Here is a 57,671-nt window from a genome sequence, read left to right as displayed (position 1 = left end):
AGACGAATCAACTGCTATTGCTTCTGAAGTTGAGGCTATTAATGCGCAACGTCAGGAAATTGTTGAAGAGGTATTTGGTTCTGCAAAACAAATGGCTTTGTCAGAAGAATACAAAAATGATCAAGTCTTGGTTATCGCTGGTCAAGATTGGCATCAAGGTATTTTGGGTATTGTGGCTAGTCGATTGGTGGAACTATTACAAAAGCCGACAATTGTTTTAAGTTTAACGGATGGTGTTTATAAAGGATCTGGTCGCACTTTTGGTGATTTTGATCTCTATCAATTTATGAATACCTTTCACGATTTATATGATACGTTTGGTGGGCATGCCAGTGCATTAGGATTAGCTATTTTCCCAGAGCAACTAGATGTATTGAAAGAGCAAGTTCGTTTGAACTCAGCTAAATTACAAATTCATGCCAAGCCAATTAATATTAATACGACACTGTCGGTTAATGAGATCAGCACTGAAACGTATGAAGAACTACGCCTGCTTGAACCTTTCGGTACTGGAAATCAGCAGCCAGTGTTTGGATTGCAGCAACCAAAGATTAATAAAGTAACAACCATGGGAAACTTAAAGCAACATATTAAGTTAGCTTTAGAAAATAATGTTGAAGCGGTTGGCTTTAACCATCCAGATTGGGTGCCTATGGTTGCTAATCCTGTAGGGCTATCATTTGCTGCGACTCTTGGCATTAATTATTTCCGTGGGCGCAAAACAATACAGCTTCTACTAACTGCTATTAATACACCAGAGGCAACTGCTGAAAATGCTGCTCATAAAAAGTTTTTTGCTCAAGTATATAAATTCATTTACGCACATCAGGATTTAAATTTTGCGCAGAACTTGGATAAAATAGCGGAGCAGTTAAATATCAATAAGAACGATTTGAACATTATGATTCAAGTATTTATTGAATTAGGTTTCGTGCATGTTACTAATGGATTTGTTACAATTATTTCGGGAGCAGCACAAAAACCCTTAACCACGTCAATAACATACCAAAAGTATTTGGCAAATCGTTAAAAAGAAAGTATGAGCGATAGCTCTGAGATTTAGAATGACAGTAGACTTACATGATTTTGTTGCAACAGTTGAAGATTACCCTGAACCAGGTGTCAGTTTTCGTGATATTTCACCATTAATGGGTGATGGTGTGGCCTATAAGCAAGCAGTAGATGCTATTGCTGATTTTGCTAAAAATTTAAACGTTGATTTAATTGCTGGTCCTGAATCACGTGGATTTATTGTAGGTTCTCCGCTGGCGTATGCGATGAATATCGGCTTTGTTCCAGCTCGTAAAGGTGGTAAATTACCTCGTGAAGCTGTATCAGCATCATACACACTAGAGTATGGTGGTGTTAATGAGCTAGAAATTCATAAAGATGCTATTAAGCCAGGACAACGTGTGCTGATTGTTGATGACTTACTAGCGACAGGTGGCACTATTAATGCTACACGTGAAATTATTGAAAAACTTGGTGGCATCGTTGCTGGCGTAGCTTTTATTATAGAACTAGAAAACTTGCAAGGCCGTGAAAAAATTATGGAAGCTGGCGAAGTGCCATTCCTAGCTTTAATGGAATATTAAGCAATTTTTAAGCTTAGTGTAATTGGCAGTATGCAGTAAAACACTTAGAACAATAATATACATCATATTGAGGTGCTACTTATGAACAATAGTAACATTAAAGAGTGGTTTATACGCTTTTTCAAAGGGATATTCATTGCTCTAGGGTTTATTCTTCCTGGTGTATCTGGTGGCGTATTAGCGGCAATACTTGGTTTGTATGAACGAATGCTGAACTTCATGGCGCATTTGAGGCAGAATTTTAAGAAAGATTTTTGGTTTTTTCTACCAGTGGGATTGGGTGGTATTGCTGGTATTATTTTATTAAGCCGACCATTAGAATTTTTGCTTGTAGAATATAAAGTAATCATTTTGTGGGGGTTTGCTGGGGCCATTATTGGCACTTTACCAGCTCTGACAAAGGAAAGTGGCAAGTATGGTCGGAACCTGAGCGACTGGATATTGTTCGTCGTCACAATAGTTGTTGGTGGATTATTTCTATATAATATGACGGCCATCTTTGGGAACATGCCGATTAATTTCTTTTCTTGGATGTTGGCGGGGCACTAATCGCGTTAGGCGTTATTGTCCCAGGGTTAAGTCCATCAAACTTATTGTTATACCTAGGATTGTTTGACCCAATGTTAGCCGGATTTAAACGTGCTGATATAAGTGTATTTTTGCCAATAGCACTTGGTGGCATGTTAACATTAATCCTTTTTTCAAAATTAATGAACTATCTTTTACATCACTATTATGCTAAAGTGTACCATTTTATTTTAGGAATTGTTGTGGTATCAACGCTTTTAATTGTTATTCCACCAGTCGCTGATTATAGTGGCTTTAACATAATGAGTGGATTTATAAGTCTTATCCTATTCATCCTCGGCATATGGGTAGGTCACTGGATGAGCAGTTTAGAAGAAAAGTACAAATAAAAAACGATCAAGTGATAATTTCTATCACCAGATCGTTTTTTTTATTGTACTAACCAAACTTGATCACTAATAAAATCAAATGGTTGATGATATTGATTTAACTTTTTTGGGTGTAATAGTTTTGCATTCTGCCAAAATAATTGTGAATTGGTTGCGCCATTTTTTTCACCAATGACAATAAAGTCACCATTAAAGTGTAGCGCACGTAAGGTTTGTAGAACTTGCCAGTCTGTTTCATCGGTATCAGGTGCCCAGCTTAGAATAACCACATCATAAGCCATTGTTTTTATAGCCTTCAATGCATCTAAACAGCTAACTTCTGTCCATAAATCAGGATGCTGTATATCTTGACCGTGCCAATCGAAATTATCTGTTGCGATTACGTTATTGCCAGAAAGTCGCAATTGGCTAGAAATAACGCCATTTCCTGCCATAATTTCTAAAACTCGTCGGCCATCAATAAATTGATTTAAATCCGATAACCAAAGCTTATTTGGTAAATGCCAGACGCCAAAAGACTTAATAATTGTTTGTCGAAATTCAGAAAGTAAATCATCAAGAGGCATCAGTCGTAAATCGGATAGAATGTCTTGACTAGAAAAACTAAGCTGAGGTAAGGGGTGGTCGGGTAAAGTATGCTGAGCAAGGGACTGTAATGTCTTACGAGCTGCATTTATTTTAACCAATGTATCTGGGCTGTCAGAAAACTGCTGAGCATATTGCTCTAGTTTAATCTTCATCGTCATTTGTAACATCACGTCGATTATTTACCTTTGTACCGTCCTTACTAATATGTATATTGAAATGTTTACCATTTCTAACAAACTCAAACTCGTTATCTTTGATATTTTTTCTGAAGCGCCAAAATGTAACTAAACCAATAATGCCAGCAATAGCAGCTATAATTAAGGCAACGAAGAGCGCAATGCCAATAATGCTAAGTACGATTGGAACTGCTACGCCAATAATTGTTAATATGACAGGAATCAAAATTAACAGCCCGATAATCGCTGTAACCACGGCCCCAATAAATTGAAATATTTGTTTCATAATATTTTTCCTCCCTGTTTATTATACTATAGTTTTAGAGAGTTTTATTAGATTTATAAAAAAGTATTGACATATAAATATTATTAGGGTATATTATTACTCATAGAAACAAGCGAGTAATTCGCTCAAAAAATGGAGACGTAACATGACTAAAAATGTTCAAGCACATCAAAATAACGCACTCCTCCTCAACCTCCTTCTCATTTGAGTCTAGTAGGTTGTTATTTGAGCAATTAATCAGCTACTAGACTTTACTAAGAGAGTCAGAGTAGCTGGTTAGGTAGGAAACGTCCTAGCGAGCAATCGTTGGGACGTTTTATTTTTCTCAGCGATTGTTAGTAGCTCATATTGGAATTAAGTTATTAAACAGGAGAAATATCATGGCACAAAACGCAATTACACCACAACGTCAGATCAATACAGATGCAATTAAAGAAAAGGCTGTGCAAGAGAAAGAATCAATCCGTGATACAGTTTATAAAGTTAGTGCTGCAGTATCAAATGCCATTTTGGTTACTTTGGGCATGGGCTTGTTGTTACAAACAATTGCTGGATTCATCCATTGGGCGCCAATGGTGCAAATGGGCGCAATTACAAAGATTATGTTACCGGCAGCATTTGGAGCGGCGATTGCTTCACAAATGAAAACCAATACTATGGTGATGTTTAGTGCTATGGCTGCTTCGGCGGTTGGTGCGAATGCTGTTTTCTTCACTGACAAGGCTGTGCAAGGCGTCACAGCAACAGGATATGCTGGTGCACAAGCTGCTGGTTCAGCTGTGATGACTACTGGACAACCAATATCAGCTGTTATTGCTGGTTTGATTGCAGTATTGTTTGGCAAGTGGTTGAGTGGTAAAACACCTCTGGACATGGTCATTGTTCCTGCCGCCACAACAATTGTTGGTACTGTTTCAGGTTATTATTTGGCAGCAGTAACAACGCCAGCTTTGGTTGCAGTTGGAAAATTCATTGCTTCTAGTGTCGCTGTCAATCCAATTATTGGTACCGCTATTGTGGCAATGGTCTTTGGTGCAATGACGATGACACCAGCTTCAGCAGCAGCATTAGCTGTTGCAATTGGCGCAACGGGTGTAACTTCACCAGAGGCTGCAGGAGCAATCTTAATTGGTACAACAGCTGTATTCGTTGGCTTCCCCGCAATGTCATTTCACGAAAACAAAATTGGCGCAACAATTGCTCAAGGTATTGTTACACCAAAGATTCAATTTCCTAATTTGACAGAGAATCCTGCCTTGATTATTCCACCAATGATCGGTGCCGCAATTGCTGCACCAATCGCAACAATCGCGTTTAATGTTACTGCACCTTTCTCAATGGCTGGTATTGGATTTAATTCGTTTATCGTTCCGTTGGCATTGGCTGGTTCAAATCCTGCTGCGTTTGCCGCTTACATGATTATCGGCGTAGGTGTACCCGTGATCGTTTCATTTGTTGGTTATCGTTTCATGCGTAAGATGGGTTGGGCAAAGCCACAACAATTACACTTGGAAATGATTTAAAATAAAAAGCATGAGTCGCTAATTGAGGCATCATGCTTTTTTATTTTGTGTATGTTGAGCGATAGGATAAGTTATTTGGCCCTTTGAGCCAGTTAAAGTGTTTTAGTGGATTTGATTTTACGCCCCAAATATCGAGTAACGCGGCAATTGCGATATGAACAGGAGCCTGAGCATCAAATGTGACATTCAATTGATTATATAGGCCATCTGGTCGATTTTCCGGTTTCACACTAAGCAATTTTTTGGTATTGTGGTATATGAAGTATCGATTTGCAATGAAATTACCAGATATCAACCAGCCTAAATGTCGAACATAAACAAAGTCACTAATATGGCCTAATGTAAAACTAATTGATCCGACGATATGCCCACGGTAGTTGAGGGTAAATCTTGGTATAATACCATAAGATGTTTGGCGGATACGCACCAAAACGCGGCCGGACATGTCTTGAACTTGAATTTCGTCAGATTTTTTACCAGAACGGCCAGACACTAAATAAGACGCTTTAAAATCTTGGTCGAAAACAATGTTGACGCCATCATTAATACTATGTCGTTGACGTAAGTAATATTTTGTCATTTGCAAACCTCGTATTCAATTACAAGTTTATCACGAAAGAAGAAAAAAATGCCATTATCACATACAACTTGGGCACCAGCTGTTAAGGCCAAGTTAAATCCTGAGTATTTAAAACAAGTCGCGCAGTTTATTCAATCAACCTACCGGGAAGATGCTCATATTTTTCCACAGCAAAAAAACATATTTGCTGCTCTTGAGAAAACACCTTTGCCTGAGACGAAAGTGGTCATCATGGGGCAAGATCCATACCACAATATAGGTCAGGCCCAAGGATTGAGCTTCTCAGTTCCTGAAAACGTTCCAGCACCACCTTCCTTACAGAATATTTTAAAAGAGCTTTCGACAGATGTTGGGCCTCGTCAATCTCATGATTTAACCAGCTGGTCCACACAGGGTGTATTGCTACTAAATGCTGTGTTAACAGTTCCAGAAGGGCAGGCTAATGCGCATCAAGGGAAAATTTGGGAGCCGTTGACGGATAGTTTGATTCAAATTGCTTCTGAAGATGATGCACCGAAAGTTTTTATTTTGTGGGGAAAATTTGCTCAATCGAAACGTCAATTTATTGATGAGTCTAAGCATCTCGTTTTAATGAGTGCGCATCCAAGCCCACTATCAGCTTACCGTGGCTTTTTTGGAAGTCAACCATTCTCAAAAGCAAATCACTTTTTAGTTGCTAAGGGGCGACAACCTATTGATTGGTTGAAATGAGTGAATAAATTCACAAATATTACTAAATACACAGACTTTTGTGTAGTTGTCTGTTACAATTAAATTGTAAATAATTAATTCGTAGCAGCGAATTTGGAGGAATTTATGGAACTTTTTGAGCAATTAAAAAATAAAATTAACGGTCAAAATAAGACAATTGTATTTCCGGAAGGTGAAGATCCCCGTATCCAAGGGGCAGCTATCAGATTAGCAGCTGATAATTTGATTGAGCCAATATTATTGGGGGACGCACAGGAAATTTCAAAAACTGCCCAAGCCCATAACTTTGATTTATCGAACATAGAGACTATTGATCCTGCTTCATATGATAAGAATGAATTGGCAAAATTAAATGCGACACTTGTCGAAAGACGCAAGGGAAAGACAGACGCTGAGACAGCTGCAAAGTGGCTACAAAATGTTAACTATTTTGGGACAATGCTGGTTTATACTGGTAAAGCTGACGGTATGGTGTCAGGCGCAGTACATCCAACTGGTGATACAGTTCGTCCTGCGTTGCAGATTATTAAAACGGCGCCTGGTTCATCACGTATCTCTGGTGCATTCATTATGCAAAAAGGCGAAGAGCGTTATGTATTTGCAGACGCTGCCATTAACATTGACATTGATTCGAACACGATGGCTGAAATTGCAATACAATCAGCCCGCACCGCTCAAGTGTTTGATATTGAACCAAAAGTTGCGATGCTTTCATTTTCAACTAAGGGCTCCGCGAAATCACCCTTGGTTGATAAGGTAGCAACGGCTACTGCATTGGCTAAGAAGTTAGCACCTGAACTGGCGGACTCAATTGATGGAGAGTTACAGTTTGATGCTGCGTTTGTTGAATCTGTTGCTGCTGCAAAAGCGCCTGATTCAAAAGTTGCAGGTAAAGCGAATACATTTATTTTCCCAAGTTTAGAAGCAGGTAATATTGGCTATAAGATTGCACAACGCTTGGGTGGTTTTGAAGCGATTGGACCTATTTTACAAGGCTTAGCAAAGCCTGTTTCTGATTTATCGCGAGGAGCCAATGAAGAAGATGTTTATAAAGTAGCTATTATTACCGCTGCACAAGCATTATAAGTATACAAAAAAAGACCTAACTGAAACGTTAAGTCTTTTTTTATGCGGATAACAGGAATCGAACCTGCACGGTGTTGCCACCATACCGACCTGAACGGTACGCGTCTGCCAGTTCCGCCATATCCGCAGTTCAACTTTTTTATTATACCTGAAAAAGTGAGGGTTGACAAATTTTTCTGGTATAGTAATATTAAATTATTCAAAGAAATAGGGATGTATCATGAACAAGTCAATCTTTAATCAAACATCATCCTCCACTCGACCACTCATGTGATCGGGATTCTTTGCGTACAGATAACGTAGAAATGACGGACAACATGGGTGTGTATACTTGTGTTGTCTTTTTGTATATTGAAAGGGATTTTTAATGACAAACTACAATTTTTCTGCTGGTCCAGGTGTTCTACCAACGCCAGTTCTCACTAAGATTAAAAATGAATTCATCAAAAATGAATTTACGCATATGTCCATCATAGAAATCTCGCATCGATCCACGCAATTTGAAGAAATTATTAACAGTGCTGAAGAACGTTTACGTGATTTGATGAATATATCAGATGATTATGGTGTGGCATTTATTCAAGGTGGGGGATCGACGCAATTTGAAATGTTGCCACTGAACTTTGCCAATAATAAGAATAGAATTGCTGTTTTAGATTCAGGTAACTTTGCTTCAAAGGCAGCGCAGGCAGCAGTTAATATTGGCAAACAGGCGACAATTTTGGACAGCTCCAAAATGGATCATTATCATCATTTACCTATGTTATCTACAGATTTCAACGCTGATGAGTATGATTACCTACATCTAACAACCAACAATACAATTGAGGGCGCTACCTACCATCAATCGATTTTGCCTAAAACTACTGGTCGATTAACAGCGGATATGAGTTCAAATATTTTGGCAGAGCCATATGATGTCAATGATTTTGATGCTATTTTTGCGGGGGCGCAAAAGAACCTTGGGCCAGCTGGTGTTACCGTTGCTATCGTCAAAAAAGATTGGCTAAAAGAACAAAGTATTGAAAATGTAGGCTCAATGTTGCGTTATCAAAACTACTTGGACAAGCATTCAATGTATAATACACCGCCAGTATTTTCGCTTTACGCTCTGAACTTAGTGCTTGAGTGGGTACAAGAGCAGGGAGGCGTTGACAGTATGTATGCGCAAAATATTGAGAAGTCTTCAAAATTGTATGATTACCTAGATAACTCTACGTTTTATCACGCATTGGTTGATGAATCGGCACGTTCACTGACAAATGTTGTCTTTACTACAGCAGACTTAGAACGAGATCAAGCAATAGCCAAAGACGCAACTAAAGAAGGTTTATTTAATTTAAGTGGCCATCGGTCGGTTGGCGGTTTCCGTGCTTCATTATACAATGCACAACCTATTGAAGCTGTTGATGCCTTAATTACATTTTTGAAGAAAGCAGAAAATAATTACAAATGACAAATATTAAAACTTATAACGCTATTAGTTCTAAAGGACTGGACTATTTGAAAGCCCATCACTACGACATTAACGGTAATGATGCGCCGAAGGGTATCTTGTTACGTTCACAAAATTTACACGATGAACCAATCGATGATAATGTTCGTGCCATTGTTCGTGCTGGTGCTGGCTTTAATAATATTCCTGTTGAGGAATTATCAAAACGTGGTATTGCTATTTTTAATACCCCTGGTGGGAATGCAAATGCCGTGAAAGAACTAACAATCGCATCACTAGTTTTAGCAGCACGACCAGTAGTTGGTGCTATACAATTTGCTAATGATACACGGGGCGGGGATGTGTCTTTGCGCACAGAGTCAAATAAAGGTGGTTACCGTGGTACAGAACTAGCAGGAAAGAAACTGGGTGTTATTGGTTTAGGAAACGTTGGATCAAAGGTTGCTAATACAGCTTTAGCTCTGGATATGGATGTTATTGGCTATGATCCTGGGTTGAATGCCAATACAGCTTGGCGTGTCGATCGTCATATTGTTCATGCAAGAAGTGTTGAGGAAGTATTAGAACAAGCCGACTATGTGACTGTTCATATTCCATTAGAAGAGAAAAATCGTTATTTCATTGATGCGGATAAATTGCATCTGATGAAGCCAACAGCTGCATTGCTCAACCTGTCAAGAGGCGGTATTGTTGATGATGAAGCTGCAAAAGAAGCCTTGGATAATGATCAGTTACGTGTCTATATCACTGATTTTGCTGACAGTGTTTTGTTTGACAATCCTAAGGTTATTATTACGCCACATATTGGTGGATCAACTATTGAAGCAGAGGACACCAGCGCTTTGATGGCTGCACGTCAACTGGATGAGTATTTAACAACAGGAAATATTGTAAATTCAGTTAATTATCCAGATATTAATGAACCATTCACGACCAAGTATCGTGTTGGTATTATTCACGAAAACGTGCCAAATATGTTGGGACAAATTTCAAAGTTCTTTGGTGATCATAACATCAACATTGAACAGCTAAGTAACCGTGCTGTTGGGAATTATGCCTATACAATGGTGGCGATTAACGACTTTACTGAAGAACAGCAAGAGTTGGTGAAAACAGCTTTGGATGAAATCCCACACGTTATCTTAACTCGTCGTTATGTTAACCCAAGAATATAAAAAAGGACAAACCGAAATGACTAAAGAATTACAAGAATCAGCAATTGCAACGCTTGCACGTCGAGGTGTGACCACCAACGATATCGCCGAAGGCACACGTACATTTTTGAGTGATAAATACAAAGATACTATTAATGAAGAAGTATTGGCCAAATCTATTACACATGTTCTTTACAAAGATGAAGTAGCTGATATTATTTTGACCGCGATATACCTTGATGAACAAGCAGAAGTTATGCCCGATGACCAACCCTTAAAAGCGCGTTTGCAACGCGATGCCAATGGTCATAATGTTGATGAAATTTTGGCGATTGCGATAACACAGCAATTTTCTGCTGCCGCAACTGTACATTATGGTTTGCTAGATGACTTAAAACCAGGGTTAATTGGCGAAATTAATGACAAAACAGACAGTATTAATGTTTATTTGGACGATATCTTGGCAGCTTTGATTGCTAGTTCAGCAATGTCGTATTTAGAATTATTAGGTGGAAATCAATACTAGAATTTCCTGAATTGTGACATACTGGTAAGAATGGCTATTTTTTGTTAAAATAGAATCGTTATTCATTAATTTCAAGGAGATGACACAATGTCAGGACACAGTAAATGGCATAACATTCAAGGTCGTAAAAACGCCCAAGATGCTAAGCGTGGAAAAATTTTTCAAAAGATAGCGCACGACTTATATGTTGCTGCAAAGGCTGGCGGTGCTGATCCAGATATGAACGCATCGTTACGTCTAGTTGTTGAAAAAGCCAAGGCTGCTAACATGCCAAAGGAAAATATTCAACGTGCTTTAGATAAAGCTTCAGGTGCCAATGGTGCCAAATTCGAAGAAGTAACCTATGAGGGTTATGGTACTGCTGGCGTGGCTGTTCTAGTTGAGGCGTCTACAGACAATATCAATCGTACAGTATCGAGTGTTCGTAATTCATTTAAGCATGCTGGTGGTGCATTAGGAACCTCTGGTTCAGTTGCATTCCAATTTGATCGTAGGGGATACTTGGCTATTGACCGTAGCGCATTCCCAGATTTGGATGAAGATACAATTTTGGAAGCTGCATTAGAAGCGGGTGCGGAAGATGTTCAAACGTCTGATGATGTATTTGAAATCTATACGGAACCAGCTGATTTTCAATCAGTTGAATCGGCTTTGACTGAAGCTGGTTATGTGTTTGAAGAAGCAGAAGTGACAATGATTGCTCAAAATCCCATGGACATTTCTGAAGAAGACCGTGAAAAGCTTGATAAGTTAGTAGATGAACTGGAAGAAAACGAAGACGTTTTGGCAGTTTATACGACAGCAGATTAACATCATTAAATACATCAGTTGATGTATTTTTTTATGTAAAAAACTATCTAAAAAGGGCAAATAATGTCCTTTTTATTTAAATGAAAAAGCAATAAACTAATCTATAATCAATAAATGTTAGAAAAATATAGGAATATTCTCAAAATAAAATCTATAAATATGGTAAAATGGATAAGTAAAAAACGTTTAACGCATTTAATGTTCGTTTTTTACTAAAAAAGCAACATGAATAGAGGGACACTCACAGATAGGTGCAAACAGATTAGTTATTATTCTTAACAATAACTAGTTTTCTCCGACAAGCCTATCCCGTCTGAAAGCAGCTATTGATGTTATAGGAGAAAAATATATGTCTGGTGTAATTGTCGTTGGTTCGCAATGGGGTGATGAAGGAAAAGGAAAAATCGTTGACTTTTTCGCAGAACATGCGGACGCAGTAGTGCGTTATCAAGGTGGTAATAACGCAGGACACACAATTTGGCATGGTGATACAAAATTTGAGTTATCGGCATTGCCATCAGGAATCGTTACGAAGGGTCAACTTGCAATTATCGGTAATGGTGTGGTTATTAATCCAGAAGCACTATTAGCTGAAATTAAAGAAGTTGAGTCTCAAGGTGTTACAGTTGAAAATTTGATTATTTCAAATCGAGCGCATGTGATTATGCCTTATCATATCGCATTAGACAAAGCATCTGAAACAGCATCAAATAATCGTATTGGTACAACAAAAAAGGGTATCGGCCCAGCTTATACAGATAAAATTTCACGTGTTGGTATTCGTGTTGCTGACTTAATTGATCCAGAAATTTTTGGCAAGTTGTTAAAAGAGTACTTACCATTCAAGAATGCCCAATTAACCAAGTTATATGGTGAAGAAGCGCTTGACTATAATGAAATATATGATAAATACGTTGAGTATGGTCGTCAATTAGCACCATACGTTACGGATACCTCATACTTACTTGGCCAACAAATGAAAGAAAACAAGCGTGTGGTTTTCGAAGGAGCCCAAGGGGTCATGTTAGACGTGGACCACGGTACCTACCCATTTGTTACCAGTTCAAATCCAACTGCGGGTGGCGTTATGAATGGCGCGGGTGTGGGACCAAAGCAAATTCAAGATGTTGTGGGTGTTATTAAAGCTTATACATCACGCGTTGGTTCGGGACCATTTCCAACAGAATTGTTTAATGATACAGCAGACCATATTCGTGAAATTGGCCATGAATACGGTGTTGTAACAAAGCGCCCACGCCGAATTGGCTGGTTAGATGTTGTTGCATTGCGTCATGCAGTGCAAGTATCTGGCCTAACAAAACTAGCTATTAATTCATTAGATGTTTTATCTGGGTTAAAAGAAGTGAAGATTGCAACATCATATACTTATAAAGGTGAAGAAATTCATCATTTCCCAGCATCAGATACTTGGTTCCAAGGATTAGATGTTAACTTTGAAACTCTGCCTGGTTGGGAAGAAGATATTACTGGTGTCACAAAGTTTGAAGACTTACCAGTTAATGCACAGAACTATTTGAATAGAATTTCTGAATTATTGGAAGTTGATCTATTAAGTTTCGCTGTTGGTCCTAAGCCAGAGCAGACACATTTATTGCGCCCAGTTTGGGAATAAACATTATAATTAAAAAAGCAAATAAGATGAATAAATACATCTTATCTGCTTTTTTTTATTAAATATACAATAAATTAGCATATATTCACTTTTATACTGTATATAAACGAAATATAATTGCATATTTAACCAAACGGAGTTAATATATAATCATCGAATAGCTAAAGAAAAATGATGAGGGCAAAATTATGACAGACACATTAGTATTAGCATACTCCGGCGGTTTAGATACTTCAGTAGCCATTCCTTGGTTAAAGGATAAAGGGTACGATGTTATCGCAGTTGTTTTGGATGTTGGACAACATGGCAAGAATTTAAATGAAATTCAAGCAAAAGCCCTAAAAGTTGGTGCCAAACAATCAATTGTTATTGATGCAAAAGCTGAATTTGCGGATAAATATGTTGCACCAGTTATTAAAGCTAACATGATGTATGAAGGCGAATATCCAATGGTATCAGCTTTGTCTCGTCCATTAATCATCAAAAAGTTAGTTGACATCGCACATGAAAATGATGCCGTTGCGATTGCGCATGGCTCAACGGGTCATGGTAACGATCAAGTACGTTTCGAAGCCGCAATTCATGCATTGGACCCTGACATGAAGATTGAAGCGCCCATTCGTGATTTTCAGTGGTCACGTGAAGAAGAAATTCAATATGCACAAGAACACGATGTTCCGGTACCTATTGATTTAGATTCACCATACTCAATTGATGAGAATTTATGGGGACGTGCCAATGAAGCTGGTATCTTAGAAAATCCATGGAATCAAGCACCGGAAGATGCTTTTGCATTAACTACTGCCATTGAAGATGCGCCGGATACACCAGAATTTATTGATGTTACTTTCGAAGCTGGTGTGCCAGTCGCGCTTAATGGTGAAGTATTGTCATTAGAAAAGCTCATTGTGGCGGTTAATGAGCTTGCTGGAAAGCATGGTATTGGCCGTATCGATCATATTGAAAATCGTTTGGTTGGTATTAAGTCACGTGAAATTTATGAAGCACCAGCTGCAGCTGTATTGATGACAGCACATAAGGATTTGGAAGATTTGACACTCGAACGTGATGTTGCTCATTTCAAGCCAATTGTGGAACAACAGCTAGCTAATTTGGTTTATGAAGCGAAGTGGGTATCGCCATTGTTTGATAGTTTAATGGCCTTTATTGATAGCACACAACAAAATGTCAATGGTGTGGTTAAGATGAAATTGTTTAAGGGTAATGCCACTGCGGTTGCCCGTCAATCTGAACACAACTCACTATACGATGAAGATTTGGCAACGTATACATCAGCATCATCATTTGATCAAGCATCTGCGGTAGGATTTATCAAATTGTGGACACTAAGTAATACGGTTTATGAACAAGTCAATCATGTCCATTCACAAGCAAAAAAGAACACAGTGAAATAAAAAATACGAGCTTAGCTCGTGTACGTAGATGGCAATAAAGGGAGTAATGAATAATATGAGTGATAAATTATGGGGTGGTCGTTTTACTGCTAAAGCTGCAGAATGGGTAGATGAATTTGGTGCTTCAATTCACTTCGATCAAAAAATGGCAGCTGAAGATATTGAAGGTTCGATAGCACATGCGAAAATGCTTGGCAAACAAGGCATTATCAGTACGGAGGAATCAGAAAAAATCGCTGCTGGTTTGAAAATCATCAATGAAGAACTAATTGCTGGAAAAATTGAGTTTGACGTTAAAAACGAAGATATTCATATGAATATCGAATCATTATTGACCGAAAAAATTGGTCCGGTTGCAGGGAAATTGCATACTGCTCGTTCTCGTAATGACCAAGTGGCCACTGATTTTCATTTATGGGTCAAGCATCGTTTGCCTCACGTTCTAGAATCTTTAACTGAATTGCAAGAGGAGTTGCTAACTTTGGCGACAACTCATGCAGGAACTATCATGTCTGGGTATACGCATTTGCAACATGCACAGCCAATAACTTATGGTCACTATCTTCTTGCATACTTTGAGATGTTTCAACGTGATTATGAACGTTTCGAATTCAATCAAAAGCATACAGACATTTTGCCGTTAGGAGCAGCAGCATTAGCCGGGACAACTTTCCCGATTGACCGTGAATTTGTTGCTTCAGAACTGGGTTTTGACAGTATTTATCACAACTCATTAGATGCTGTGTCAGATCGTGATTTTGCTTTAGAATTCTTGTCAAACGCTGCTATATTAATGATGCATCTATCTAGAATGGCAGAAGAATTAATTTTGTGGTCAACTTACGAATTTAACTACATTGAACTATCAGATGATTTTTCAACCGGATCGTCAATTATGCCACAAAAAAAGAATGCTGATTTTGCTGAATTAGTTCGTGGAAAAACAGGAAGAAGTTATGGCGCATTAATGGGTCTGTTGACAACGATGAAGTCATTACCACTAGCCTACAACAAAGATATGCAAGAGGATAAAGAACAGGTCTTTGATATGATGGATACGGTTCTAGCCTCTGTTAAGGTGTTTACGGGTATGCTAAGTGGCTTGACGGTTCATAAAGAACGTATGCTGGCTACAACACAAGATGATTTTTCAAATGCGACTGAACTAGCGGATTACTTGGCCACTAAAGGTGTACCATTCCGTGAAGCCCACGCAATTGTGGGACAATTGGTTTTGACTGGTATTCAATCAAAAACGCCATTACAAAAAATGGCTCTATCTGATTTGCAAGCCGTAGCCCCGCAAATAGAAGAAGACATTTACGACAAACTACAGTCTGAAACAGCAGTTAACCGACGCACTTCGTTAGGCGGTACAGCTGTTGAGAATGTTAAAAAAGAAATTGTAAGAAATAAAAAGATTTTGGAGGCAAGGTAATGCATTCACATTTTCAAGGAAAATCTTTTCTTAAAGAAATTGATTTTACAAAAAAAGAGTTAGAAACGCTCATTGATTTAGCAGCACATTTTAAATATTTGAAACAAAATAATATTCCCCATAAGTATTTAGAGGGCAAAAACATTGCCTTGTTGTTTGAAAAAACTTCAACGCGTACGCGTTCTTCTTTTACCGTTGCTGCAAATGACTTAGGCGCTCATCCAGAGTTTCTAGGTAAAAACGATATTCAATTTGGCAAAAAAGAATCCCTAGAAGATACGGCAAAGGTCTTTGGGAGCATGTACGATGCAATTGAATATCGCGGATTTTCACAAGCTACAGTGGAAGGATTAGCCACTTACAGTGGCGTGCCAGTTTGGAATGGGCTGACAGATGATTGGCATCCAACGCAAATGTTAGCTGATTTTCTTACTATTAAGGAGCAGCTAGGCCATATAGCTGGTGTTACCTTAGCCTATATGGGTGATGGTCGGAATAACGTTGCTAATTCTCTGTTGGTAACAGGGGCAATATTAGGCGTTAATGTGCACATTGTGTCACCAAAAAGTTTGCAACCAAGTGAAGAAATTCTAAATATAGCCAATCAGAAAGCTGCTGAATCGGGCGCAAAATTGATTGTTACAGATGACATTGATGCTGGCGTAGATGGTGTTGACGTCTTGTACACGGATGTGTGGGCTTCGATGGGTGAAGAAGATACGTTTGCAGAAAGAATAAAGTTATTATCACCTTATCAAATTAACGCAACATTAGTCAAAAAAACAAACAATGAACAGGTGATTGTGTTACATGATTTACCAGCATTTCATGACTTGAATACTAAAATGGCGCAAGACATTTATGATAAGTTTGGTATTAAAGAGATGGAAATCACTGATGAGGTCTTTCATGCTTCATATGCGCATCAATTTGAGCAAGCAGAAAACCGGCTACATACAATTAAAGCTGTCATGGCAGCAACTTTAGGAAATATGTTTATTCCTGAACTGAATTAAAAATAGCAAAAGGGAAAAGGATTCTAAATAATTAGGATCCTTTTTGTATGTCGGTTTGATTCTCTAATGAAATAACAGAAATAGGTCACTTAAGTGATTGCCAGTGCTAATCTTCTACTTCGGGTAATTCCAATTCCCTTTGACCTAGTAGTATACGCAACCTGTTGGTCAAGCTTATCGGTCATTTCTTGCATGAGATTAGATTAATAGTAACTTTAAAAATGGGTAGGGGATGATGGCATCCAATGACAGAAAACTTATTTAAGGATAAAATTGTAGCTAATCAGTTTAACGACTATAATGACGTGCGAGAATAGGTTTTGGGATATGATTTTGTTATGTGGATTTGAAATCCAGTCGAGCAAATAAAAAGACCAAAGCATTTGTTTTGGTCTTTTTATTATTTTATTCTCAGCTTTGATACTAAACTAGCATCGGGCGTAACATATAGTGTTTGCTGTCCTTCAAAAATAACAAAACCTGGCTTTGAACCATTTGGTTTGCGCAGTTTTCCGGCGGGTAAATAATCGACGGGAACATTGGCAGATTCACGAGCCTTGCTGAAGTAAGCAGCGAGCTTTGCGGCCTCAATAAGTGTTGTATCTGAAGGTTTAGAATCATGAATAATAACGTGTGATCCTGGTATTTTTTGGACGTGTAGCCAAATATCTCGACGATCAGCTTGTTTTAATGAAAGTCTTTCGTTTTGTAAGTTGTTTTTACCAACTTCAATCAACGTGCCATCGGAACTTTCAAATTTATCAGGCTTTGATACCTTTGGTTTTTGTTTATTTTTCTTATTGGCGCGAATGTATCCCTCAGCGGTTAATTCGAGGCGGATATCTTCTACGTCCTTTGGAGATGCAACATCTAATTGTGCGACAATATTATTAAAATAGTCAATTTCTGCGTCGGTCAACGCAATTTGCTCATTAACAAAATCTACGGCCGTACGTAATTTACGGTATCTGTTGAAATATTTTTCAGCATTTTTCAGACCGTTTAGTTTAGGATCTAAGGGGATTTCTAGTAAATTATTATTGTCATAATAATTTTCAATAGATACGCTTTTCATCCCTTTTTGAACGAGATGGGGATAGGTAATTAGTAAATCGCCTTTGACTTTTAACTCATCAGCGTTTTCAGCGTCTTCAAGCGTTTTTAATAATTTCTTTCGTTTAGCCGTATTTTTTTTCAATTCGTTTTTAACAACCCGAACGAGGGTACCGGCTTGTTGGTTGACACGTTCTCTTTCAGCTTTTCCGATGTAATAGGCGTCAAGCATGGTGCCTAACGTTGAAAATTCTTCCTGTGACACGCTGTCTTGCAACCACTCAAAGGCAGAGTAGCTAAGAGAACCATCTTTTGAAGTGAAAAGTGTGGGGGTGAGATGGTCAAAATGAGCCAACCAATCACGCGCATGTGCTAATTGATCACCTGTCTGATCAATTGCTCGAGCCAATGCTTCCGCGGATTCTTTTCCGAATCCTTGATATGTTTTTTGAATGTATTTGGGCCATTCTTCGAAAGGCGTATCTAGGATCATTTGAGCTAAACCATCTAGCCCTGCAGTAAACGGATTCTTCAAATTCTGGGCAGGAGGCAAAACATAAGTTGCACCAGGAATCAAAGAACGGACACGATTTTGGTCGGCAGGAACGTGTTTAATTAGTTCCAAGATACGGGCATCACTTTCGCGAACTAAAAACAGGTTTGAGTGACGTCCCATCATCTCCAAGGTTAAGCGGATTTCTTGTATGTCCCCTAATTCATTACGTGCATTAACGTAAAAATTAATGATACGATCATTTTCAACCTGCTCAATTTTTTGTAATTTAGCGCCTTCTAAATAGCGTCGTAAAAACATTACGAAGTTTGGTGCAGTTTGCGGGTTTTCGTAGGGAATACGTGTGATTTGGGCACGTGCGTAGCTGGGATGAGCACTCAGTAGGAGCGGATAGTTCTGCCCATTATTGCGGACCACGAGTACAATTTCATTTGGATAAGGTTGGTGAACCTTGGTGATGCGGCCACCTGTAATTAAATCATTTAGTTCATGCACAATCGCGTGCGTAAATAGTCCATCTAAGGGCATTCTGTGTACTTCCTTTTATCATTTGTTGCAGCTGAGAAAATATTTATATCATAGTTACAAACGTTTTATTGGTTTAATTTATCATTCTTTAATTGTATCACGTAATAATAGAGGAGTTGGTTCACTTCTAATATTTGTATGCATAAAAAACTACTTAACCTAGAGTAGTTTTTTTTATTTAAATCAAAGGACAGGTAACGGGTTGCTTGTCTCAATGGCGGAAACGATTTCTTCCAGTGATTGGCTACCAAAAATAACATTATCGCTATTATTAATAATCATTGCGGGCACACTCATGATATGATGTGATTCGCGTAGTTCAGGGAATAATTGCAAGTCAATCATTTCGGCAGTTACATTATCATTAATTGCGGCAATGTGTTGGCAAGCAGCCACAATATCTGGGCAAAAATGACAAGTTAATGATACACCGATATTCAAACTGTTTTTGTTATACAACGTTTTGAATTCAAAAATTAGGAATCAGTTTAAATTTTTTAAATGTGAAGAACATAGCATTCATCCTAAAATATAAAACGATATTTGTGGCGTATTTTACATAAAAATCACATAATGTTATAATGAAATCATTGTATTTACATATGAAAGGAACCCAATGAATTACGACAATTACGTCCCGAAAGAGTCAAGAAAAGAAGTTAGTCAAGAGAGAATTAGATTTCTGAAACTGTTAAGTAAGGTAGCGGTAGTATTTTGCTGTTTGATGTATATTTCTTATATTCCACAGATTACAGCCAATTTGTCCGGAAAACCTGTATCGGTACTTCAACCTCTGTGTGCCACAGTTAATGCAACTTTGTGGGTAACTTATGGCTGGTTAAAAACCTATAAGGATTGGCCTGTGATTCTAGCTAATATACCAGGTGTGATTTTCGGTGTAGTAACGGTAGTAACGGTCTATATTCATTAAAAAATCAAGTTATAGATAATAAAAAGCGTTTGACTAAATCATTTAGTCAAACGTTTTTTTAGCACTTATTTCATTTTTATATTTCGTTTCAGTAGGGCGCTTTCCTTGCCATTTAAAATATTTTCAACTTCTATAGCAAAGGTTTTGCGACTTATAGGACGATAACGCTGTAAAAATTTTAATCCCGGAATGTGTTGTAGAGTTACAAGAATAATAGCGGGAATATAAGAATAAATTCTTGATTTATCATAGACAATACCAGGATAAACATTATAGGCTCTGTCGTTTAATAGGGCTTTAGCCGAGTGCTCTACGGATAGTTTGGCCCGCAAATAGGCATTTAAAAAGAAAGGTGTCGCATTGGCGGAAACAAACAAAAACTTAGTCTGATTCGTTGTCGCAAGAACATCCAAGAGTCTTTGCGCGGGCTGAACGCTACTGTTTTGGTAATTAATATGTTTGAAAGGATTGGGTAGCAATATTCCTACAGCATCAACAACCCAATCCGCTTCTTTGAGTAAGTCTTGCCATTCCCCAGCCTTATTTAAATCAGCGACGTGGTAAGTAACTTGGTCAGTTACGTTAGTAGGACGGAATTGATGCCGTGATAAACTATGCAATTCAAAGCCTTTGTTGTTCAAAGCCGATAAGATGCCTTGACCAACAAAACCTGTCCCACCAACAACAATTATTTTTTTGTTATCCATCATAGCTCTCCTTGATTTTAAAATCGTATCGTGCTAAAAATTAAACAATTTGTGTGCCATGGACCTCATTAACGCCTAGAATATTAGCTATGGATTCAGCATTCATCTTTGTGACACCGCCACCAGGTAAAATAGTCAAATTCGCTGGGGAGCTGTTGACTAATGTTTGCAAATGAGGCAGTGACTGTATAATTGGTACTGAAAGTGGACCACCATGAGTTAGTATCCGCTTGACACCATGGTCAGATAGCCAGTTCATTGCATTTTGTTGTTTATGGTTTGCGATTTGATCAAATGCCATATGCATGACAACTTGTAAATGCAATTTATGAGCGCAACCAATTAAAATAGACATGCTATTAAAGTCTAGGTCATCGGCGGAGACAGCACCGAAAGTGACTATCTCACCGCCAACATCAGCAATTATCTGCATGGTATCCAACATTTGTTCGATTTCACTGCTGATATATTCAAAATCACCACCACGTGGGCGAACCATGATAACAACAGGTAACTCATTAGCAATCGCTAATGTATCAATAATTTTTTTAGTATCAGGTGTAATGCCACCCAAATCAAGTCGTGAATTTAATTCAATACGATTGGCCCCACGTGATATCATTTCACGAGCACCTTGCACGGAATCAACCGCGGCTTCTTTTATTTTAATCATAGGTAATTAGTAGTTTTTGCCTTTAAACAAAAAAACCCGTTCATTATGAACGAGTGTCATTGTTACTTTTTATCAATAACTTGCTTGCCGTTGTAAACACCAGAAGGTGAAACGCGGTGTGAAACGCGATATTCACCCGTTGTTTGATCCAAGACAATGCTAGGAACGTTCAAGCCGATGTGACCGCGACGATTACGCTTGTGAGACTTTGAATTCTTGTTTGATGGGGTAGCCATAAGAGCACCTCCTTTCGTTTCAATTTATCAACTAGTCAAGTTTACCGAAGTTTTAAATATTTGTCAAGGGTTACGGTTTATTAATGTCAAGGAAATTTACTTGACATGAGATTGGATAATTTCTTGAGTATACACCTTATGGTGGAACCATGAAGATTGAAAGACGCCAATCAAATCGTTACCGATATATAGCATATAGGTTAAGAATAAGACCCAGTTTGCATCGCCATGGACAGCAGTTAGCCCCCATAATAGTACTTGAGCAACTCCCTGAATAAGCCACATGGCAAAAGCTTCTGAAAAACGAAAAGTTGTTAACAGGGCGCCAACGAGTCCAGTTGCCAAGACAGCCGAATCGGCAATAGGTCTTGGTGTGTGCAAAACTTGTGTTTCAAATAGATAAGATGCAATGAAAGCGATGATTGCTGATCCGATCAGAACAGGATACCAAAAAGATTTGCCGTGCTTTTCACCACGAGCATCGGTTTCGTGTATGAAACGAATTCGCTTTTCAACATCTATTGCCCAGCCAGGCATGATTAAAACGGGAATATCAAGTAATACAATATATACGGCTTGTAATACTGCATCGGCGGGGTTATTGGCTTGGAGTGCCATTGCGATATAAATTAAAGCAGAAAGTAAACCGAAAACGCCATTTAAGGGTCGAGCATTGGTGATAGCCAATGTTGTTGTAAATCCTAAAATTGCGGCGACAAATGTCCACCAGGTCATATGATTAATGGGAGAGCCAGCAAAGAATGAGCTATAAGTAATGACTAAGTAGCCGAAAATTAATAAGATGTAAGAAGTTCTTGTCCAGCCAGACATCTGATGAACGTACCATTTGAACGAAAATAAATCTTTAAATGCAATTTTTTGTGAAGACATAGCGTAACACTTGCAGTGATAGGTATCCGTTGGACAGCACTGCACCTTTCTGATTGAGATTAAAAATACATTATATTAGAATTCGTTTGATAAAACCACTACCAATCAGAATGAATAAATACAATATTGCTTTCAATAACTCTTTTATTATTTTGAATCATTTCTTCTCCTTTTCTATTTAATTTGAGTGTACAACACAAAATTTGACTTGTGTTGAAATTTCAAACTAAAAGACAATTGTCGTCCATGTTACAATGATAGTAAGTGATTGTTAGTTAACAATTTCGTATAAAATAGTTTATAAATTGTTTGTAGAGGTTGGGTATATATGAAGAAACAAGACATAACAAGTGTTTTAGCGATACATGTCATTGTATTATTATTTTTTGGGTTTGTTTTACTAACACCAACACATTTTACTTTCTTGAATTGGAACATTTTTTTGGCGTTGTTGCCATTAGATTTTGCCATTATTGTAAATATTAGTAAACGTCGATCCATCCAAATTATTTTTAGCTTGTTGTGGCTATTATTTTATCCAAATACGATGTATATGATTACCGATTTTATTCATTTGCAATATGTTGGTATCGGACTCACTGTTCGTATGCAATACTTCAATTACGCGGTGTTAGCAGCAGGGGTCTTTATGGGTGTTGTTTTGGGGATGTTAAGCATTGAACTGATGCTAAAGCATTATTTCAATAGAAGGTATGAAATATTACAATTGGTTCTGATATTTGGTTTGTCATTAATTGCCAGTGTCGGTATTTATCTTGGTCGTTTCTTGCGTTTGAATTCTTGGGATGTTTTTACACAAACACATCGTGTGGCAAGATTGGTTGTGTCATCAACGAGCATGCACATGTTAGCATTTGTGATACTGTTTGCCGGTGTGCAGTTTGCCATCCTAGTCATCAGTCACTTTGGTATTAGCCTTATCCACAATGTAGTTGACAAAAATGAGGAAACAGAGTAAACTAATAGATGTTGAACAAGTAGAAGCACCCGCTTCTCGCCAAGTGACTATGTTGCTTGGCAGATACAGTTGTACGAAAGTACTGCAAGTGTGGAAGTGGGTAAAGATTAAGTTCTTGGCCCACTTTTCTTCTTGATTCACAAAATAAATTTGGAGGTGCCTGACAATAGCACGTCAACCACGACAAGTTGATTTAGTCAACGAAAATATCCGCGCCCCACGTGTTTTGCTTATCCACGATGGTAAGCAAGAAGAAATGTCAACACGTGACGCACAACAGTTAGCGAATGATGCAGACATGGACTTGGTATTGGTGCAAGCTAATGCAGAAGTTCCAGTTGCCAAGATCATGGATTGGGGTAAAGCGAAGTTCGAAGCTCAAAAGAAGCAAAAAGAACAACGTAAAAACCAAAAAATTGTTCAAGTTAAAGAAGTTCGCATGTCACCAGTGATTGATTCTGGCGATTTCGAAACACGTAAGAAAGCAGCAATTAAGTTCCTGTCACAAGGTAACAAGGTTAAGCTTAACTTGCGTTTCCGTGGTCGTATGATTACTCACCAAGACATTGGTCGTGAGGTCTTAGACCGCATGGCTGAAGAACTTAATGACATTGCCAAGGTTGAACAACGTGCCAAAATGGACGGCCGCCAAATGTTTTTGGTCTTGGCACCACGCGATGCCAAGTAAGTTAGTGTTTAGTAGCTTGCTATAGTAAGCATAAACAAAAATCGTAAAGTAGGAGAATTGGTCACATGCCAAAGATGAAGACACACCGCGCATCAGCAAAGCGCTTTAAGAAGACAGCCAATGGTGGCTTGAAGTCAGCTTCAGCTTATACTTCACACCGTTTCCACGGTAAGACAAAGAAGCAACGTCGTCAATTGCGTGGTACACGCATGATGGATTCAACGACTGTAAAGACATACGCTAAGATGTTGAGCACGCTCTAATTTCAAGGTACGTCTAATTATTTAATTTCTAGGAGGAAATACCCATGCGAGTTAAGGGTGGTACAGTGTCACGCGCACGTCGTAAAAAGTTTGTTAAGTTGGCCAAGGGTTACCGTGGACAACGTCGTATTAATTATAAGGTTGCTAAGCAACAAGTTTACAAGTCTTACTTGTACGCTTACCGTGATCGTAAGAACACAAAGCGTAACTTCCGTAAGTTGTGGATTGCTCGTATCAACGCAGCAGCACGCATGAACGGTTTGTCATACTCAAAGTTGATGCACGGTTTGACATTGGCAGGTGTTGAATTGAACCGTAAGATGTTGGCTGAAATCGCTGTTTCTGACTTTGACACATTCTCAAAGTTGGCTGACCAAGCTAAAGAAGCATTGTCATCTGACAATGTTTTGGTTCCAGCACGTAACGCAGCAACTGTTGAAACAACTGTTTCAGTTGAACGTTAATCATCAAACTAAAAACGCTTATAGCGTTTTTTTATTTTGATTAAAAGTTGACAAATTAGATAAAAATTGTTTTAATGATATTATCAAATAAATGAGAAAATAACATGACATATCAATCAACAACAACTGAACAAATTATTATCAGCATTATTATCATTAGATAGTGATAAGTGCTGAAATTTTTTAGTGCCTATCACAGCATAACGTGATAGGTAGCTGATTGATATTGTTCAAGAGACGAGCTACTAGAATCATAGTAACTCGTCTTTTTTATTTTCTTAATAAAATAAAGGAGAAAATGACAGTGTTGCCATTAAAAGTATAGCTTGTTTAGCTATAGAAAATAAAATGTAAGATATAGGAGAATAATAATGGTTGAGAAGAAATTGACATGGAAACAATTAGTTTTAGTGGCATCACTCATATTTGGGATGTTTTTTGGGGCAGGAAATTTGATTTTTCCAATCCAATTGGGACAATTATCAGGCGGTAATTGGTTACCAGCGACAATCGGTTTCTTGATTACCGGAACGGTCGTGCCGTTTTTGGCAATGATGGCGGTGAGCTTAACAAACAGTCAAAGCGTTTATGATATTGCTAAACCAGTAGCACCTTGGTTTGGTACGGTTTTCTTGGTAGCTATTCATTTGACGATTGGTCCATTTTTTGGGACACCACGTACAGCAGCGACAGCTTTTTCAATGGGTATTGCACCCTTTGTACCACTTAAATATCAAGGTGTGGTGATGTTTGTATTTTCCGCTGTGTTCTTTGGCTTAGCTTACTTCCTAACTGTCAAGGAGTCGGGATTATTGAAATGGGTCGGGAAATATCTTAATCCACTTTTCTTAGGTTTGTTACTTGTGGTACTTGTTTTGTCATTAGTTTTGCCAATGGGTGATACACATCAAGCGGTGTCTGCTGCTTATCAAAGCAATGCAGCATTCCAAGGTATTTTGGACGGTTACAATACTATGGACGGTATTGCGCTGTTAGCTTTAGCGGTATCAGTTGTGTACGCAGTTAGAGGATTAGGCTTTCAAAAGCAACAAGTATCTAAGGTATTGGCAAAGGCTGGTTTGTTAAGTATCCTAGCTGAAGCGGTATTATATGCGGTATTGGTTTTGGTTGGTACTACTAGCTTAGGTTTGTTTAAAGCTTCTGATAATGGTGGTGCTGCTTTCGCTCAAATTGTTAGCCACTATATGGGCAACTTTGGGACGGCGCTGACAGGGGTAATCGTGACACTAGCTGTATTTACGACAGCAATGGGGCTGTTTGTATCATTTGCGCAAGACTTGCACCGTGTATTTCCAAAAGTGAGTTACCTATGGTGGCTACGTGTTATTGCATTTGGATCATTCGTCACAGCTAATGCTGGGTTGACGAACATTGTTGCTTGGTCAGTGCCTGTATTGATGTTGCTGTACCCATTTGCCTTGGTCTTAATCCTATTATCGCTTTTTAGTAAGTATTTCAAAAAATCTTCAGTAGTTTATCGCTTTGTGGTTGCTTCTGTTACTATACCAGCATTCCTTGATGCCTTGGCTAGCTCACCATTGGCTACAACAAGCCACGTCCAAAGTTTAGTTAATGGTTATCACCACTTTGTACCGTTTGCGGCTCTTGGATTTGGTTGGGTTGTGCCGGCAGTTGTTGGTGCGGTTCTTGGTGTGGGTGGCTATTTGTTAACCAATAGCAAGCGGGTTACAGTTCTGGATTAAAATTGATTTGTTATTAGTATCAGTTTAAATTATGAGAAAATTAGCCTTGACGTCAATTTTTTTGGTATACTTTTATATAGCAAAATGAATTGGAAGGAAAGGTGTTCACGGCTTCACTAAAAACTAGTGAAGTGGTGTGCATTCGAAAATATCATGGGAAAATTTGTTGTAATGGATCATCCTTTGATCCAACATAAACTTACAATGATTCGTAATAAGAATGTTGGGACCAAAGATTTTCGTGCATTAGTTGATGAAATTGCGATGCTAATGACGTATGAAGCAAGTCGTGATCTTCAATTGGAAGACGTTGAAGTGGAGACACCAGTTACTAAGACGATCAAAAAACAACTTGCTGGTAAAAAGCTTGCTGTTGTACCAATCTTACGTGCCGGATTAGGTATGGTTGATGGTATCGTGCAACTAATTCCAGCGGCTAAAATTGGGCATATTGGTATGTATCGTGATGAAGAAACGCTTGAACCAGTTGAGTATTTCATCAAGTTACCAGAAGATATTGACCAACGTGACGTCTTGTTAGTTGATCCAATGTTGGCCACTGGTGGATCAGCAAAAGATGCCATTTCAGCATTAAAGAAGCGTGGTGCAAAGCACATTAAGTTGATCACACTTGTTTCGGCACCGGAAGGTGTTAAAGCAGTGCAAGAAGCCCATCCAGATGTTGACCTTTATACGGGTTCTCTTGATGAAGGCTTGAACGAACATGGTTACATCGTTCCAGGACTTGGCGATGCCGGTGATCGTTTGTTTGGTACAATGTAAATTAACAGCATCGTCTGTAAAGACGGGCTTTTTTTATTGGTTTCGTGACGGAACCTAAGCAAATGGCAAGCTATTATGATACAATAAACAGCGATTATGTAACAAAGCTAAAAGGAGTAATTTAATTATGAAACGACGGTCTCAGATTCGTCCTAAAAAGCATCATAGAGTACGCAATACTATTCTGACAATTATCGGACTATTGTTTGTTGTTGGAATTGGTTTAGGTGCATACGCTTATACTAAGGTTAATAACACAATTACTAAGATGCAAAAGACGTCAACAACGACAAAGTCTGCTGATAAAATTACGAATAGTAAAAAGCCAGTTTCATACCTTCTTTTAGGAACCGATACAGGCGAGCTTGGCCGCTCGTATAAAGGGCGTACGGATACCATGATTGTTATGACAATCAATCCTAAAACCAAAACAACTACGATGACATCAATTCCGCGTGATACATTGGTAACAGTTAGCGGACAACAAATGAAAATCAATGCTGCTTATGCTTATGGTTCGGCTGCTTCAGCAACAAAGGCTGTCGAAGACTTGCTCGATATTGACATCAATGGTGGTTATATATTGATTAACATGGGTGGTTTAGTTAAAATGGTCGATGCAGTGGGCGGTGTTGACGTGACATCACCACTCACATTCACAACTGAAGGTGATGACACGCAAGCCGACTCTAAGAACCAGTATTCATTCGTAGAAGGTAAAACGTATCATATGGATGGCGAGGAAGCCTTAGCCTTTGCACGTATGCGACACGAAGACCCTAATGGTGATTACGGTCGTCAAATGCGTCAACAATTGGTCATCAAAGCCATTTTGAAGAATTCAGCCCAAGTTGGTACCGTGTTCAATGATTCTTTCTTGACCACCGTCTCTAACAACGTGCAAACTGATGTTTCAACCAAGTCCATGAAAAACTTGGCGTTGAGCTATCGTGATGCATTTGGTACGGTCAAGCAGGACCAGTTAAAAGGTACCACGCAAAGTATTTCTGGATTGGGATCAACAGAAGTTATGAGTCAAACCGAAATTGATCGTGTTCATAAGGCAATTACAGCCCAGATGGCACAATAAAAGTTAAGTAAATTTTAGGATTGTCCTTGAAAACTCTTCGCAGTTTTCGGGGACTTTTTATTTGGCAACATTATATGTATAATGAAATAGATATTGAAAATGAAAGAAGTAACTAATGATACAGTTAAAATCACCTAGAGAAATTGAAGCTATGCGGCAATCTGGTGCTATCATTGCTGGTATGCACCATATGTTGCGTGATCTTATTGAACCAGGTATTGATACATGGGAAATTGAAACAAAGTCACGGGAGTATATCGAAAGCCATGGTGGCGTACCTTTGCAGATTGGCTTTGAAGGATTTAAGTATGCTACGACCATCAGTATTAATGATGAAGTGGCGCATGGTCTGCCACGTAAGGGGCTAAAGCTGAAGAACGGTGATTTGGTGAAGGTCGACACAGTGGTTGGCCTGAATGGCGCCGTATCTGATTCAGCATGGTCTTATGCTGTTGGCGAGGTAACACCAGAGGTTCAAAAGCTGATGGATGTAACCAAAAAAGCGATGTATTTGGGTATTGATCAAGCGATTGTTGGGAATCGCGTTGGCGATATTGGAAATGCCATTGAGCAATACACTGAAGTTGAACACCATTACGGGGATGTGCGTGAATATATCGGGCATGGTGTTGGACCAACAATGCATGAAGAACCAAATGTACCGCATTATGGTAAACCAGGTCATGGTGTGCGTTTGCGTGAGGGGATGGTCATTACCATCGAGCCAATGATTAACTTAGGTGGCTGGAAGGTTGAAACTGACCATACAGAAGCTGATGGCTGGACAGTACGAACAGCAGACGGTTCATGGTCGGCACAATACGAACACACATTAGCGATTACGAAAGACGGTCCGAAGATTTTGACAAGTCAGGATCCGGAGCATGATAAACGTTACTCATAATTGTCATTTTTATGTAATGTTTTGTATGCTACAGTTGAATAACGGGGATTGGGGATTTTGCTCTTTTTGCGGGCAATCCCTTTTTATTATGGGAGAAAAATATGCTGATAGATTTACATAGTCACTTATTACCAAACATAGATGATGGTTCCAAGTCTCTGCGGGCTTCTATACGTATGGCCAAGGAAGCTGTAGATGGTGGAATTAAGGCTGCTTTAATGACGCCTCATCATATGAATGGCCAGTACGTGAACCATAAAGATGATGTCATCAGACTAACATCAGAATTCCAAAAGCACTTAGATAAGAATGATATTGGACTCCAAGTATTTCCTTCGCAGGAGGTACGTATCAATGGCGGCTTATTGCAGGCTTTGGATGATGATGATATTTTGTTTGCTGATGAAAGTAACCGCTATCTTCTACTGGAGTTTCCAGATGATGATGTTCCTACATATAGCAAAGATATGATTTTTCAAATCATGCAGCGTGGTATTACTGTAGAAATTGCTCATCCTGAGCGAAATACTAAAATAATGTCTACACCAAGTATTTTGTTTGATTTGATTGAATCAGGTGCGGTGGCGCAGGTGACAGCAAGCTCCTATGTAGGTACCTTTGGTAAAAAAGTTGAGAAGTTTGCCGAAGAAATTATTAAGCATAACTTGGCTCATGTTTTTGTTTCTGATGCGCATGACTTGCCGAATCGTGATTATGAGATGGCTGAGGCCATGGCAAAATTAGAGAAACAACTGGGACGGGACTATCAAGAATTGTTTGAGACTAACGCTGAAGCAATTCTTGATGGTGATAATGTCACAAGCTTGGTTCCAGAACCAATTGTTAAACGTAAGTTTTTTAGTAAATTTTAAAGAATAGAGAGATTAATGAACTATGAATAATGTTCTTGAACTACGTCAATTATGGCAGATTATTCGAAAACACTTCCTTTCAATTGTTGTGATGGCAATCATTGGTGCAGCTGCTGGGTTTGGCATTGCTAAGTTTGTTATTGCACCCACCTACAGTGCATCAACAAGCATGTTGGTTAACCGATCGGCTGATGACACGAGTACCGCCACTGCTAACTTGTCGGATCAACAGGCTGACGTGCAGTTGATTAATACATATAAGAATTTGATTATTTCTAGTAACGTGCTAGGAGCAGTATCAAAAGAATTAAAAAATCCAGCACCAATTGTTGTACAAGAAGCAAAAGATGCTGTGTATGAAACATTAGCTGACGGGACACGCCGATTGGTAACACCAGCTAAGAAAAAAATTACAAAGCCTTCAACGAAGACAAAATACAATCTAAGCGTTGAAGAACTAAAAAGCATGATTTCAATCAGTAACCAAACCAATTCGCAAGTTTTTTCAATTAATGTCAAAGCCAAAAATCCTAAGTTAGCTGCTGATGTGGCCAATGAAGTTGCCGATGCGTTTAAAGATAAGATTGGTGGCTTTATGAAGATTAATAACGTTTCGATCATTGATTCTGCGAAGGCAAATAAACAACCAGTTGCACCAAATGTTAAGTTATTTACTTTGGCTGGTTTTGTTGTACTTGGTGGATTAACATTTTTGTATATGCTTGTTAAAGAATTATCTGATACAACCATTAAGTCGCCGGATGAGATTTCAGAAGCGTTTGGTATGACGAACCTTGGTATCATTGGTCATGTTAAGCCAATTAAGCACTTCAGTATGTCACCCAAGGTAGAAATTGCTAAGCCAGAGAATCATAAAACACCACGGTCACGTTTGAGCCGTTTGGATCGCGATTAAAAATTAGGAGAGCAGAATGAGTTTTTTTAATAAAGGACGAGCTGTTGGTAAAGATGGTCTGTCTGTTGAGACAATGACCAAAGGCGCTCGCTTAATTACCGCAGCAGAACCAAAAAATCCTGTGTCAGAACAGTTCCGTACCTTACGTACGAATATCGAATTCGCCTCAGTGGCGAAAGGTGAGATCAAAACGCTATTGATTTCTTCGGCACTACCTTCAGAAGGTAAATCAACGGTGACGGCTAACCTAGCTGTTGCTTACGCGCAACAAGGTAAAAAAGTCTTGCTAGTCGATGCCGACTTGCGCCGTCCTACGGTGGCTGTGACATTTGGATTAAATAAAAACGCCAGCGGACTAACGAATTATCTTGGCGATTCAGAGAAAGAGGTTGGGTCAATTATTCATCGCACCTCAATGGATAATCTCAACGTCATGCCATCAGGGCCAATACCACCTAATCCAGCGGAACTCTTGGGATCAGGTCGTATGACGAACTTAATTAGCCAGTTGAAAACACACTACGACATAATCATATTTGATGTTCCGCCATTCTTGATGGTTACAGATGCACAAGTATTGATGACAAAAATGGATGGTGTGGCCATTGTTGTTAATGGTGGGAAAACAAATAGAGGTGCCATACAGCGAACACACGAAATTTTGAAGATTGCTGAAGCACCGGTACTTGGATTTATTTATAATGACCAGCAACGTAGAAAGAAGGGGGGTGCTGGTTACGGCTATGGATATGGTTACGGCTATGGGGAAACTAAGGTTTAAGCGATAATCATATATTGGGAGATGGGAGAGAACTATTGGTTTATAGAAAAGTTGTTAAACGATTGCTTGATTTGTTGCTTGCAATACCCATGTTAATCATTTTATTAATTCCATTAATCGTTGTTGGAATTATTATTAAACTGACTTCGGAAGGCCCCGTTTTATTTATTCAGGAACGTTACGGTAGAAATTCGAAGCCTTTTGCATTATATAAATTTCGTTCAATGACTAACAAAGCACCAGTAAAAGCAAATTCAGATTTTGAAGACATTACAAGTTATGTGACACCGTTTGGTATGCTTATTCGAAAAACATCAGTAGATGAATTACCACAGTTATGGAATATTATTAAGGGTGATATGAGCTTTATCGGACCTCGTCCACTGGCTAGGACTGATGAAAAGGTATTGTCTTTGCGAAAGCAGAACGGTGCCGATCAAGTATTACCAGGTATTTCAGGATTAGCACAAGTTAACGGGCGAAATAATCTTTCTGATGAAGATAAGGCAACTTATGATGCAAAGTACGCTGCACACCTGAGTTTTAGAGTAGATATGTTGTTGACTGTGGAAACGTTTGTTTCTGTTTTGAAGCGTGACGGTGTGTTTAAAGAAACAGTAATAGATGACAAGAAAGCAGATAATGGAGTAGTTAAAAATGGAAAAGAGTTATAAATGTATCTCAGAGTTTGGTTTTTAATTATCTAATTAAGAAGTAGGAGACCATGGCAATTGGAACACAACGTTTCTTTATCATTCACGATTGTGACTTATAACAATCAGGATAAAATCAAAAATACAATACTTTCAATAATTACAGCAGTAGACGATGTTTTTCCATATAAAATATACATAGTAGATAACGAATCCACGGATAAAACTCTGGAAATTGTAAAATGTATAAAGCACAAGTCAATAGAGATAGTTGCTTCTGAAAATAGGGGATTTGGATTTGGACATAATGTTGTTTTAAATAGACTTCAATCAACATATCATTTTATTGTTAATCCTGACATACAGATTAAGAATAGTCAATCTCTACAAATTATGATTAATTATATGAATGAAAATCCAAATGTTGGGTTACTGTCGCCACTAATTTTGAATGAAGATGGTAGTATCCAATATTTATTTAGAAATCAACCTACTGTATTAGATGCTGCAATTCGCTTCGCTGGTAAAAAGATATTGCGAAAACGTCAAGAGAAATTCATCAACTTAGAATCAGGGTACAATCACATTTTGCCTATCGAAAATGCTTCAGGTTCCTTTATGCTTGTTAGAACTGATATTTTTAAAGCAGTAGGGGGATTTGATGAACGCTACTTTATGTATTATGAAGATACTGATTTGACTAGAAAAATAAACGAAATTTCTTCTGCCATGTTTGTTCCCACAGCAAGTGTTATACATAGTTGGGAAAGAGCAAATGGACGAGATATAAGGTACATCTGGATAATGCTGCAGAGTTTGTATAAATACATGCATAAGTGGGGATGGACATTATGGTAAAAAATATCACATGGTCAATAGTTGTAACTTTTAATCCTGTGATATTAGATTTAGAAAGACTAATATCAAAATTGGTTTTACAACAAAGTAGTGTCGTTTTGGTAAATAATGGAGAACCTAATTCAAAGTTAGAAGCTCTAACTTCAGATAAAATTTTTGTAATTCAATTATCAACTAACCAAGGGATTGCTAAGGCTCAAAATGAAGGCATCATTTTTGCGAAAAAAAATGGTGCTAATGGAGTATTTTTGTTTGACCAAGACTCTCAAATTCCAGATAAATATATAAAAACTATGACAGACACTAAAATCGCCGAAAGATTTGGTATGTTAGTTCCCAGAGTCTTAGATTTAAATACAAAACGTTATTTGGAACCAAGAACGTATCAGCGTCAAAATAACAGAATTGACGTTGACTTTCCAAGAGGAAAAACTACAGTAGAAAGATTTAGAAGAGCTGCTAAACCAATTGCCTCTGGAAGTTATATATTGATGGAAGCTTTGGAATCTGTTGGGGGGATGCGAGAAGATTTTTTTATTGATGCTGTTGATACGGATTTTAGTTTTCGATTAATTGAGAGAGGATATGAAATTGTTCAATTAAATAACGTTGTTTTGGAGCATAGAGTAGGAAATAAAACACGCAAAAAGATAGCTGGAAAAAATTTTTTTCTATCTAATCATAGTGCGAGTCGACGTTACTATATTGGACGAAACAATATCTGGTTATTAAAAATTCATCGTAAAAAAATAAAAGGTATTCATAAGGATGTTTTTATTACCCTTGGATCACAATTACTCTATTCAATATTTGAAGAACATTCTTTTGGTAAAATTGCTCATTTTTTTTATGGAATAATTTCAGGAATTGTATTAAGACCAAATAAAAGCATACGGGAGATTAATTAATGAAAAAAGTAGTCGTCTTGATGTCAGCGTACAATGGAGAGAAATACATTGAGGAGCAAATTAATTCCATTTTGTGTCAGAGAGGAATGAATACATTATTTGATTTATCGATACTTGTGAGGGATGATGGTTCAACGGATGGTACAGAAAATATTTTAAATAAGTTATCTGCTAATAACAATGTCGTTATTTTAAATAAAGTAACCGATAATCTAGGTGTGAAAAAATCATTTTTTTATCTACTAAATAGCGCTCCAGAAGCAGACCTTTATTTTTTTAGTGATCAGGATGATATATGGCCTCAAAATAAAGTAGAACGTTTTTTTGCACATTATGATTCATTAAAAAAAACCGATCAAAATAAGGCAGTTGGATTATACTCAGATTTATGGATAGCTGATGAATTTGGAATATCCACAAATGTTAAAATGTCAGAAATGTATGATTGGTCGAGAAATGCTGATTATCAATACCTCTCTTGGAATTATCGTGTTACAGGTGCTGCTTTTGCCATAAATATCAATACTAAGAATATACTGTCAAATCTGACAGAAAGTGTCATTGATAAAATTAACATGCATGACTCATTTATTGGCTTAATAATTTCTACAACGGGGAAATTAATTGAAATAGACGAACCATTACTATACTATAGACAACATGAAAATAATGTAGTGGGGGCTTCTCACTCTAGTAAAAGTATTTTACAGAGGATTAGGTTATTATTATCGACCGTAGAGCGATTAGAAAATGACAGCCTACTGCTTTTAAAGTGGATTGATGAAGAACATCCAGAGCTCAATGATGAAGGTGGTCCAAGGTATTATTTTGATCACTTCAAAACGCTGAAGTATTCAAGAAACCTAATAAAGCGCGTATTAGCTTGGAAGTACTTGGCCCCCAATATAACATTAAATAAGATTAGGGTTGTTTCTTTTATTAAGGCAGTGGGAAGAATGTAACTTAATAAGCATTCTTTAAGGAGAAAATATTAATGAATGATAAAAATGATTTAAGAATAGTGAAACATCGTTCATCGGCATCAGAGTTCAATATTCGAGCAATAGCCAAACATTATATTTTATTAATTAAAAATTTTTCAGTATTACGAAAAATAATTACTACCGGTCAAAGGAAATATTTTTTAAGTGCGGCAATAATCATAAAAAATGAGAGAGAGTACATTCAAGAATGGATTGAATATCATTTATTAATTGGTGTAGAACATTTCTATATATTCGATAATGAATCAACAGATGATGTTTTGGAAGTCTTACAACCTTATATTGATAAAGGGATAGTTAGCTACGTCTACGTAAAGGGGGCGAAGAAACAAATACCAGCTTATATTTCTACTATGGTAAATCACTATAAGGATACAAATTGGTTAGCAATTTTAGATGCTGACGAATTTTTAGTATCAGTTGGCGAAGAGAATATAAAGGATTTTTTGAAAAAGACATCTTTTTTTACCTCTCAATTGTTATTAGGGTGGATGGTTTTTGGATCTTCGGGTAAAAAACATCGAGAACCAGGTCTTGTTCTTGAAAGATTTAAGTGGCATGCTAGTGATGATTTTATTGCGGACTATAAACCAATTGTTCGACCTGAAAGATATCTTCGTATGAAAATACCTCATTGGGTAGATGTATTAGGCAAGACAATTGATGAGAATCGTGAAAGAATATGGGATTATCCCAGTACCGATTTCTTTTCAGCGACCCCCGCTCCTAAGCAGAAATTTAGAATAAACCACTATTATTCGAAGAGCTTAGAGGAGTTTAAGCAGAAAAGTGCCAGAGGAAGACATATTAAAGAAAAAGCTCCTAGGAATATTGCGGATTTTAGAAAACATGATCAAAACAAAGAAAAGGATAGCTTAGTAGATAAAGAAATAAATGAACTGAAGAAAATGTTGAGGTCTAGATAATTGCTATATATTATAAATATTGGACTGCTTCTTCTTTTTAATTTTGTTAAAGAAAGAAAATTATGGATATCTATACCTATAGTTATAATTCTTATTTATTTGGGTGGGAATCCTGACCCCGCCACAACTGTAGACTATCAAGCATATGAGACTGAATATAATAATAGATACCTAGGGTATGTTTCGCGCTTTGAGTGGCTCTATCAGTATTTTGCAAACGTAGCAGTAAAATTTAATCTAACGTACGTTCAATTTAGATTCATTCTAATTTTTTGCACTTTTATTATTTTGTTTATTGCTATTAGAAGACTAACAACCAATGATAAGTTCTTTTGGTTACTATTTGCGCTATTTCCTTTTTTTGTAGAAACGGTTCAGGTGAGATCGTTCACTATGATGGCCTTAGTGTTATTGGCAGTATCGTTTCTAAAGACAAATAATATTAAGAGCTATGTATTATCCTGTATGTTAATTTATTTAGGAACAGGATTCCATACAAGTGGCTATATCTTTTTCTTAATTTTGCCAATTCATTTTATGCTTTCCAACAGATGGAATGTTAGTAGGTTAAAGTGGTGTTCTTTAATATTTTTAATTGTTAGTTTTATCGTTGCACTTTCTTCGATGGCTGGTATTATGGGTAGTCTAACTACTCTGATTCAATCTATTTCTGATAATGAAGAAGTTGCTAATAATGTGACAACTATTTACTTTAACGGAGTATCTATATCTTCGATGCTTCTAGTCTTGAGCTTTCTAAGCTTTTTTCTATTAGTATTCCATATCACAAAAAAATCTCAAGTAATTTTGGATGGTAATATGCGCGTACTTTTCAGTTATACATGTGTTACCTTAATTGGTATGCCATTAGTGATGATTAGTTCCCAATATGATCGTATTTTAAGAGAAGGTATAGTTGGTATGTTGATAATTCTATCAATAGTGTTTGTAGATAAAAATTACCTGAAGAAATATATTTTTCCAACGTTTGCTGTATATTTCATAGCTATGTTTATCTTCATGGGTGGATATAGATTAAGTTCAGGATTTTTGAATATGATTCATTATATAGGTCTTTAATTAAATAATGGAGAAAGTGAATGTATGATTTTAGAAAAATTAGGCATAGTAGTATTAAATTATAATAACTACGAAGTAACAATTGAGTGTTTAGAGTATATTTTGAAGCAATCAGTCAAGGTGCCTATTGTGATTGTTGATAATGGTTCAACCAATAACTCAGCTCAGATATTATCAAAGCAATTTATGAATTCTTCCAATGTTTATATCATTCAATCTAAAGTAAATGTCGGATTTTCTCGAGGAAATAATATTGGTATTAAATTTTTAAGAGATCAAAATTGTGCTAATATTCTTGTGCTAAATAGTGATGTGTTTTTGGAAGATTCTAATTATATTTTCGATTTAACTAAGTATATATTACCAAATGATGTGGCTGTTGTCGGAACTGCTATTTTAGATAAAAAAGGTATGAATCAAAATCCAACGTCTGGAAATACTCAAACTTTACATTTATATCTATTGTTATTAAATTTATGGCGTTTGAAGTTGGGGCTCTCTAGTTTTGGATTTTTTTCTAAAATGAAGAAAAAAATACATCGCTCGTCGAATCCCAAAATTGAAACAAAGAATAGTAAAACTTCTACTCAAACTTTAGATAACTCTCATTACCTTCATGGCTCATCTTTTATTTTAACAGAGGAATTTTTCAAACATTTTGAAGGTTTATATAATAAAACCTTTTTGTATTTTGAAGAGCCTATACTCCATATAGGTGTAAAAAAGGCAGGATTGAAAATGTATTATATTAGCGAACTAAGTGTATTGCATTTAGAAGATCAATCTAGCAACACAACATTTCAACAGCATTCTAAGAAATGGATTAATTATTCGATTCATGGTGTGAAAGAACTTATATATGTTAAGAGAATACCGTTAAGTTTATTAAAATCATTTATGAAGGTAGAAAAAAATGAACCAATTAATTAAAAAAGGATTGGTATATACGTTTATTGGAAAATTTGGGAACATATTTATTATGTTGCTATTAGACATGATTTTATCTAGATTATTATCTCCTCGTGTATATGGAATTGTTGCAATACTAACTGTCTTTATAGTTTTTTTTCAGTTACTTTCTGATATGGGGTTAGGGCCTGCTATTATACAAAATAAGTTATTAAGTGCATATGATATTCAATTGTTGTTTAATTTTTCAATTTATGTCGCAATATCATTAGCTGTAGTGTTTGGTTTAATGGGAATACCATTACAGCAACAATATCATATTAAAAATATGTCTCATTATACTTGGATTTTATCTATAGCTGTATTTTTTTATGCAGCTATAATAGTGCCAAATGCCGTATTATCTAAAGGTAAAATGTTTAAAATTATGAATGTAAATTCTTTGTTAGCTACTACGTGCGGAGGGATGGTAGGGATTGTAATTGCATTGCAGGGAGGTGGTATTTATGCATTGTTAATAAATACTATTGTGACCTCTAGTATTTTATTCTTTCTAAATGTTAGTAGATCTTCTTTGAGATTTACTTTTTATATGAAAGCATCGCCAGTTCGGAAAGTTTTTCATTTTACTGTAAATCAACTGGGATTTAATATAGTTAATTATTTTTCACGTAACTTGGATGAATTACTAATTGGAAAATATCTAACGGCTAGTGATGTAGGAAGTTATAATAAATCATATCGGTTATTGATGTACCCTTCATCAATGCTTGGTGGAATTTTAAATCCTGTACTACTACCAATTATGTCAGATTATCAAGATGACGTACGTGCTATTAAAAACTTATATATAAAAGTACAGGGTATATTATCAGATTTTGTATTTCCATTATCAGTGTTTCTATCGTTTTCTGCAAGAAGCATCATTATAGTTCTGTATGGTAGCCAATGGATAAATGCAATCAGACCATTTGAAATCTTATCACTGTCGATTTGGGCACAGGTTTTGAACATTACAGCAGGTACAATATTTCAAGTGAGAAATATGACATCACGGCTTTTTATGACTGGAATAATATCTGCGGGGCTAATAGTGACAGCTATTGTGCTAGGAGTACTGCAGCATAGTATTGTCTCTATAGCCTTTTACTTAACCATAGCTTTTACACTAAATACAGTAATTGTTTTATACATGGTTATGAAAAGTGCTTTTGACGATTCATTACTGCCGATGCTGAAAAAAATATATATACCTATTTTGGCAGCTTCAGCTCTTTATATTCTATTTATGTTCTGTGATAAATATCTGAAAGTAAACAATTTAATATTGGATATAGTTATTCGGCTTTTGACAATGAGCCTATTTGTTATATTAAGTAGTATTTTAAATGGTAACTTCAAGTATTTGGTACGTATGCTTCTTAAGAAAAATTAAAAAAAACTTGGTTTGTGTTTTTTCACTACAAACGGTTAAAATTGTTAACTAATGTTGACGAAATTAAAAATAAATTGTTGATGAGTTGTTGCTCAATAGTAATATCTTCTGAAAAATTGGTGAATAAAATACTAAATTAAGAAGATCATAGAAAGATGATTATTAAAAACGTTAAAGAAGGTGAGTGAGATATTAAAAATATAATTTTATTATAATCATTTCGTGCTTTGAATTTTATTTTTGGCACACCAAAAATATTAAGAAGTACAACGTTTAATTTATATAAAAGGGAGAAAAAATGAAAATTGCAGTTGCAGGAACAGGATACGTTGGATTATCATTAGCTACTTTGTTATCGCAACATAATGAGGTCACTGCTGTTGATATTATCTCAGAAAAAGTAGACTTAATAAATAAAGGAATTTCTCCAATTCAAGACAAAGAAATTTCAGATTTTCTAGCTAACAAACAATTAGATTTAAAGGCAACAATCAACGGGAAAGAAGCCTATAGTACCGCAGATTTTATTGTTATAGCAACACCAACAAATTATGATACTGAGACTAATCATTTTGATACTAGTGCTGTTGAATCAGTTATCCAGGAAGTGCTTGAAACAAATCCACAGGCACTAATGATTGTTAAGTCAACAATTCCTGTAGGGTTCACATCTTTTGCTAAAGAAAAATATGGTACTGAAAATATTATTTTTTCTCCAGAATTTTTACGTGAAGGTAAGGCGCTTTATGATAACTTGCATCCTTCTCGAATTATTCTCGGTGAGGATTCTGAAAGAGCCCATCAGTTTGCTAATTTACTGGCTGAAGGTTCATATGAAGAAGATACACCACAGCTATTTGTTGATAGTTCTGAGGCTGAAGCCATTAAATTATTTGCAAATACTTACCTTGCTATGAGAGTTGCTTATTTTAATGAGCTAGATACCTATGCTGAAGTACGTGGGTTAAACAGTAAAAATATTATTGATGGTGTTGGACTTGATCCCAGAATTGGTAAGCATTATAATAATCCATCATTTGGTTATGGCGGATATTGCTTACCAAAAGATACAAGACAATTACTAGCTAATTTTGAAAATGTTCCAAATAACATTATTCAAGGCATTGTGGACTCAAACACAACTCGTAAGGACTTCGTCGCCAATCAGATTATTCAAAAAAATCCAACAAAAGTTGGTATTTATCGCTTAACAATGAAGGAAGGCAGTGATAATTTTCGTGCATCCTCTATTCAAGGTGTCATGAAGCGTATTAAGGCCAAAGGTATTGAAGTTCTTGTCTATGAACCAACATTAAAAGAAAAATCATTCTTCAATTCTAGAGTTATTTCTGATTTGGATACTTTTAAAAAAGAATCCGATATTATTGTGGCTAACCGTTGGGATGATAGTTTATTAGATGTTGAAGATAAAGTTTACACGAGAGATTTATACGAGAGAGATTAATGTCAACTAATGAAATACAATTGTTCAAAGATAGGTAGTCGAAATAAAATAAATTTTGGTTCTATAAGTAGGTATACTTAATAACGTAAATATAAAGCAATGTTATTAGCGTTGAGGCTATCATTCTTACAAGAACATACAGAAACAATAGTATTATATTTTCAATGATGACACCTTTTTGGGTACAATTGCTGACTATTCTCAAAAGTATTTTCAGAGAATCAAAAATAATATCTTAAAAAATTTAATACAAAGTGTTTACTACTTGAGAATCCAAACTATAATGTATAATTAAAATTAATGATTGGTTATTTGTCTGATTAATCAAGAGAGGAGTGAGAATATAGGAATGGATTTTGACAAATACAAAGTATCAGTTGTTATAGCACACTACAATGCTGGAAATTACATCAGAAAAGCACTCGATTCTCTGGTCAGACAGACAATGAACCAAGATGATTTTGAGATAATTATTGTTGACGATAAGAGTACCAAGCCATTAGATATTATTCAGGAATATGAGAGTCAACTTAAGCATTTGCGAATAGTTGTTGAAGAGCAGAATCATGGGTATCCAAGCATTCCAAGAAATCATGGGATAGCAAAGGCTCGTGGGACATTCATCATGCTTATGGATCAAGATGATAATTTAGCAGACGATACGTTGTTGACATTTTATAACTTTGCTGGTGACGATTCTGATGTAATTATTGGCAAATACGCTGAAGGCAAAATGTACAACGGCACACAGGTTCCCTTTAAGAATGGTAAGAACATTAAAGATGCAAGCATTATAACGGATCATATTCTCAGTACATTGGCACCCCATAAGATGTATCGACGGGCAATGTTAAATCAATATGATGTAAGATTCCCTGACAGTAGTTACATTCCAGTCGAGGAGGATCAGGTTTTCAATATGAAAGCCTACTCTGTTTCAAGAAAGATTTCTATCTTAGCGGATAAAGATTACTATTATTGGAATCAACGAGAAGATTTCGGTAATCTGGGTAAGAGTTCAAGTTATACCTACAATGAACCTTGGAAATATCTCAACATCTTATCAGAAGTATTCAATATTATCGAGGCATCTCCTAAATGGTCTTTGGCACAGCAATCCAAGCTCAAGGCAATGTATATAGGTCGACTATTTAATAGCTCATATACAACTGTGATAGAAATTATTAAGCTTCAAAAAAATGAACAAGAGAAAGAGACGCTAATTGCTGGTTTGAGAAAAATTATCAATGAGCGTATGGATTCACAAAGTATTAGTGAAGTTCGCCAAGCATCACGATGGATGGTTCTGGGAATTAAGTTTGGTATGAACGATGAGGAATTAGCGAGCTTAGAGACAGAATTATTTTCAGGTGAGGAATCATTGGCGCAGGACACACAGTGCATTAATGGCGAGACAGTGAAAAACCTGTCAATCCACGGACGAACATGCGCAATCCCAGTTGACTTTCTGAAGAAAGAAAAGACGCTTGGTTCGAACTAAGTTAATGGACACCATTCTTTGATGTAAAATGCGTTAGCATATATAAGGAGAGAAAAATGAAAGGCATTATCCTAGCCGGAGGTTCCGGCACGAGACTTTATCCAATCACCAAGGCAACAAGTAAGCAGTTGGTGCCGATTTATGACAAGCCAATGATTTATTATCCATTGTCTGTTTTGATGTTGGCTGGTATTAAGGATATTTTGCTAATTTCAACACCCGAATACGTTGGGCGCTTTGAAGAACTATTTGGTAATGGTCATGAAATTGGTTTAAATATCGAATATACGATTCAAGAAGAGCCTCGCGGTTTGGCAGATGCATTCATTGTTGGCGCGGACTTTATCGGTGATGACGCTGTGGCTCTTGTGCTAGGTGACAATATTTTCTATGGCGCAGGGCTATCAGAGAAGTTACAACAAGCCGCTCTGAAAACATCTGGTGCCACAGTGTTTGGTTATCAAGTTAAGGATCCGGAACGTTTTGGTGTGGTTGAATTTGATAAGGAAGGCAAGGCTTTGTCCATTGTTGAGAAACCAGAACAGCCAAAATCCAATTACGCCGTAACTGGTCTTTATTTCTATGACAACGATGTCGTGAAAATCGCTGCTAATGTTAAACCATCAGAGCGTGGTGAAATTGAAATTTCTGATATTAACCAATCTTATTTAGACCGTGGCGATTTGGATGTTCAAGTCATGGGCCGTGGGTATGCTTGGCTTGACACTGGAACACACGATTCACTCCTCGAAGCTTCTTCCTTCATTGCAACGATTCAAAAACAACAAAACTTAAAAGTTGCTTCGTTAGAAGAAATTGCTTACCGTATGGGGTATATTGATATTGCACAATTAGAAAAGTTGGCACAACCATTGAAAAAGAATGATTACGGTCAATACTTGCTCAGAATTGTTGATGAAGAAGGGGAATAAGGCGTTTACATGACTGAAGAATTTTTTGAGAAAAAATTGGCAGCACAGCCAATTGCAGCTATTCCGGGGATGATTGCTTTCGATATTCCTGTTCACGGTGATAATCGTGGTTGGTTTAAGGAAAACTTCCAAAAAGAAAAGATGTTACCGCTTGGTTTTCCAGAGTCTTTCTTTAAAGAGGACAAGTTGCAAAATAACGTGTCCTTATCACGAAAGGGTGTGTTACGTGGCCTGCATGCTGAACCATGGGATAAGTACATTTCTGTGGCTGATAATGGTCGTGTGTTGGGATCTTGGGTTGACCTACGCGAAGGTGATTCGTTTGGACATGTCTACCAAACGGTTATTGATGCCAGTAAGGGCATTTATGTACCACGCGGTGTGGCTAATGGGTTCCAAGTATTGAGTGAAACGGTATCATACTCATACTTAGTCAATGACTACTGGGCACTTGATTTAAAGCCAAAGTACGCCTTTGTGAATTACGCAGATCCTGCTTTGGGCATTGAATGGCATGATGTCGAAAATGCCGAAGTAAGTGAAGCAGACAAAAATCATCCTTTGCTAAAAGATGTTGTACCACTAACAAAAGAGCAATTGTAATAGGAGAACATTCATGACTGAATATAAGAATATTTTAGTAACGGGTGGTGCCGGCTTCATCGGGGCGAACTTTGTCCGTTACATTGTCGAAGAACATCCTGATGTTTTTGTGACAGTTTTAGATAAATTAACTTATGCTGGTAACAAGGAAAACTTAGCAGGTTTGCCTGAAGACCGCGTGAAATTAGTGGTTGGCGACATTGCTGATGCGCCATTGGTTGATCAATTGGTATCTGAAACCGATGCCGTGATCCACTATGCTGCTGAGAGTCATAACGATAATTCATTAAAAGACCCATCCCCGTTTGTACAGACAAACATTATTGGTACATATACCTTAATTGAAGCAGCACGCAAGTATAATAAGCGTTTCCATCATGTATCAACTGACGAAGTTTATGGCGACTTGCCATTGCGTGAAGATTTGCCAGGGCATGGTGAAGGTGCCGGTGAAAAGTTCACACCAGAATCACAATACCGTCCTTCAAGTCCTTATTCATCAACAAAGGCTAGTTCTGATTTGTTAGTTCGTGCTTGGGTACGTTCGTTTGGCTTGCAAGCTACTATCTCAAACACATCAAACAACTATGGTCCATACCAACACATTGAAAAATTCATCCCACGCCAGGTGACGAATATTATCAGCGGAATTAAGCCAAAGTTGTATGGAAACGGTAAAAACGTCCGTGATTGGATTCATACATATGACCATGCGACTGCAGTTTGGGCAATTTTGACTAAGGGAAAAATTGGCGAAACGTATTTGGTTGGTGCTGATGGTGAAAAAGATAACATCACAGTATTGCGCGCTATTTTGAAAGATATGGGTAAAGCTGAAGATGCCTTCGACTTTGTCCAAGATCGTTCAGGACACGATTTGCGTTATGCAATTGATGCCACAAAAATTCGCGAAGAGTTGGGTTGGACACCGAAGTACACTGATTTTGAAACTGGCTTAGCCGACACTATCCAGTGGTACAAAGACAACCAATCTTGGTGGCAATCTGAAAAAGATGAAGTTGAAGCCAAGTACGCACAGAATAATCAATAAAATTAAAACTCACGCCATGTGAGTTTTTTGTCTATGAGGGAGAATTGGAATGAAATTTTTAATTACAGGTGCTAATGGTCAACTAGGGCAAGAATTACAAAAGTTATTGCGCGAGCGTGGACTAGATTTTGTCGCTTTTGATTCAAAACAGCTTGATATTACGAACAGCGCGGCTGTGTTATCAGCGTTTGAACAAGAGCAATCGGATGTTGTTTTGCATGCGGCGGCTTATACAAAAGTTGATCTAGCCGAGGATGACGGGCGCGAGTTAAACTGGCAGGTTAACGTTGATGGGACTAAAAACGTTGCTGATGCTGCTAAGTTATACGAGGCGAAGCTGGTTGCCGTTTCAACAGACTATGTTTTTGATGGCACAAACGAAGGTGAATACCTCGAATCAGATGCGGTCAACCCTCAAAACGCTTACGGACGAGCTAAACTAGCCGGTGAATTAGCTGTTACTGAAAGTGGCGCAGATGCCTATATTGTTCGCACAAGTTGGGTGTTTGGTGAGTTTGGCAATAACTTCGTATACACCATGCAACGCTTGGCTGCCACGCACCCCAAGTTGACAGTTGTGAACGATCAACTGGGACGGCCAACTTGGACACGTACTTTGGCTGAGTTTATGCTTCATTTGGTAGATACCAAGGCCGCCTATGGTATTTATCATTTGTCTAATGACGGTATTGCCACGTGGTTTGACTTTGCTCGGGAAATTTTGAAAGATACAGACGTTGAAGTTGCCCCAGTAACTAGCGCAGAATTTCCACAAAAAGCATACCGACCAAAGCATTCTGTTATGAGTTTGGATAAGGCTAAGGCGACGGGATTTGAGATTTTGAGTTGGCGCGAGGCGTTGCAATCATTTTTGAATAGCATAGTGTCTTAATGAAGCAAAAGATGTTTAGAAAAAACCTTTTCTGATGTGAAGATTAGGTTTTTTTTATTTGAATTATGCGTTAAACTATTTGTGAAATAAATATCATTTAACATCTATTTGCTAATAAGTCAAGTGAAATGACTTGGATATCATTACATTAGAATAATTGTATGTTCTAATTTGATTATTAGATATTCTGTACAATCTGTGCAATTAATGGTAAATATACTAATTAAATAATGGTGAGGTGGGAAAGTGGTTTTGTACACTTTCATCCCCTTGATTGTGAAAGCCAGTACATGTAAAAAAAGAAACATTTTTGTTATATTCATTTTAAATTGTAACTGATATAATGATAATCGTTTGATTTTGTCAGAAAGGAGGAAAATATGTTAAAAAAAAGACTGCTATTTATAGCTGGAATATTAATTTTGGCCACCATTAGTTTATGTAACAGGCAGATTGTAAAATTAAACCGAACACCTTGCATAAAAAAACTGCAGAGACTTTAATGGTAATTGACTAAAATCAACCATAAAGGATCTGCAGCTTATGTCTTCTAGTTTATCAGCTCACGAACGTTCTGTCATTGAAACAATGATCAAACTTAATCATTCAACTCGAGAAATAGCCCGTTTCTTAAAGCGTTCTCCTGCAACTATTACCTACGAGTTAAATCGAATTAAACCATACAATGCACAACAGGCTCATCATTTAGCCCAGTGTAATCGGCACAAACACGGTCGCCATCCGACCCTAACACCTGAAATATCAGCTTTTTTGAACCATCACATTGGTATCTTGAAGTGGTCACCAGAAACGGCTGCTCATGTATTGGGCATTGCTTTCAAGACCATCTACAACTGGATTCATCATGGTTTGCTTAAAATTAAGTTATCAGATTTACCTGATAAAGGTATTCGACGTAAACGTCAATCTGACGGCCGTAGACGTGTTTTTGCTCATGGCCGTTCAATTGAAAAACGACCAAAAGCTGTCCAATTAAGACAAGAATTTGGTCATTTTGAAGTTGATACGATGCAATCTGGTAAAACACGTGGCGATGTTTTAGTGACCATCACAGAACGATTGAGTCGACAACATATCATGAGACATGTCAGTGGGCGCAATAGTCAGGCAGTGACACCAGCTATTATTAGGTTTTTCAAGGGTATAAAAAATGCTAAATCAATTACAGTTGATCACGGTCGAGAGTTTGCAAAATATGATGAAATAGAAGAACAGCTAGGCATACCGATGTATTTTGCACACCCATATTCACCAGAAGAACGTGGTAGTAATGAAGTGCTAAATCGATATGTCCGTCGTTTTATCCCAAAAGAACGCAAAATTGAAACCATCAGTCAGAAAGAATTAGATCAAATTAATCATTGGATTAATGCCAGGCCAATGAAAACGCTCAACTGGCAATCACCACGAAAAGTCTTTCAGAAACATGCGGTGTTCGGATGATTCTTGCAATCTGCCAACAATAATTATCCATCCCGACAAATATCGTTATCAAATACATATCAACTCAAACACACTTCAAATACATATCAATTACGAAAACTAGCTGATGAAACAAGCGATACAATTTTACCAGCAGCAGGAAGCTGGAAAAGTGATTTTCCAAGCGTTAATGATAGCAACGTTTTGGGGATTGCTGGACAGTTTAATTATTTTGCGAAAAATATTGACTCAATTTCTAATAACCTTAATGGTAATGTTGCAACACAAAATTTAAAAACAAGTGGGGGCAGTCAAACTGGCAATAGTGGGATATCTTATCTTCAGAAAAACATTGAATCAAGTGATAATGCTGCAGCTTTTAAGAGCGACACATTAATTCTTGGTTCATCTCTTGTTTATAAAGATAAGATAATTAATGACAGTAGGCCGAGTTTAAATGGTTATAAGTTAAACCAAAAACCCAACAAATTGAGACAAGATACTCAAGGTAATGAGTATTTAAATTTTGATTCTGAATTTGCGCGTTTAGAAAATAATTCCAAGGCAATTGCTAATAACTCGACAACAGTTTCCACGGGTGGAAACAACAATCTTAAAATTGATGCAAGTAATGTTAAAGTACAACAGGGTGTCAAGTATGTGACTATTAAGGCAACTGATTTTGGTAGTTGGGGCAGTTTAACTATCGATGGTGTTGCAAATAATGAAAGGATAGTTATTACCATTGATACGAGTGGCGTAACTAACTTTTCTACTGGTTGGCTTAACTTAAATAATGGGGAAAATAAAAATATATTATTTAATTTTTACGATGTTGCACAGAACTCAAATTACACGGGGAACATAGAGTGGAAACCTTCGTCTAGTAATGCGATTAATGCAATATTAGCACCAAAAGCTACGTTTACTTTAGTTTCTTCCAATTTTCAAGGTAATATTGTAGCTAGCAAAATAATTAATCGAACAAATACAAACACAGTGGCTTCTTATGGCGACGTGCCAGTACCATCCGAAACATCAATTACTCCGACGTCAAAAATAATATCTGTTCCAGATGTTGACTTTGGTTCTCACAAGTTAGGCAGTGAAACCAGTTTAGTGGGTGACTGGACAGGAAACTTTCAAGTGAGTGGTAAAAAGAACACACAAATAAAGATTAATGTCGCTTTGACTCAACAACTCACGTCTCAAAATGGTTCAGTTGCCGATGGAATCCATTGGCAATTAGTTAAAAATGACTACAGTTCAGGTAGTTTGATAACGACTTCACAGGATTTTACAAATATATCAGCAAGGATTAACTACTGGATATGGAAAGATGATGGTACTGGCAATTTATTATCTGACTGGAAATATAACAATGAAAAAAAGCAATATGGCTCTTACAATATGCAAATTTCTAATTTAGATACAGTGACAGAGGCTGGCGATTATACTGCAACACTGAACTGGACTTTGGTTGATGGTCCATGATATGGGAGGTATATATGAAACCAAAAAAGTTTTTACAGTGTGTCTTATCTGGCTTCGCAATTGCTGGTTCAATGACCATTTGCTCATTGAACGTATTGGGATCTGAAATTGAATCAAACGCGCAAGTAAGTTTTCAAATGCCAGACTATATACCTGTTAAGCAACAACCAACAGATCAAATAGACTTAAGTCAGGCTACCAGGCTACCTTGGTAAATGCACCAGTGTCTAATGGTGAATATGATCGTCAATTTGGTTATGTTTCTACTCGAAAGGGGGTGATACCAGTTATTACACGACTACCAAGTGTAGGTGTAACACATATACAATCGTTGTCATACATATTATGCAGTGCTCTCATCATTATAATGGTGACTATTTCAGAGAAAATGAGAAAAGAAAAAGGGAAGAATTATGATTAACAAGAAAATTTTAGGTTTAGCAGGATTGACAAGTTTTGGATTAGCAACAGCGCCACTTGCTGTAGTATATGCGGATGATTCATCAGCTGCTACACTTAACTCAAACGCACAAGTATCTTTTATAAAAGATGAAACTACAAAGTCAGTATTGAATCCTTCAAATCCAGTAAATACAGATGGTAGCCAAAATTCTGTTACACCAATCGACAATGTGACCAAGAAGGAACCAAACTCAGGCACATCAGGATTATTAACAATTGATTTTGCGTCATCATTTGACTTTGGTACGAATATTATTTCATCGGCTAAGCAAACATATTATGCAAGTGCCCAATCATATTCTAATAAGGGAACAATGACGACCGGCCCAAATTTTGCGCAAGTTACTGATAATCGTGCGGGGAATGAACATACAGGCTGGAAGCTACAAGTAAAGCAAGATGACGATTTTACAGCCGTTAATGATGCAAACTCGAAGTTAACGGGTGCTACTATCAGTATCAGTAATGGGAAAGTAGTTAACGGTAATGGTTCAGACAAAACAATTAATCCAGCAGATACTAATAGTGTTGCAATAGGTAAAGAAAACACCACAGTCATGAGTGCTAATTCTGGAGAAGGAATTGGTACTTGGATCTATTCTATGGGAAGCCAAGACAATGCTGATAAAAGTGTCTCATTGACAGTTCCGGCATCTTCAAAAATCAATGAAGATGCTTATAAAACAACTCTTACATGGACATTATCTGATACACCTTCATGATGTAATAGGAAGAATAATTCAAGAGGACATTAATTATGATAGTTAAAAAAGTTTGCGGATTTTCACTAGCGTTATTCATAGCAATGTTTTCTTTTTTTGTATGTAATAATAAATCAACTGCTGCCGAAATGAATTTTTCAGTGAAAACTGTGATGCCAGATAATCAAATTGATAAATCAAAGACGTACTTCAATTTAAAAATGAATTCGGGTCAACAGCAAGATATTACTGTTACTCTAAAAAATGATACAAAAAAGGATATTACTGTTGAAGTTGGAGTTAACACTGCTAAGACAAATTCAAACGGTGTTGTCGAATATGGTAAATCCAGTATAAAAAATGACAGCTCTTTGAAATATAATATTTCAGATATTGTCAAAGGACCTTCAAGTATTGTAATACCTGCCAGTTCGTTTAAAAATGTTGTTTTCCATGTTACTATGCCTAAAGAATCATTTGATGGTATATTACTCGGTGGTTTGACATTTCAACAAAAATCAAGCGAAGTAAATCAAGATAAGGCAAAAAAGGGCACAACGGTTCAAAACGAATATTCATATGCGGTGGCTATCTTATTAAAGGAATCCGATAAAGTGGTTAATCCTAATATTAATTTACTTCAAGTCAAACCTGGACAAATTAACTATCGCAATGTGGTTAACGCCGAACTTCAAAATGACCAATCGGTCTTGATGTCTAAAGTATCAGTTGATGCCAAGATTTATTCAAAAAATGGTAAGAAACCAGTATACACATCGATTAAAAGTGATATGCAAATTGCGCCTAATAGTCATTTGATGTATCCTGTTTCATTAAATGGTACGTCAATGAAAGCTGGCGATTATACGCTGAAAATGAAAGTTACAGCTACAGCTAATAAGCAAGTCAAAAAGTGGACATTCACAAAGGACTTCACCATTAAATCAAAACAAGCACGAGATTTAAACAAATCAGATGTTGATGTAAAAGCAAATACTAATAATAGTAGTTGGTTGTACATTTTAATTGGTGCTATTTTATTAATCGTAATCATTATTTTGGTTGTTGTGATTATTTTACAACGTAAGAAAAATTCTAGTCAGTAACACATCAAGCAGAAACGTCACTCGTTTCTGCTTTTTTTTTTAAACTTTTAATTAGAATATTTTATTGGTACTATATAAAAAAGAACACGCCACAATTCGGCGACATTTAAAGAAATAGTGAGCGCAATGTTGAAACCAGCTAATTTAAGAAAAATTGCTTCAAATATAGAGTCTGAAAGCATCAAACACTATCTAAAAGATTTAGGTGTGCTATCAATTCGTGAAAGAGAACTGCAAGGAATTGAGCGATTAGTGCGCCATTTTATGGATGAGGAGGTATCCTTAAAGTTTTTTTATATTGGTTACAGTATGCCCAAAATCAGTAAAGAATTCGATTTATTAGCCTTTGATCAGATGCATCGTGTAGTTAATATTGAGCTCAAGAGTCAAGCAAATTACGATGAAGAAAAGGTCAGAAAACAGTTAATCAACAATAAATACTACTTGTCACAAGTTGCTAAAGAAATTAAACTTTTTACGTATAACTCAGATTCAGACATTATCTATACATTAACTGAACAAGATGAACTAGAAACAACAGATATTTCATCGACGCATTTATTTTTCGCATCAGAATTTTATCAGTTCTTGTCAACCTTTGGTAGCATAGATGTGGGAAATTTAGATAGCCTATTTAAGGTCAGTTTATATTTAATTTCGCCGTTTCGAGAAACACAAGACTTTTTAGAAGGGGACTATCTTCTTACCCAGCAACAACAAGTACTTCAAAACAATATTTTAAAAATGAGTGAGTCAGGCTTCTACGCTGTTAATGTACCATCTGGGAATGGGAAAGTACTGATGTTATACGATACAGTCAAGAAACTGAGCAAAAACAGTACCGTCTTAATTGTTCATGTTGGGAAATTAAATGCCACTCAATTTAGCTTGAGACGAAATTATGGTTGGAAAATAATCCCAATTCGCCAGTTTATGAAAAAAATAAAATCAAAGAAGTTACGAAATTTTGATTACATTTTTATTGATGAAGCGCAAAATTTATCTATTAAAAATATTAATACCTTGATTAATTATTTTGAAATGCGACCCACCATGTTATTTTTAATTGGCGTTACAAATTCAAAGGCCAAAAAATTTATTGATGGTAACTACAGTTTTTTGACAATTGGGTAACAGCTGCCGTCAATCTATTGTAAATTAACAGGTATTATGTCAAAATGAGTACTTAAGGTTAGAACATTGCTAATTGTTTTTTACTTATGGGAGAGAAGTATTAATGAAAAAAATATTTGGTATCATTGCTGCCGTCATTGTTGTTATTGTGGGGATAATAGCCTTAGGGCATCAAAATAATGATTCTTCGAAAACATCAAAATCGTCAACGACAGTTAAAGTATCGAAAAGTTCATCGAAGATTTCAAAAAGTAGTTCGGTTGAAAAATCATCTTCATCAAGTTCTTCATCTGTTAGTTCTTCCTCTGAACAAACGACATCCTCTAGTCCATCAGAAAGCTCGTCATCTTCAGAGTCGTCATCTTCAGATAGTTCATCATCTTCTAGCTCCGTAAGTTCGAATACAACGGATAGCCCAACCTATGATCCAAACAAAACCGTTCAAGGTGTTGAAGTCACATCAGAAATGATTGCTGAAACACGTAAAAAACTTATTGCGGCGGGATTACCAGCGGATCAGTGGGCACCAAGCGATATCAAGAAAATTATCACTGAAGCTTCTCAACAAAACATGTCAGTTGTTGATTACGCAAAGGCTAATTTTCATAATTAAAATAATTACTGACACCGGTCAGTGTACATATGTGGGAGTGTGTAAATGAATAAAATAACTTTTTGGTCGAGCATTGCAGTGGCGGGTATTGCTGCTTCATTAATTGCTGTTAATCAGGTTCATGCTGACGATGGCGTTCCTGCTATCACAGCGGGAACTTCTGGTCTACCTAGAATGGACGTGGTGGATGTATCATCTAACAATGGTACTATCTCAGTTGCTGATTATAAGACGATGCAAAGCTATGGCGTTAAAGCTGTAATTGTTAAACTTTCAGAAGCTGATTCATACAAGAATCCATATGCTAAATCGCAGATTACTAATGCTAAAGAGGCTGGCCTACAAGTTGGCGCATATCATTATTCATGGTATGCATCGAAAGCTGATGCACAAGCTGAAGCAAAGTATTTCACTAATTATGCAGCCTCACTAGAACTACCAAAAGATACGTTGATGGTCGATGATTTGGAAGAATCATACACAAAAAACAGCAGTGTGACAGCAAATGCAACGGCCTTTAACGCGCAAGTTAAAGCTGCTGGGTATACAAATACTTCTACCTATACATACGTTTCTTATGTTAATGAAACAAACCTAAACTTTTCATATATCGGCAATAGTCGTGTATGGATGGCGCAATATCCATACCAGCCAAGCGCCAGTTCTTTATGGAATCAATCCTACGGCATGTGGCAATGGAATAGCAATACTAGTTTTCCTGGTATAAAGGGAACGTTTGATGTTTCGATTGATTATCAAAATTTAATTTCGATTAATGCCAATGGTTACAATAACGGCATTTTCTATCAAAATGGGAAGCCAGCTAGCGGATATATTTATTCGCCATCACAATCAACGGCCAATGGTGGGTATAACTGGTTTGAAAATGGCGAACCATACACTGGATTCCGCTATTACATGGGCACTTATTACTGGTTTGTCAATGGTGTACGTCAGAATGCTGGTTGGCGCGAAGCTTGGGGTATGAAATATTACACTGATGCTAATGGTCGTGCCTTACAGGGTATTCAAATTATTGATGGGCAAGCCTATGACTTTGGTACAAATGGCACCTATAATTTGAAGGGGATGGCTAGTGGCTACTTGTACTCACCATCTTATTCAACAGCCAATGGTGGCTATAACTGGTTTGAAAATGGGAAACCATACACTGGATTCCGCTATTATATGGGCACTTACTATTGGTTTGTGAACGGCGTTCGTCAAAATGAGGGTTGGCGATATGCATGGGGTTACACATACTGGACAGATAGCACAGGTCGTGCTGTTCAGGGACATCAAAAAATAGATGGTAAAGACTATTACTTTGGTGATAATGGCACATATTACATGCGCTAATTCATGAGGGCGAAAGCCTTTTTTATTGCAAAAAATTAAAAAAATATTGAGAGTAAAAATATGAAGCGTTATTATTACATGGATGTTCTGACAATACTTGCTACTATAGCAGTTGTTTTTCTTCATACTTCCGAATATGCATTTTCAAACCATACTAGTGACCCGCATTGGATTATAGCGGTTGTACTTCAAGTTACCTTTATTTGGGCAGTACCAATCTTTTTCATGATGTCTGGTGCCCATTTGCTAGATTATCGTGAAAGATATAATACGTCAGTTTTTTTCAAAAAAAGGATGGCAAAGGTTTTTGTACCGTTTATTTTTTGGTCATTGGTTTGGTATATCATAAACCCGTTTATATTTCATAAACCAACTGATTATCATATTGGTCAATTTGTTGATGCGGTCATGCATGATACAATTCAACCTATATTTTGGTTCTTTTACTTTATTATCGGCTTTTATATTAGTGCACCATTATTATCTAAAATTACGAATAAAAACGATAAAACACTATCTTTGTACTTATTAGCAGTGAATATGGTTTTTGTTAATCTCTTGAGTTACTACTATGAAATTCGTTCACAAACGGACAATTCATTTTTACATGGCGTACAAATAGGTGCTGCAGGGGGCGTTGGCTTCTTCGTGGCCGGTTGGTATCTAAAAAATACTGTTTTACATAAATGGCAAAAAAATATTCTATACGTTGCTGCTTTAGCCTCTGTTGTCATTATGATTACGTTGACAATTTATCTTTCCATCAAGAGAGGAAAATTTGTGCGTGAAGTATATGATATCTGGGGACTGTTTGGATTTGTGTTTTCTATTGGTGTGTTTGAATTTGTTAAAAATCATTTAGAGACATATCGACCAAGCCTTAAAGTCCAGTTTGTTTTGCAAAAAGTAGCAAGCACATCTCTTGGCGTGTATGTTATTCATGAATTCTTCATTTATTTTGCTGAAAGAAAATTACATATTGTCGATAGTTCATTAAAACATATGTTGATTTTGCCGGTCATTGTGTGGTTACTATCAACAGCTCTTGTACTAATTATTCATAAAATTCCATTACTAAATAAAATTGTATAGTTTGAATATTAAAAGACGAGCGTTTCGTCTTTTTTTGTTTCTGATATGCGTTTAACAAACGAATGTAATACTAATGAAATGATAAACGTTTATACTTAACAAAGATATATTATAAGTAATATAAAGTGGAGAATTCATATGGGAAAAAAGTTATACAAGGCTGGAAAATTATGGGTAGCCGGAGCTACGGTTGCAGTTGCAGTTGTGGTGGCACCGAATATTGTTAATGCAGATACTACGAATAGCACAGATACTGTTAATGCGATCACAACGACAACGTCAAGCACAACCGATACGAACAATTCCTCTACGGAATCAGACACGAGTAATACCGATACGGTTACTGCTACATCTAAAATTACAACCAACAGTGATAACGATTCTAAATCAGTAACGACATCAAATAGCGATTCTGAAGTTAATAGTAACAGCAATACTCAAAAGGATGAAGCAATAAAAGCTGAAACCACTAATAATCAAGATACAAAATCAACTACGGCAGTAGCTGAAAAAACTGAAGATAGCACACAAGCAGATGTTACAAATAGCACGTCTAGTCAGGAACAATCAACCTCTTCTGTAGAAAAACTAGATGATAGTGTTTCAAAAAATTTGAATTCAAAAACAACTGTTGTTACTAAAAATGCTGATGGCACATCAACGACTAATATAACCTATGCTAATTTAAAGGATGTTGCTGATAACATCGCTAATTTGAATTCAGATACATCTGTACCGTATTTCAATGCTGATGCGATTAAAAATTTGCCAGCGATGACAACGGCAGATGCACAGACTGGGCAAATTCAAGATTTGGATGTTTGGGATTCTTGGGCATTACAGGATGCAAAAACTGGTGCCGTGGCAAATTATCATGGCTACAACATTGTGTTTGCTTTAGCGGGTTACCCCAAAGAAGATAATGACCAACATATTTATATGCTCTATACTAACTACGGTGATACAGCGTTAAATAATTGGAAAAACGCTGGACCAGTTTTTGGATTCAATGCAAAATGGAATGAGCAACAGTGGTCTGGATCTGCAACGGTCAATGATGATGACAGTATTCAATTATTCTATACAAAAACAGATCAACCTAATACAATACAACGTTTATCGACAGCCAACTTATCAATGACATATACAGATACTGAAGTATACGTTGCCAAAGTAAATGATGATCACGTACTTTTTGCTGGCGATGGAGAATATTACCAAACATTACAACAGTGGTTAGATGCAGGATACTATACAACTGGTGATAATTTTACAATGCGTGATCCACACGTAATTGAAGTTGATGGGGAGCGCTATTTAGCTTTTGAGGCTAATACAGGCACTCAAAATTATCAAAGTGACACTGCAGTTGAAAATATGGACTATTACGGTGGTACAGATGAATTTAATGCACAGGCAAAGACTGACACGTTAAATAATCCAGATAAACTGAAATTATCAAAAAAGGCTAACGGTGCGATTGGTCTTGTTAGATTGACTAAAGATCAAAATAATCCCTCAGTTGCTCAAGTTTACTCACCACTTCTAGCAGCCAACGGTATTACTGATGAAATCGAACGCGCTAATATTGTGCCATTAAACGGAAAGTACTATCTATTTACAGATACGCGTTTGAGTAAAAGCGTCGTACCAACGGCTGATTTTAATATTAATGTTGGTATGATGGGTTATGTATCAGATAGTTTATTTGGACCTTATACACCATTAAATGGTAGTGGTAGTGTGATTACTGGGACGCAATTATTTACTTCTAGAACTGATACGTATTCATATTATGCAGTACCCGTTGAGGGACACAGTGATTTATTATTGGTTACTTCATATATGAGTAATCGTAATGAAAAAGCGGGGACAGGAATGAATTCAACGTTTGCACCATCATTTTTGATTCAAATAAGTGCTGATGGAATGAGCACTAAAGTATTAGATACTGTTTTAGCTCAAGGAACGTGGACTTATGATGGTAAAAGTGGTAGCGTTGAGGAACTTGTAGGAAATAAAGCAACATCAGAATTAACTGATATGAAAATTGGTTGGGTTGATGATAAGTTTTATGTTGATAATGAATTAGCCAATGGCTATGTCTACGACTACACGAATACAAGTTATTATTTGTTTAAAA

The 57,671-nt window shown here is 36.9% G+C and carries 57 protein-coding genes, 1 tRNA gene and 2 pseudogenes (2 of these 60 cut by a window edge); 50 read left to right on the top strand and 10 right to left on the bottom strand.

The window, feature by feature from the left end; translation table 11 throughout:
* From recJ to A6B45_RS07060, 3 genes and pseudogenes are all read left to right on the top strand, one after another.
* On the top strand, positions 1-1,030 hold the 3' portion of the coding sequence (gene recJ, locus A6B45_RS07070) for a single-stranded-DNA-specific exonuclease RecJ (protein ID WP_072613949.1). It extends 938 nt beyond the left edge of the window; 1,030 of the gene's 1,968 nt are visible here — the last part of the coding sequence; the start codon falls outside the window, past its left edge; the stop codon is at positions 1,028-1,030.
* 34 nt (positions 1,031-1,064) lie between these two features.
* Positions 1,065-1,595: an adenine phosphoribosyltransferase gene (locus tag A6B45_RS07065; RefSeq protein WP_072613948.1), complete on the top strand. Its 531-nt coding sequence runs from the start codon at positions 1,065-1,067 to the stop codon at positions 1,593-1,595.
* Between the two features lie 81 nt (positions 1,596-1,676).
* Positions 1,677-2,512: pseudogene (locus A6B45_RS07060) on the top strand (DUF368 domain-containing protein).
* Between the two features lie 41 nt (positions 2,513-2,553).
* Here the strand turns inward: A6B45_RS07060 and A6B45_RS07055 are convergent.
* Complete coding sequence (locus A6B45_RS07055) at positions 2,554-3,258, bottom strand: methyltransferase domain-containing protein (RefSeq protein ID WP_072614499.1); 705 nt, start codon at positions 3,256-3,258, stop codon at positions 2,554-2,556.
* Positions 3,242-3,562 (bottom strand): hypothetical protein, encoded by a 321-nt coding sequence (locus A6B45_RS07050; protein ID WP_072613947.1) that lies wholly within the window; start codon positions 3,560-3,562, stop codon positions 3,242-3,244. Before A6B45_RS07050 ends, A6B45_RS07055 begins: the two co-directional genes overlap by 17 nt.
* Positions 3,563-3,942: 380 nt before the next feature.
* Here A6B45_RS07050 and A6B45_RS07045 point away from each other — a divergent pair, with 380 nt between their 5' ends.
* Positions 3,943-5,085 (top strand): PTS transporter subunit IIC, encoded by a 1,143-nt coding sequence (locus tag A6B45_RS07045; protein ID WP_072613946.1) that lies wholly within the window; start codon positions 3,943-3,945, stop codon positions 5,083-5,085.
* Between the two features lie 40 nt (positions 5,086-5,125).
* On the opposite strand, the gene A6B45_RS07040 is transcribed toward A6B45_RS07045, so the two are convergent.
* Complete coding sequence (locus A6B45_RS07040) at positions 5,126-5,665, bottom strand: LURP-one-related/scramblase family protein (protein ID WP_072613945.1); 540 nt, start codon at positions 5,663-5,665, stop codon at positions 5,126-5,128.
* Positions 5,666-5,713: 48 nt separating this feature from the next.
* On the opposite strand from A6B45_RS07040, the gene A6B45_RS07035 reads away from it, so the two are divergent.
* Positions 5,714-6,376, top strand: a complete 663-nt coding sequence (locus tag A6B45_RS07035; RefSeq protein WP_011680148.1) for a uracil-DNA glycosylase — start codon at positions 5,714-5,716, stop codon at positions 6,374-6,376.
* Positions 6,377-6,481: 105 nt separating this feature from the next.
* Complete coding sequence (pta, locus tag A6B45_RS07030; protein WP_072613944.1) at positions 6,482-7,462, top strand: phosphate acetyltransferase; 981 nt, start codon at positions 6,482-6,484, stop codon at positions 7,460-7,462.
* Positions 7,463-7,505: 43 nt separating this feature from the next.
* Here pta and A6B45_RS07025 read toward each other — a convergent pair.
* A tRNA-Leu gene (locus tag A6B45_RS07025) sits at positions 7,506-7,589 on the bottom strand.
* Between the two features lie 240 nt (positions 7,590-7,829).
* On the opposite strand from A6B45_RS07025, the gene serC reads away from it, so the two are divergent.
* The 8 genes from serC (at position 7,830) to argF (ending at position 16,910) form a co-directional block, all read left to right on the top strand.
* Positions 7,830-8,918, top strand: coding sequence for a 3-phosphoserine/phosphohydroxythreonine transaminase (serC, locus tag A6B45_RS07020; protein WP_072613943.1), 1,089 nt, complete (start codon positions 7,830-7,832; stop codon positions 8,916-8,918).
* Complete coding sequence (locus tag A6B45_RS07015) at positions 8,915-10,093, top strand: 3-phosphoglycerate dehydrogenase family protein (protein WP_072613942.1); 1,179 nt, start codon at positions 8,915-8,917, stop codon at positions 10,091-10,093. The genes serC and A6B45_RS07015 overlap by 4 nt, the downstream gene beginning before the upstream one ends.
* Positions 10,094-10,109: 16 nt before the next feature.
* Positions 10,110-10,598, top strand: a complete 489-nt coding sequence (locus A6B45_RS07010; protein WP_072614498.1) for a phosphatidylglycerophosphatase A family protein — start codon at positions 10,110-10,112, stop codon at positions 10,596-10,598.
* A gap of 87 nt (positions 10,599-10,685) precedes the next feature.
* Positions 10,686-11,408 carry a YebC/PmpR family DNA-binding transcriptional regulator gene (locus A6B45_RS07005; protein WP_072613941.1) on the top strand — a complete coding sequence of 241 codons (723 nt, stop codon included), beginning with the start codon at positions 10,686-10,688 and terminating at the stop codon, positions 11,406-11,408.
* A 349-nt stretch (positions 11,409-11,757) separates the two neighbouring features.
* Complete coding sequence (locus A6B45_RS07000; RefSeq protein WP_072613940.1) at positions 11,758-13,041, top strand: adenylosuccinate synthase; 1,284 nt, start codon at positions 11,758-11,760, stop codon at positions 13,039-13,041.
* Between the two features lie 188 nt (positions 13,042-13,229).
* On the top strand, positions 13,230-14,456 hold the full coding sequence (locus tag A6B45_RS06995) for an argininosuccinate synthase (protein ID WP_072613939.1): 1,227 nt from the start codon (positions 13,230-13,232) through the stop codon (positions 14,454-14,456).
* Between the two features lie 55 nt (positions 14,457-14,511).
* Complete coding sequence (gene argH / locus A6B45_RS06990) at positions 14,512-15,894, top strand: argininosuccinate lyase (RefSeq protein ID WP_072613938.1); 1,383 nt, start codon at positions 14,512-14,514, stop codon at positions 15,892-15,894.
* Entirely contained in the window at positions 15,894-16,910 is a 1,017-nt protein-coding gene (gene argF / locus A6B45_RS06985; protein WP_072613937.1) for an ornithine carbamoyltransferase, read from the top strand. The genes argH and argF overlap by 1 nt, the downstream gene beginning before the upstream one ends.
* 400 nt (positions 16,911-17,310) lie before the next feature.
* Here the strand turns inward: argF and A6B45_RS06980 are convergent, their stop codons facing one another.
* Positions 17,311-19,005, bottom strand: coding sequence for an NFACT RNA binding domain-containing protein (locus A6B45_RS06980; RefSeq protein ID WP_072613936.1), 1,695 nt, complete (start codon positions 19,003-19,005; stop codon positions 17,311-17,313).
* 183 nt (positions 19,006-19,188) lie between these two features.
* Positions 19,189-19,446 (bottom strand): annotated as a pseudogene (locus A6B45_RS06975) (thioredoxin family protein); the annotation flags it as partial.
* Positions 19,447-19,621: 175 nt separating this feature from the next.
* Between A6B45_RS06975 and A6B45_RS06970 the strand changes: the two are divergent.
* Complete coding sequence (locus tag A6B45_RS06970) at positions 19,622-19,936, top strand: SemiSWEET family transporter (protein ID WP_072613935.1); 315 nt, start codon at positions 19,622-19,624, stop codon at positions 19,934-19,936.
* A gap of 65 nt (positions 19,937-20,001) precedes the next feature.
* On the opposite strand, the gene A6B45_RS06965 is transcribed toward A6B45_RS06970, so the two are convergent.
* The 4 genes from A6B45_RS06965 to pnuC form a co-directional block, all read right to left on the bottom strand.
* Positions 20,002-20,643: an NAD-dependent epimerase/dehydratase family protein gene (locus A6B45_RS06965; RefSeq protein ID WP_072613934.1), complete on the bottom strand. Its 642-nt coding sequence runs from the start codon at positions 20,641-20,643 to the stop codon at positions 20,002-20,004.
* Between the two features lie 40 nt (positions 20,644-20,683).
* Positions 20,684-21,316 (bottom strand): copper homeostasis protein CutC, encoded by a 633-nt coding sequence (locus A6B45_RS06960; protein ID WP_072613933.1) that lies wholly within the window; start codon positions 21,314-21,316, stop codon positions 20,684-20,686.
* A gap of 62 nt (positions 21,317-21,378) precedes the next feature.
* Complete coding sequence (gene rpmF, locus A6B45_RS06955; RefSeq protein WP_072613932.1) at positions 21,379-21,552, bottom strand: 50S ribosomal protein L32; 174 nt, start codon at positions 21,550-21,552, stop codon at positions 21,379-21,381.
* A gap of 96 nt (positions 21,553-21,648) precedes the next feature.
* Complete coding sequence (gene pnuC / locus A6B45_RS06950) at positions 21,649-22,443, bottom strand: nicotinamide riboside transporter PnuC (RefSeq protein WP_072613931.1); 795 nt, start codon at positions 22,441-22,443, stop codon at positions 21,649-21,651.
* A gap of 328 nt (positions 22,444-22,771) precedes the next feature.
* Here pnuC and A6B45_RS06945 point away from each other — a divergent pair, with 328 nt between their 5' ends.
* The 35 genes from A6B45_RS06945 to A6B45_RS06775 form a co-directional block, all read left to right on the top strand.
* Positions 22,772-23,422: a DUF1361 domain-containing protein gene (locus A6B45_RS06945; protein WP_072613930.1), complete on the top strand. Its 651-nt coding sequence runs from the start codon at positions 22,772-22,774 to the stop codon at positions 23,420-23,422.
* A gap of 148 nt (positions 23,423-23,570) precedes the next feature.
* Positions 23,571-24,110: a translation initiation factor IF-3 gene (gene infC / locus A6B45_RS06940; protein ID WP_050892168.1), complete on the top strand. Its 540-nt coding sequence runs from the start codon at positions 23,571-23,573 to the stop codon at positions 24,108-24,110.
* Between the two features lie 65 nt (positions 24,111-24,175).
* Positions 24,176-24,373: a 50S ribosomal protein L35 gene (gene rpmI, locus A6B45_RS06935; RefSeq protein ID WP_002815120.1), complete on the top strand. Its 198-nt coding sequence runs from the start codon at positions 24,176-24,178 to the stop codon at positions 24,371-24,373.
* Between the two features lie 44 nt (positions 24,374-24,417).
* Positions 24,418-24,837 (top strand): 50S ribosomal protein L20, encoded by a 420-nt coding sequence (gene rplT, locus A6B45_RS06930; RefSeq protein ID WP_072613928.1) that lies wholly within the window; start codon positions 24,418-24,420, stop codon positions 24,835-24,837.
* Between the two features lie 371 nt (positions 24,838-25,208).
* The gene (gene brnQ / locus A6B45_RS06925; protein WP_072613927.1) at positions 25,209-26,561 is read left to right on the top strand and encodes a branched-chain amino acid transport system II carrier protein; all 1,353 of its coding nucleotides are present in this window, start codon (positions 25,209-25,211) and stop codon (positions 26,559-26,561) included.
* 153 nt (positions 26,562-26,714) lie between these two features.
* The gene (upp, locus tag A6B45_RS06920; protein ID WP_002815112.1) at positions 26,715-27,344 is read left to right on the top strand and encodes a uracil phosphoribosyltransferase; all 630 of its coding nucleotides are present in this window, start codon (positions 26,715-26,717) and stop codon (positions 27,342-27,344) included.
* 127 nt (positions 27,345-27,471) lie between these two features.
* On the top strand, positions 27,472-28,434 hold the full coding sequence (locus A6B45_RS06915; RefSeq protein WP_072613926.1) for an LCP family protein: 963 nt from the start codon (positions 27,472-27,474) through the stop codon (positions 28,432-28,434).
* 115 nt (positions 28,435-28,549) lie between these two features.
* Complete coding sequence (map, locus tag A6B45_RS06910) at positions 28,550-29,338, top strand: type I methionyl aminopeptidase (RefSeq protein WP_072613925.1); 789 nt, start codon at positions 28,550-28,552, stop codon at positions 29,336-29,338.
* A gap of 101 nt (positions 29,339-29,439) precedes the next feature.
* A complete protein-coding gene (locus A6B45_RS06905) occupies positions 29,440-30,210 on the top strand; it encodes a tyrosine-protein phosphatase (RefSeq protein ID WP_072613924.1) in 771 nt (256 codons plus the stop codon).
* A 22-nt stretch (positions 30,211-30,232) separates the two neighbouring features.
* Positions 30,233-31,126 (top strand): YveK family protein, encoded by an 894-nt coding sequence (locus tag A6B45_RS06900; protein ID WP_072613923.1) that lies wholly within the window; start codon positions 30,233-30,235, stop codon positions 31,124-31,126.
* 16 nt (positions 31,127-31,142) lie between these two features.
* Positions 31,143-31,907 (top strand): CpsD/CapB family tyrosine-protein kinase, encoded by a 765-nt coding sequence (locus A6B45_RS06895; RefSeq protein ID WP_072613922.1) that lies wholly within the window; start codon positions 31,143-31,145, stop codon positions 31,905-31,907.
* Positions 31,908-31,942: 35 nt separating this feature from the next.
* Positions 31,943-32,581: a sugar transferase gene (locus tag A6B45_RS06890; protein ID WP_072613921.1), complete on the top strand. Its 639-nt coding sequence runs from the start codon at positions 31,943-31,945 to the stop codon at positions 32,579-32,581.
* A gap of 57 nt (positions 32,582-32,638) precedes the next feature.
* Positions 32,639-33,418, top strand: a complete 780-nt coding sequence (locus A6B45_RS06885) for a glycosyltransferase family 2 protein (RefSeq protein ID WP_072613920.1) — start codon at positions 32,639-32,641, stop codon at positions 33,416-33,418.
* Positions 33,412-34,326, top strand: a complete 915-nt coding sequence (locus tag A6B45_RS06880; RefSeq protein ID WP_072613919.1) for a glycosyltransferase family 2 protein — start codon at positions 33,412-33,414, stop codon at positions 34,324-34,326. The genes A6B45_RS06885 and A6B45_RS06880 overlap by 7 nt, the downstream gene beginning before the upstream one ends.
* On the top strand, positions 34,326-35,288 hold the full coding sequence (locus tag A6B45_RS06875; RefSeq protein ID WP_072613918.1) for a glycosyltransferase: 963 nt from the start codon (positions 34,326-34,328) through the stop codon (positions 35,286-35,288). Before A6B45_RS06880 ends, A6B45_RS06875 begins: the two co-directional genes overlap by 1 nt.
* A 32-nt stretch (positions 35,289-35,320) precedes the next feature.
* Positions 35,321-36,256: a glycosyltransferase family 2 protein gene (locus tag A6B45_RS06870; RefSeq protein ID WP_072613917.1), complete on the top strand. Its 936-nt coding sequence runs from the start codon at positions 35,321-35,323 to the stop codon at positions 36,254-36,256.
* Complete coding sequence (locus A6B45_RS06865) at positions 36,257-37,336, top strand: EpsG family protein (RefSeq protein WP_072613916.1); 1,080 nt, start codon at positions 36,257-36,259, stop codon at positions 37,334-37,336.
* Positions 37,337-37,360: 24 nt separating this feature from the next.
* Positions 37,361-38,266 carry a glycosyltransferase gene (locus A6B45_RS06860; RefSeq protein WP_072613915.1) on the top strand — a complete coding sequence of 302 codons (906 nt, stop codon included), beginning with the start codon at positions 37,361-37,363 and terminating at the stop codon, positions 38,264-38,266.
* On the top strand, positions 38,250-39,680 hold the full coding sequence (locus tag A6B45_RS06855; protein WP_072613914.1) for a lipopolysaccharide biosynthesis protein: 1,431 nt from the start codon (positions 38,250-38,252) through the stop codon (positions 39,678-39,680). The genes A6B45_RS06860 and A6B45_RS06855 overlap by 17 nt, the downstream gene beginning before the upstream one ends.
* A 298-nt stretch (positions 39,681-39,978) precedes the next feature.
* Positions 39,979-41,145, top strand: a complete 1,167-nt coding sequence (locus A6B45_RS06850) for a nucleotide sugar dehydrogenase (RefSeq protein ID WP_072613913.1) — start codon at positions 39,979-39,981, stop codon at positions 41,143-41,145.
* Positions 41,146-41,494: 349 nt separating this feature from the next.
* The gene (locus tag A6B45_RS06845) at positions 41,495-42,646 is read left to right on the top strand and encodes a glycosyltransferase family 2 protein (protein ID WP_072613912.1); all 1,152 of its coding nucleotides are present in this window, start codon (positions 41,495-41,497) and stop codon (positions 42,644-42,646) included.
* Between the two features lie 56 nt (positions 42,647-42,702).
* Positions 42,703-43,578, top strand: coding sequence for a glucose-1-phosphate thymidylyltransferase RfbA (rfbA, locus tag A6B45_RS06840; protein ID WP_072613911.1), 876 nt, complete (start codon positions 42,703-42,705; stop codon positions 43,576-43,578).
* Between the two features lie 9 nt (positions 43,579-43,587).
* A complete protein-coding gene (locus A6B45_RS06835; RefSeq protein WP_014947523.1) occupies positions 43,588-44,181 on the top strand; it encodes a dTDP-4-dehydrorhamnose 3,5-epimerase family protein in 594 nt (197 codons plus the stop codon).
* 13 nt (positions 44,182-44,194) lie between these two features.
* Positions 44,195-45,232 carry a dTDP-glucose 4,6-dehydratase gene (gene rfbB, locus A6B45_RS06830; RefSeq protein ID WP_072613910.1) on the top strand — a complete coding sequence of 346 codons (1,038 nt, stop codon included), beginning with the start codon at positions 44,195-44,197 and terminating at the stop codon, positions 45,230-45,232.
* Between the two features lie 49 nt (positions 45,233-45,281).
* Positions 45,282-46,124: a dTDP-4-dehydrorhamnose reductase gene (rfbD, locus tag A6B45_RS06825; protein WP_072613909.1), complete on the top strand. Its 843-nt coding sequence runs from the start codon at positions 45,282-45,284 to the stop codon at positions 46,122-46,124.
* A 543-nt stretch (positions 46,125-46,667) separates the two neighbouring features.
* Entirely contained in the window at positions 46,668-47,588 is a 921-nt protein-coding gene (locus A6B45_RS06820; RefSeq protein ID WP_012268558.1) for an IS30 family transposase, read from the top strand.
* 3 nt (positions 47,589-47,591) lie between these two features.
* Positions 47,592-49,061: a collagen-binding domain-containing protein gene (locus A6B45_RS06815; protein WP_072613908.1), complete on the top strand. Its 1,470-nt coding sequence runs from the start codon at positions 47,592-47,594 to the stop codon at positions 49,059-49,061.
* 14 nt (positions 49,062-49,075) lie between these two features.
* Entirely contained in the window at positions 49,076-49,276 is a 201-nt protein-coding gene (locus A6B45_RS06810) for a hypothetical protein (RefSeq protein WP_072613907.1), read from the top strand.
* Positions 49,277-49,474: 198 nt separating this feature from the next.
* A complete protein-coding gene (locus A6B45_RS06805; protein ID WP_072613906.1) occupies positions 49,475-50,245 on the top strand; it encodes a WxL domain-containing protein in 771 nt (256 codons plus the stop codon).
* 35 nt (positions 50,246-50,280) lie between these two features.
* Positions 50,281-51,330, top strand: a complete 1,050-nt coding sequence (locus A6B45_RS06800) for a DUF916 and DUF3324 domain-containing protein (protein ID WP_072613905.1) — start codon at positions 50,281-50,283, stop codon at positions 51,328-51,330.
* A 126-nt stretch (positions 51,331-51,456) separates the two neighbouring features.
* Positions 51,457-52,464, top strand: coding sequence for a hypothetical protein (locus tag A6B45_RS06795; protein WP_072613904.1), 1,008 nt, complete (start codon positions 51,457-51,459; stop codon positions 52,462-52,464).
* A gap of 103 nt (positions 52,465-52,567) precedes the next feature.
* On the top strand, positions 52,568-53,077 hold the full coding sequence (locus tag A6B45_RS06790; RefSeq protein WP_072613903.1) for a hypothetical protein: 510 nt from the start codon (positions 52,568-52,570) through the stop codon (positions 53,075-53,077).
* Between the two features lie 45 nt (positions 53,078-53,122).
* Positions 53,123-54,436 (top strand): GH25 family lysozyme, encoded by a 1,314-nt coding sequence (locus A6B45_RS06785; protein ID WP_072613902.1) that lies wholly within the window; start codon positions 53,123-53,125, stop codon positions 54,434-54,436.
* A 60-nt stretch (positions 54,437-54,496) separates the two neighbouring features.
* Positions 54,497-55,528 carry an acyltransferase gene (locus A6B45_RS06780; protein ID WP_072613901.1) on the top strand — a complete coding sequence of 344 codons (1,032 nt, stop codon included), beginning with the start codon at positions 54,497-54,499 and terminating at the stop codon, positions 55,526-55,528.
* A 138-nt stretch (positions 55,529-55,666) separates the two neighbouring features.
* A protein-coding gene (locus tag A6B45_RS06775; protein WP_072613900.1) for a glycoside hydrolase family 68 protein crosses the window boundary here: on the top strand, positions 55,667-57,671 show its 5' portion. It continues 1,013 nt past the right edge of the window; 2,005 of the gene's 3,018 nt are visible here — the first part of the coding sequence; its start codon is at positions 55,667-55,669; its stop codon lies beyond the right edge, outside the window.

The organism is Leuconostoc suionicum (assembly GCF_001891125.1).
GTDB lineage: Bacteria > Bacillota > Bacilli > Lactobacillales > Lactobacillaceae > Leuconostoc > Leuconostoc suionicum.
The sequence above is the reverse complement of the archived record's forward strand: the minus strand, read 5'-3'. Positions and strand labels throughout refer to the sequence as shown.

Bases quoted from the DNA above. Each gene is read 5' to 3' on its own strand.
- A6B45_RS07065 (WP_072613948.1), top strand. From the start codon at position 1,065: ATGACAGTAGACTTACATGATTTTGTTGCAACAGTTGAAGATTACCCT.
- A6B45_RS07055 (WP_072614499.1), bottom strand. From the start codon at position 3,258: ATGACGATGAAGATTAAACTAGAGCAATATGCTCAGCAGTTTTCTGAC.
- A6B45_RS07050 (WP_072613947.1), bottom strand. From the start codon at position 3,562: ATGAAACAAATATTTCAATTTATTGGGGCCGTGGTTACAGCGATTATC.
- A6B45_RS07045 (WP_072613946.1), top strand. From the start codon at position 3,943: ATGGCACAAAACGCAATTACACCACAACGTCAGATCAATACAGATGCA.
- A6B45_RS07040 (WP_072613945.1), bottom strand. From the start codon at position 5,665: ATGACAAAATATTACTTACGTCAACGACATAGTATTAATGATGGCGTC.
- A6B45_RS07035 (WP_011680148.1), top strand. From the start codon at position 5,714: ATGCCATTATCACATACAACTTGGGCACCAGCTGTTAAGGCCAAGTTA.
- pta (WP_072613944.1), top strand. From the start codon at position 6,482: ATGGAACTTTTTGAGCAATTAAAAAATAAAATTAACGGTCAAAATAAG.
- serC (WP_072613943.1), top strand. From the start codon at position 7,830: ATGACAAACTACAATTTTTCTGCTGGTCCAGGTGTTCTACCAACGCCA.
- A6B45_RS07015 (WP_072613942.1), top strand. From the start codon at position 8,915: ATGACAAATATTAAAACTTATAACGCTATTAGTTCTAAAGGACTGGAC.
- A6B45_RS07010 (WP_072614498.1), top strand. From the start codon at position 10,110: ATGACTAAAGAATTACAAGAATCAGCAATTGCAACGCTTGCACGTCGA.
- A6B45_RS07005 (WP_072613941.1), top strand. From the start codon at position 10,686: ATGTCAGGACACAGTAAATGGCATAACATTCAAGGTCGTAAAAACGCC.
- A6B45_RS07000 (WP_072613940.1), top strand. From the start codon at position 11,758: ATGTCTGGTGTAATTGTCGTTGGTTCGCAATGGGGTGATGAAGGAAAA.
- A6B45_RS06995 (WP_072613939.1), top strand. From the start codon at position 13,230: ATGACAGACACATTAGTATTAGCATACTCCGGCGGTTTAGATACTTCA.
- argH (WP_072613938.1), top strand. From the start codon at position 14,512: ATGAGTGATAAATTATGGGGTGGTCGTTTTACTGCTAAAGCTGCAGAA.
- argF (WP_072613937.1), top strand. From the start codon at position 15,894: ATGCATTCACATTTTCAAGGAAAATCTTTTCTTAAAGAAATTGATTTT.
- A6B45_RS06980 (WP_072613936.1), bottom strand. From the start codon at position 19,005: ATGCCCTTAGATGGACTATTTACGCACGCGATTGTGCATGAACTAAAT.
- A6B45_RS06970 (WP_072613935.1), top strand. From the start codon at position 19,622: ATGAATTACGACAATTACGTCCCGAAAGAGTCAAGAAAAGAAGTTAGT.
- A6B45_RS06965 (WP_072613934.1), bottom strand. From the start codon at position 20,643: ATGGATAACAAAAAAATAATTGTTGTTGGTGGGACAGGTTTTGTTGGT.
- A6B45_RS06960 (WP_072613933.1), bottom strand. From the start codon at position 21,316: ATGATTAAAATAAAAGAAGCCGCGGTTGATTCCGTGCAAGGTGCTCGT.
- rpmF (WP_072613932.1), bottom strand. From the start codon at position 21,552: ATGGCTACCCCATCAAACAAGAATTCAAAGTCTCACAAGCGTAATCGT.
- pnuC (WP_072613931.1), bottom strand. From the start codon at position 22,443: ATGTCTTCACAAAAAATTGCATTTAAAGATTTATTTTCGTTCAAATGG.
- A6B45_RS06945 (WP_072613930.1), top strand. From the start codon at position 22,772: ATGAAGAAACAAGACATAACAAGTGTTTTAGCGATACATGTCATTGTA.
- rpmI (WP_002815120.1), top strand. From the start codon at position 24,176: ATGCCAAAGATGAAGACACACCGCGCATCAGCAAAGCGCTTTAAGAAG.
- rplT (WP_072613928.1), top strand. From the start codon at position 24,418: ATGCGAGTTAAGGGTGGTACAGTGTCACGCGCACGTCGTAAAAAGTTT.
- brnQ (WP_072613927.1), top strand. From the start codon at position 25,209: ATGGTTGAGAAGAAATTGACATGGAAACAATTAGTTTTAGTGGCATCA.
- upp (WP_002815112.1), top strand. From the start codon at position 26,715: ATGGGAAAATTTGTTGTAATGGATCATCCTTTGATCCAACATAAACTT.
- A6B45_RS06915 (WP_072613926.1), top strand. From the start codon at position 27,472: ATGAAACGACGGTCTCAGATTCGTCCTAAAAAGCATCATAGAGTACGC.
- map (WP_072613925.1), top strand. From the start codon at position 28,550: ATGATACAGTTAAAATCACCTAGAGAAATTGAAGCTATGCGGCAATCT.
- A6B45_RS06905 (WP_072613924.1), top strand. From the start codon at position 29,440: ATGCTGATAGATTTACATAGTCACTTATTACCAAACATAGATGATGGT.
- A6B45_RS06900 (WP_072613923.1), top strand. From the start codon at position 30,233: ATGAATAATGTTCTTGAACTACGTCAATTATGGCAGATTATTCGAAAA.
- A6B45_RS06895 (WP_072613922.1), top strand. From the start codon at position 31,143: ATGAGTTTTTTTAATAAAGGACGAGCTGTTGGTAAAGATGGTCTGTCT.
- A6B45_RS06880 (WP_072613919.1), top strand. From the start codon at position 33,412: ATGGTAAAAAATATCACATGGTCAATAGTTGTAACTTTTAATCCTGTG.
- A6B45_RS06875 (WP_072613918.1), top strand. From the start codon at position 34,326: ATGAAAAAAGTAGTCGTCTTGATGTCAGCGTACAATGGAGAGAAATAC.
- A6B45_RS06870 (WP_072613917.1), top strand. From the start codon at position 35,321: ATGAATGATAAAAATGATTTAAGAATAGTGAAACATCGTTCATCGGCA.
- A6B45_RS06860 (WP_072613915.1), top strand. From the start codon at position 37,361: ATGATTTTAGAAAAATTAGGCATAGTAGTATTAAATTATAATAACTAC.
- A6B45_RS06855 (WP_072613914.1), top strand. From the start codon at position 38,250: ATGAACCAATTAATTAAAAAAGGATTGGTATATACGTTTATTGGAAAA.
- A6B45_RS06850 (WP_072613913.1), top strand. From the start codon at position 39,979: ATGAAAATTGCAGTTGCAGGAACAGGATACGTTGGATTATCATTAGCT.
- A6B45_RS06845 (WP_072613912.1), top strand. From the start codon at position 41,495: ATGGATTTTGACAAATACAAAGTATCAGTTGTTATAGCACACTACAAT.
- rfbA (WP_072613911.1), top strand. From the start codon at position 42,703: ATGAAAGGCATTATCCTAGCCGGAGGTTCCGGCACGAGACTTTATCCA.
- A6B45_RS06835 (WP_014947523.1), top strand. From the start codon at position 43,588: ATGACTGAAGAATTTTTTGAGAAAAAATTGGCAGCACAGCCAATTGCA.
- rfbB (WP_072613910.1), top strand. From the start codon at position 44,195: ATGACTGAATATAAGAATATTTTAGTAACGGGTGGTGCCGGCTTCATC.
- rfbD (WP_072613909.1), top strand. From the start codon at position 45,282: ATGAAATTTTTAATTACAGGTGCTAATGGTCAACTAGGGCAAGAATTA.
- A6B45_RS06820 (WP_012268558.1), top strand. From the start codon at position 46,668: ATGTCTTCTAGTTTATCAGCTCACGAACGTTCTGTCATTGAAACAATG.
- A6B45_RS06810 (WP_072613907.1), top strand. From the start codon at position 49,076: ATGAAACCAAAAAAGTTTTTACAGTGTGTCTTATCTGGCTTCGCAATT.
- A6B45_RS06805 (WP_072613906.1), top strand. From the start codon at position 49,475: ATGATTAACAAGAAAATTTTAGGTTTAGCAGGATTGACAAGTTTTGGA.
- A6B45_RS06800 (WP_072613905.1), top strand. From the start codon at position 50,281: ATGATAGTTAAAAAAGTTTGCGGATTTTCACTAGCGTTATTCATAGCA.
- A6B45_RS06795 (WP_072613904.1), top strand. From the start codon at position 51,457: ATGTTGAAACCAGCTAATTTAAGAAAAATTGCTTCAAATATAGAGTCT.
- A6B45_RS06790 (WP_072613903.1), top strand. From the start codon at position 52,568: ATGAAAAAAATATTTGGTATCATTGCTGCCGTCATTGTTGTTATTGTG.
- A6B45_RS06785 (WP_072613902.1), top strand. From the start codon at position 53,123: ATGAATAAAATAACTTTTTGGTCGAGCATTGCAGTGGCGGGTATTGCT.
- A6B45_RS06780 (WP_072613901.1), top strand. From the start codon at position 54,497: ATGAAGCGTTATTATTACATGGATGTTCTGACAATACTTGCTACTATA.